The organism is Dehalobacter sp. (assembly GCF_030063005.1).
In the GTDB taxonomy this organism is placed as follows: domain Bacteria; phylum Bacillota; class Desulfitobacteriia; order Desulfitobacteriales; family Syntrophobotulaceae; genus Dehalobacter; species Dehalobacter restrictus.
This window is the reverse complement of record NZ_JAPDHR010000052.1, coordinates 55899-113569: the sequence shown is the minus strand read 5'-3', so window position 1 is coordinate 113569 and position 57671 is coordinate 55899. Positions and strand designations below refer to the sequence as shown.

At 43.5% G+C, this 57671-nt stretch carries 51 protein-coding genes, 3 tRNA genes, 2 pseudogenes and 1 other annotated feature (1 of these 57 only partly in view); of the genes and pseudogenes, 8 read left to right on the top strand and 48 right to left on the bottom strand.

Features of this window, described 5'->3' with window-relative positions:
- Positions 1–64: 64 nt before the first annotated feature.
- The 9 genes from rpoC to rpmG form a co-directional block, all read right to left on the bottom strand.
- Positions 65–3517, bottom strand: coding sequence for a DNA-directed RNA polymerase subunit beta' (gene rpoC, locus OKX56_RS13150; RefSeq protein ID WP_019225208.1), 3453 nt, complete (start codon positions 3515–3517; stop codon positions 65–67).
- Positions 3518–3566: 49 nt separating this feature from the next.
- Positions 3567–7007, bottom strand: a complete 3441-nt coding sequence (gene rpoB, locus OKX56_RS13145; RefSeq protein WP_019225207.1) for a DNA-directed RNA polymerase subunit beta — start codon at positions 7005–7007, stop codon at positions 3567–3569.
- A gap of 552 nt (positions 7008–7559) precedes the next feature.
- The gene (gene rplL, locus OKX56_RS13140) at positions 7560–7937 is read right to left on the bottom strand and encodes a 50S ribosomal protein L7/L12 (protein WP_019225206.1); all 378 of its coding nucleotides are present in this window, start codon (positions 7935–7937) and stop codon (positions 7560–7562) included.
- A 162-nt stretch (positions 7938–8099) separates the two neighbouring features.
- Entirely contained in the window at positions 8100–8624 is a 525-nt protein-coding gene (rplJ, locus tag OKX56_RS13135; protein WP_019225205.1) for a 50S ribosomal protein L10, read from the bottom strand.
- Between the two features lie 54 nt (positions 8625–8678).
- Positions 8679–8823, bottom strand: a sequence feature (ribosomal protein L10 leader region).
- A 41-nt stretch (positions 8824–8864) separates the two neighbouring features.
- Positions 8865–9557, bottom strand: coding sequence for a 50S ribosomal protein L1 (gene rplA, locus OKX56_RS13130; RefSeq protein ID WP_015043953.1), 693 nt, complete (start codon positions 9555–9557; stop codon positions 8865–8867).
- A 57-nt stretch (positions 9558–9614) separates the two neighbouring features.
- Positions 9615–10037: a 50S ribosomal protein L11 gene (rplK, locus tag OKX56_RS13125; RefSeq protein ID WP_015043954.1), complete on the bottom strand. Its 423-nt coding sequence runs from the start codon at positions 10035–10037 to the stop codon at positions 9615–9617.
- 30 nt (positions 10038–10067) lie between these two features.
- A complete protein-coding gene (nusG, locus tag OKX56_RS13120; RefSeq protein ID WP_019225204.1) occupies positions 10068–10595 on the bottom strand; it encodes a transcription termination/antitermination protein NusG in 528 nt (175 codons plus the stop codon).
- A gap of 48 nt (positions 10596–10643) precedes the next feature.
- Positions 10644–10895 carry a preprotein translocase subunit SecE gene (secE, locus tag OKX56_RS13115; RefSeq protein WP_015043956.1) on the bottom strand — a complete coding sequence of 84 codons (252 nt, stop codon included), beginning with the start codon at positions 10893–10895 and terminating at the stop codon, positions 10644–10646.
- A 38-nt stretch (positions 10896–10933) separates the two neighbouring features.
- Positions 10934–11083 (bottom strand): 50S ribosomal protein L33, encoded by a 150-nt coding sequence (gene rpmG / locus OKX56_RS13110; protein WP_015043957.1) that lies wholly within the window; start codon positions 11081–11083, stop codon positions 10934–10936.
- 233 nt (positions 11084–11316) lie between these two features.
- On the opposite strand from rpmG, the gene OKX56_RS13105 reads away from it, so the two are divergent.
- Positions 11317–12132: an amidohydrolase family protein gene (locus OKX56_RS13105; RefSeq protein ID WP_019225203.1), complete on the top strand. Its 816-nt coding sequence runs from the start codon at positions 11317–11319 to the stop codon at positions 12130–12132.
- Positions 12133–12172: 40 nt separating this feature from the next.
- On the opposite strand, the gene OKX56_RS13100 is transcribed toward OKX56_RS13105, so the two are convergent.
- Positions 12173–13258 carry an FUSC family protein gene (locus OKX56_RS13100; protein ID WP_019225202.1) on the bottom strand — a complete coding sequence of 362 codons (1086 nt, stop codon included), beginning with the start codon at positions 13256–13258 and terminating at the stop codon, positions 12173–12175.
- Positions 13259–13390: 132 nt separating this feature from the next.
- Between OKX56_RS13100 and OKX56_RS13095 the strand changes: the two genes are divergently transcribed.
- The 4 genes from OKX56_RS13095 to OKX56_RS13080 all read left to right on the top strand — a co-directional run bounded on the left by OKX56_RS13095 (position 13391) and on the right by OKX56_RS13080 (position 16490).
- Positions 13391–14671 (top strand): LysM peptidoglycan-binding domain-containing protein, encoded by a 1281-nt coding sequence (locus OKX56_RS13095; protein ID WP_019225201.1) that lies wholly within the window; start codon positions 13391–13393, stop codon positions 14669–14671.
- Positions 14672–14759: 88 nt separating this feature from the next.
- The gene (gene tlp, locus OKX56_RS13090) at positions 14760–14987 is read left to right on the top strand and encodes a small acid-soluble spore protein Tlp (protein ID WP_019225200.1); all 228 of its coding nucleotides are present in this window, start codon (positions 14760–14762) and stop codon (positions 14985–14987) included.
- A 181-nt stretch (positions 14988–15168) separates the two neighbouring features.
- On the top strand, positions 15169–16032 hold the full coding sequence (locus tag OKX56_RS13085; protein ID WP_025205206.1) for a response regulator: 864 nt from the start codon (positions 15169–15171) through the stop codon (positions 16030–16032).
- On the top strand, positions 16023–16490 hold the full coding sequence (locus tag OKX56_RS13080) for a chemotaxis protein CheX (protein WP_015043963.1): 468 nt from the start codon (positions 16023–16025) through the stop codon (positions 16488–16490). The genes OKX56_RS13085 and OKX56_RS13080 overlap by 10 nt, the downstream gene beginning before the upstream one ends.
- 107 nt (positions 16491–16597) lie before the next feature.
- On the opposite strand, the gene OKX56_RS13075 is transcribed toward OKX56_RS13080, so the two are convergent.
- From OKX56_RS13075 to OKX56_RS13020, 13 genes and pseudogenes are all read right to left on the bottom strand, one after another.
- A tRNA-Met gene (locus OKX56_RS13075) sits at positions 16598–16672 on the bottom strand.
- Between the two features lie 41 nt (positions 16673–16713).
- Positions 16714–16797, bottom strand: a tRNA-Tyr gene (locus OKX56_RS13070).
- Positions 16798–16805: 8 nt separating this feature from the next.
- Positions 16806–16881 (bottom strand) — tRNA-Thr (locus OKX56_RS13065).
- Between the two features lie 118 nt (positions 16882–16999).
- Positions 17000–17659, bottom strand: coding sequence for an RNA polymerase sporulation sigma factor SigH (sigH, locus tag OKX56_RS13060; RefSeq protein ID WP_020491328.1), 660 nt, complete (start codon positions 17657–17659; stop codon positions 17000–17002).
- Between the two features lie 119 nt (positions 17660–17778).
- The gene (rlmB, locus tag OKX56_RS13055; protein WP_019225197.1) at positions 17779–18516 is read right to left on the bottom strand and encodes a 23S rRNA (guanosine(2251)-2'-O)-methyltransferase RlmB; all 738 of its coding nucleotides are present in this window, start codon (positions 18514–18516) and stop codon (positions 17779–17781) included.
- A 67-nt stretch (positions 18517–18583) separates the two neighbouring features.
- Positions 18584–19072 (bottom strand): dihydrofolate reductase, encoded by a 489-nt coding sequence (locus tag OKX56_RS13050; protein ID WP_019225196.1) that lies wholly within the window; start codon positions 19070–19072, stop codon positions 18584–18586.
- Positions 19073–19153: 81 nt separating this feature from the next.
- A complete protein-coding gene (locus OKX56_RS13045; RefSeq protein ID WP_019225195.1) occupies positions 19154–20488 on the bottom strand; it encodes an FAD-dependent thymidylate synthase in 1335 nt (444 codons plus the stop codon).
- Positions 20485–21003: a Mini-ribonuclease 3 gene (locus tag OKX56_RS13040; RefSeq protein WP_287896816.1), complete on the bottom strand. Its 519-nt coding sequence runs from the start codon at positions 21001–21003 to the stop codon at positions 20485–20487. The genes OKX56_RS13045 and OKX56_RS13040 overlap by 4 nt, the downstream gene beginning before the upstream one ends.
- Before the next feature lie 17 nt (positions 21004–21020).
- The gene (gene cysS, locus OKX56_RS13035) at positions 21021–22484 is read right to left on the bottom strand and encodes a cysteine--tRNA ligase (RefSeq protein WP_019225193.1); all 1464 of its coding nucleotides are present in this window, start codon (positions 22482–22484) and stop codon (positions 21021–21023) included.
- Positions 22485–22503: 19 nt separating this feature from the next.
- Complete coding sequence (gene gltX / locus OKX56_RS13030; RefSeq protein ID WP_019225192.1) at positions 22504–23961, bottom strand: glutamate--tRNA ligase; 1458 nt, start codon at positions 23959–23961, stop codon at positions 22504–22506.
- A 107-nt stretch (positions 23962–24068) separates the two neighbouring features.
- Positions 24069–24542, bottom strand: a complete 474-nt coding sequence (gene ispF / locus OKX56_RS15065) for a 2-C-methyl-D-erythritol 2,4-cyclodiphosphate synthase (protein WP_242837071.1) — start codon at positions 24540–24542, stop codon at positions 24069–24071.
- A gap of 33 nt (positions 24543–24575) precedes the next feature.
- A pseudogene (gene ispD / locus OKX56_RS15060) lies at positions 24576–25247 on the bottom strand (2-C-methyl-D-erythritol 4-phosphate cytidylyltransferase); the annotation flags it as partial.
- Positions 25234–26400: a PIN/TRAM domain-containing protein gene (locus OKX56_RS13020; RefSeq protein ID WP_019225190.1), complete on the bottom strand. Its 1167-nt coding sequence runs from the start codon at positions 26398–26400 to the stop codon at positions 25234–25236. The pseudogene ispD and the gene OKX56_RS13020, both read right to left, overlap by 14 nt.
- Before the next feature lie 270 nt (positions 26401–26670).
- On the opposite strand from OKX56_RS13020, the gene OKX56_RS13015 reads away from it, so the two are divergent.
- Entirely contained in the window at positions 26671–27063 is a 393-nt protein-coding gene (locus OKX56_RS13015) for a nucleoside triphosphate pyrophosphohydrolase family protein (protein WP_019225189.1), read from the top strand.
- Between the two features lie 153 nt (positions 27064–27216).
- On the opposite strand, the gene radA is transcribed toward OKX56_RS13015, so the two are convergent.
- The 6 genes from radA to OKX56_RS12985 all read right to left on the bottom strand — a co-directional run bounded on the left by radA (position 27217) and on the right by OKX56_RS12985 (position 34112).
- Positions 27217–28557 carry a DNA repair protein RadA gene (gene radA / locus OKX56_RS13010; RefSeq protein WP_019225188.1) on the bottom strand — a complete coding sequence of 447 codons (1341 nt, stop codon included), beginning with the start codon at positions 28555–28557 and terminating at the stop codon, positions 27217–27219.
- A gap of 13 nt (positions 28558–28570) precedes the next feature.
- Complete coding sequence (locus tag OKX56_RS13005) at positions 28571–31054, bottom strand: ATP-dependent Clp protease ATP-binding subunit (RefSeq protein ID WP_019225187.1); 2484 nt, start codon at positions 31052–31054, stop codon at positions 28571–28573.
- 31 nt (positions 31055–31085) lie between these two features.
- Positions 31086–32153, bottom strand: coding sequence for a protein arginine kinase (locus OKX56_RS13000; protein WP_019225186.1), 1068 nt, complete (start codon positions 32151–32153; stop codon positions 31086–31088).
- Positions 32150–32674 (bottom strand): UvrB/UvrC motif-containing protein, encoded by a 525-nt coding sequence (locus OKX56_RS12995; RefSeq protein WP_019225185.1) that lies wholly within the window; start codon positions 32672–32674, stop codon positions 32150–32152. The genes OKX56_RS13000 and OKX56_RS12995 overlap by 4 nt, the downstream gene beginning before the upstream one ends.
- Before the next feature lie 14 nt (positions 32675–32688).
- Positions 32689–33162, bottom strand: a complete 474-nt coding sequence (locus tag OKX56_RS12990; RefSeq protein ID WP_019225184.1) for a CtsR family transcriptional regulator — start codon at positions 33160–33162, stop codon at positions 32689–32691.
- A 185-nt stretch (positions 33163–33347) separates the two neighbouring features.
- Positions 33348–34112 carry a hypothetical protein gene (locus OKX56_RS12985; protein WP_019225183.1) on the bottom strand — a complete coding sequence of 255 codons (765 nt, stop codon included), beginning with the start codon at positions 34110–34112 and terminating at the stop codon, positions 33348–33350.
- A gap of 174 nt (positions 34113–34286) precedes the next feature.
- On the opposite strand from OKX56_RS12985, the gene OKX56_RS12980 reads away from it, so the two are divergent.
- The gene (locus tag OKX56_RS12980; RefSeq protein ID WP_019225182.1) at positions 34287–34889 is read left to right on the top strand and encodes an NUDIX hydrolase; all 603 of its coding nucleotides are present in this window, start codon (positions 34287–34289) and stop codon (positions 34887–34889) included.
- Positions 34890–34980: 91 nt separating this feature from the next.
- Entirely contained in the window at positions 34981–35403 is a 423-nt protein-coding gene (locus OKX56_RS12975) for a putative ABC transporter permease (protein ID WP_025205195.1), read from the top strand.
- 43 nt (positions 35404–35446) lie between these two features.
- Here OKX56_RS12975 and OKX56_RS12970 read toward each other — a convergent pair whose 3' ends face one another.
- From OKX56_RS12970 to OKX56_RS12885, 19 genes and pseudogenes are all read right to left on the bottom strand, one after another.
- A complete protein-coding gene (locus OKX56_RS12970; protein WP_038603066.1) occupies positions 35447–37486 on the bottom strand; it encodes a thioredoxin domain-containing protein in 2040 nt (679 codons plus the stop codon).
- A gap of 38 nt (positions 37487–37524) precedes the next feature.
- Positions 37525–37689: a DUF255 domain-containing protein gene (locus tag OKX56_RS15055; RefSeq protein ID WP_287896808.1), complete on the bottom strand. Its 165-nt coding sequence runs from the start codon at positions 37687–37689 to the stop codon at positions 37525–37527.
- 49 nt (positions 37690–37738) lie between these two features.
- The gene (locus OKX56_RS12960) at positions 37739–39265 is read right to left on the bottom strand and encodes a recombinase family protein (protein WP_287896853.1); all 1527 of its coding nucleotides are present in this window, start codon (positions 39263–39265) and stop codon (positions 37739–37741) included.
- Between the two features lie 118 nt (positions 39266–39383).
- A complete protein-coding gene (locus OKX56_RS12955; RefSeq protein ID WP_287896806.1) occupies positions 39384–39533 on the bottom strand; it encodes a hypothetical protein in 150 nt (49 codons plus the stop codon).
- Between the two features lie 732 nt (positions 39534–40265).
- Positions 40266–40958 (bottom strand): DNA/RNA nuclease SfsA, encoded by a 693-nt coding sequence (locus tag OKX56_RS12950; protein ID WP_287896804.1) that lies wholly within the window; start codon positions 40956–40958, stop codon positions 40266–40268.
- A 153-nt stretch (positions 40959–41111) separates the two neighbouring features.
- The gene (locus OKX56_RS12945; protein ID WP_287896802.1) at positions 41112–41816 is read right to left on the bottom strand and encodes a hypothetical protein; all 705 of its coding nucleotides are present in this window, start codon (positions 41814–41816) and stop codon (positions 41112–41114) included.
- Positions 41817–43262 carry a PglZ domain-containing protein gene (locus OKX56_RS12940; RefSeq protein ID WP_287896800.1) on the bottom strand — a complete coding sequence of 482 codons (1446 nt, stop codon included), beginning with the start codon at positions 43260–43262 and terminating at the stop codon, positions 41817–41819.
- Positions 43263–43265: 3 nt separating this feature from the next.
- Positions 43266–45935 (bottom strand): DEAD/DEAH box helicase, encoded by a 2670-nt coding sequence (locus OKX56_RS12935; protein WP_287896798.1) that lies wholly within the window; start codon positions 45933–45935, stop codon positions 43266–43268.
- Positions 45936–45937: 2 nt separating this feature from the next.
- A complete protein-coding gene (locus OKX56_RS12930; RefSeq protein ID WP_287896796.1) occupies positions 45938–46111 on the bottom strand; it encodes a hypothetical protein in 174 nt (57 codons plus the stop codon).
- Between the two features lie 160 nt (positions 46112–46271).
- Positions 46272–46589, bottom strand: a complete 318-nt coding sequence (locus tag OKX56_RS12925) for a hypothetical protein (protein ID WP_287896794.1) — start codon at positions 46587–46589, stop codon at positions 46272–46274.
- Positions 46590–46824: 235 nt separating this feature from the next.
- On the bottom strand, positions 46825–49362 hold the full coding sequence (locus OKX56_RS12920; RefSeq protein ID WP_287896792.1) for a DNA methyltransferase: 2538 nt from the start codon (positions 49360–49362) through the stop codon (positions 46825–46827).
- Between the two features lie 12 nt (positions 49363–49374).
- Positions 49375–53052 carry a DUF6079 family protein gene (locus OKX56_RS12915; protein WP_287896790.1) on the bottom strand — a complete coding sequence of 1226 codons (3678 nt, stop codon included), beginning with the start codon at positions 53050–53052 and terminating at the stop codon, positions 49375–49377.
- Between the two features lie 13 nt (positions 53053–53065).
- Complete coding sequence (gene brxF, locus OKX56_RS12910; RefSeq protein WP_287896788.1) at positions 53066–53509, bottom strand: BREX-3 system P-loop-containing protein BrxF; 444 nt, start codon at positions 53507–53509, stop codon at positions 53066–53068.
- Positions 53510–53835: 326 nt separating this feature from the next.
- Positions 53836–54993 (bottom strand): toll/interleukin-1 receptor domain-containing protein, encoded by a 1158-nt coding sequence (locus OKX56_RS12905; RefSeq protein WP_287896786.1) that lies wholly within the window; start codon positions 54991–54993, stop codon positions 53836–53838.
- Between the two features lie 61 nt (positions 54994–55054).
- On the bottom strand, positions 55055–55756 hold the full coding sequence (locus OKX56_RS12900; RefSeq protein WP_287896784.1) for a TIR domain-containing protein: 702 nt from the start codon (positions 55754–55756) through the stop codon (positions 55055–55057).
- A 26-nt stretch (positions 55757–55782) separates the two neighbouring features.
- Entirely contained in the window at positions 55783–56199 is a 417-nt protein-coding gene (locus OKX56_RS12895) for a hypothetical protein (RefSeq protein WP_287896782.1), read from the bottom strand.
- A 124-nt stretch (positions 56200–56323) separates the two neighbouring features.
- A pseudogene (locus OKX56_RS15000) lies at positions 56324–56491 on the bottom strand (DUF1016 N-terminal domain-containing protein); the annotation flags it as partial.
- A 125-nt stretch (positions 56492–56616) separates the two neighbouring features.
- The gene (locus OKX56_RS12890) at positions 56617–57468 is read right to left on the bottom strand and encodes a hypothetical protein (protein WP_287896780.1); all 852 of its coding nucleotides are present in this window, start codon (positions 57466–57468) and stop codon (positions 56617–56619) included.
- A 30-nt stretch (positions 57469–57498) separates the two neighbouring features.
- Positions 57499–57671 carry the end of a DEAD/DEAH box helicase gene (locus OKX56_RS12885; RefSeq protein ID WP_287896778.1) on the bottom strand. Its footprint extends 3130 nt past the window's final position, so 173 of the gene's 3303 nt are visible here — the last part of the coding sequence; its start codon lies beyond the right edge, outside the window; it ends in the stop codon at positions 57499–57501.

The window sequence follows — 57671 nt, the reverse complement described above, 5'->3', positions numbered from 1 at the left end:
TATTCTAAAATCAGACTATACTATTTTAGCAGTAGCCTATTTCCATGTCAAGAACACAATTGCTCTAGACTTCAGTCCTGGACTGAAGGGCCCCGCTGTCTGTGACCTTCAGGGTGCGGTATTTGGACATCCCGGTACCAGCAGGGATTAGTTTTCCGATGATGACATTCTCTTTCAGGCCAATCAGCGGATCGACTTTTCCTTTAATAGCAGCTTCCGTGAGTACTCTGGTTGTCTCCTGGAAAGATGCTGCCGAGAGGAAGGAATCGGTAGCGAGAGAAGCCTTGGTAATTCCGAGCAGAACCGGACGGCATTCAGCAGGTTCTCCGCCTTCCTGCAAGACTTTCGCGTTTTCCTCCTCAAACTCGAAGATATCGATCAGTCCACCGGGTAGAAGGCTGGTGTCTCCGGCTTCTTCTATCTTAACTTTTCTGAGCATCTGCCGGACCATCACCTCGATATGCTTGTCATTGATATCAACGCCCTGCAGACGGTATACCCGCTGCACTTCTCCGAGCAGATAGACCTGTACACCGATTATTCCCTTGATCTTCAGCGTATCATGAGGATTAATGCTGCCTTCGGTCAATTCGTCACCTGGGGAAATGACCTGGCCATTCTTGACTTTGAGGCGGGAACCAAACGGTATGGTATAGATTCCTTGTTCCCCGGTTTCGCTCGTGACTTCCACTTCTCTGCGGCCTTTGACTTCTCTAATCGTAATTGTGCCACTGATTTCGGAGATAATCGCCTGGCCTTTGGGCTTGCGTGCTTCAAACAGTTCCTCTACCCTCGGCAGACCCTGAGTAATGTCGTCTCCGGCAACACCACCGGTGTGGAAAGTACGCATCGTAAGCTGGGTTCCAGGTTCACCGATAGATTGGGCAGCGATAATGCCGACTGCTTCGCCGATTTCAACCTGACGTCCGGTGGCAAGGTTTCTGCCGTAGCATTTCTTGCAAACGCCGTAACGGGTCTTACAGTTCAGCACGGACCTTATCTCAACTTTGTCATAAACATCAGCAATCGCTTTAGCTTGTTCTTCACTGATTTCGTAATCGGGAGAAGCCAGCAGTTCGCCTGTTTCAGGATGACGGATCTCTCTTACCAGGAACCGTCCTACCAGACGTTCTTCCAGTTTCTCGATCATTTCACTGCCTTCCTTGATGTCTTCGACCATAATGCCTTTATCGGAGCCGCAATCATCCTCCCGGACAATGACATCCTGGGATACATCGACGAGTCTGCGGGTCAGATACCCGGAGTCGGCAGTTCTGAGTGCGGTGTCAGCCAAACCTTTACGCGCACCGTGCGAAGAGATAAAGTACTCCAACACAGTCAGGCCTTCACGGAAGTTGGCTTTAATAGGCAGTTCAATCGTTCGGCCTGACGGGTCTGCCATCAGTCCGCGCATCCCTGCCAGCTGACGCAGCTGCTGAATATTACCACGCGCTCCGGAATTGGCCATCATATAAACCGGATTAAACTTATCCAGTGATTCCATCAAAGCTTTCGTTACGGAATCATTGGCTTTAGTCCAGATTTCGATAACAAGGATCTTGCGCTCTTCATCGGTAATGAGACCGCGTCGGTACTGCTGTTCGGTCTTGGCAACAGCAATATCCGCCTCGGCCAGAATCGTTCTCTTGACTTCGGGAACCTGGATATCGTCAATACCGACCGTGACTCCGGCTCGTGTCGAAAACTTAAAGCCTAGATTTTTTATTCCGTCCAGCAATAAGGCTGTCTTCTCGTAACCGCAAAAACGGTAAGTCTTGGCAACAATTTTATCTAAAGACTTCTTAGTGACCATTTCGTTTATATAACCGGCTTCTTCAGGAATAACGGTATTGAAAATGAGTCTTCCTGTCGTTGTCTCCAGAAGTTTTCCATCCTTGCGCACCTTGATCAAGGCTTGAAGATGGACAGCTTTGGAATTGTACGCCAGAACCGCTTCATCCAGATCCTTGAAGATCTTGCCTTCACCAAGGGCTCCAGGTCTTTCCATTGTCAGATAGTAGCAGCCCAGAACCATATCTTTGGTTGGTGAAGCTACCGGGCGTCCGTCTTTCGGGTTCAGGATATTGTGCGCAGACAGCATCAGCAGCCGAGCTTCAGACTGGGCCTCAGCGGAAAGCGGCACGTGAACCGCCATCTGGTCCCCATCGAAGTCGGCATTGTAAGCCGTACAAACGAGCGGGTGAATCTGCAGAGCCTTACCTTCGACAAGGATAGGCTCAAAAGCCTGAATTCCAAGTCTGTGCAGCGTTGGGGCACGGTTCAGGAGCACTGGATGCTCAGCAATGACTTTTTCCAGGACATCCCATACTTCCGGTCTTACCCTTTCCACCATTCGCTTGGCGCTTTTAATATTATGGGCATAACCCTCATTAACTAAGTTTTTCATCACGAAAGGCTTAAACAGCTCAATCGCCATCTCTTTCGGCAACCCGCACTGGGAAAGCTTCAGTGTCGGCCCTACAACGATAACAGAACGGCCGGAATAGTCAACACGTTTTCCTAAAAGGTTCTGACGGAATCTTCCCTGCTTGCCTTTCAGCATATCACTCAACGATTTTAGCGGCCTGTTGCCGGGTCCGGTAACCGGCCGTCCGCGACGGCCATTGTCAATCAGTGCGTCAACAGCTTCTTGAAGCATTCTTTTTTCGTTCCGGACAATAATATCAGGAGCGCCAAGGTCAAGAAGCTTTTTCAGCCTGTTATTTCTATTAATAACCCTGCGGTACAGATCATTCAGGTCGGAGGTTGCAAACCTTCCGCCATCCAGCTGAACCATCGGCCGCAGTTCTGGTGGAATAACCGGGATCGCATCAAGAACCATCCATTCCGGACTGTTTCCGGACTGTTTAAATGCTTCGACAACTTCCAGACGTCTGATCGCCCTGATTTTCCGCTGACCGGACACTTCCTTAAGCTCGGTGCGAAGTTCTTCGTTCAGTTTATCCAGATCAATCTCGGTTAATAACGCCTTGATGGCCTCAGCACCCATCTCCGCCTTGAAGCCACTGCCGTATTTTTCCCTGGCCTCCCGGTATTCTGTCTCGGTAAGAAGCTGTTTTTTCATCAGGGAGGTATCCTTTGGATCAACAACGATATACGCGACAAAATATAGAACTTTTTCCAGGGAACGTGGTGACATGTCCAGCAGAAGCCCCATTCTGCTCGGAATCCCTTTGAAGTACCAGATATGGGAAACCGGCGCAGCCAGCTCAATATGTCCCATTCTCTCGCGGCGGACTTTAGACCTCGTTACTTCAACACCGCATCGGTCACAAATAATGCCTTTATAACGGACTCTCTTATATTTACCGCAGTGGCACTCCCAGTCACGGGTAGGGCCAAATATTTTTTCACAGAAAAGGCCTTCTCTTTCGGGCTTTAAGGTGCGGTAATTAATGGTTTCAGGTTTTTTTACTTCCCCATAGGACCATTTGCGGATCATCTCCGGAGAAGCCAACCCGATACGCATCCTCTCAAAATTATTCACATCAAGCACGGTATTCTCTCCTTTCGCCCATCAAGCTTTCTCGATCTAAACGCACACTTTACTTGTAATCCGGATCAAAATCATCATCCATGTTGTCGCTGAAATCATTGTCCAGATCATTAACAAGATCATTACCAAGGTCAGACTCGGGAACACTCAGGACAGGGAAATCTTCAGTTTTGTCATTCAAATCGCCATCCAAATCTTCATCAAGAGTCTCATCTTCATTATCATAGCCAATGCCGCTTTCGTCATTGGCATCAATCACGGAATACTGATCATCCATTCCCAGTTCATGGGCAACTTCTGTGACATCATCATCCAGATCCTTAATTTCAATTTCCTGATCTTCTTCCGAAAGTACGGAAACATCAAGTCCAAGGCTCTGCAATTCCTTGATGAGTACCTTAAACGATTCTGGCACACCCGGCTCAGGAATATTCTCACCTTTGACAATTGCTTCGTAGGTCTTGACCCTACCTACCACATCATCGGACTTAACGGTAAGTATCTCCTGCAGCGTAAACGATGCGCCATAAGCTTCAAGTGCCCAAACTTCCATCTCACCGAAGCGCTGACCACCGAACTGCGCTTTCCCGCCGAGCGGCTGCTGGGTGACCAGCGAGTACGGCCCTGTAGAACGGGCATGGATCTTGTCATCAACAAGATGGTGAAGTTTCAGCATATACATGTAGCCAACAGTAACTTCATTATCAAAAGGCTCACCGGTACGGCCGTCATAAAGAACGGATTTTCCATGTCCGGGAAGTCCGGCCTTTCTCAAGGTATCAAAGACATCATCTTCTCTGGCTCCGTCAAAAACCGGTGTGGCAATATACATGCCCAGTGCTTTCGCCGCCCAACCAAGATGGGTTTCCAGAACCTGTCCGATATTCATACGGGATGGAACACCGAGCGGGTTCAGAACGATTTCAATCGGCGTGCCGTCCGGCATAAAGGGCATATCCTCCTGGCGCATAATTCTGGAAATAACCCCTTTGTTTCCGTGTCTTCCTGCCATTTTATCGCCGACGGATATCTTACGTTTCTGGGCAATATAGACTCTTACGAGTTGGTTGACCCCAGGGGCCAGTTCATCGCCGTTCTCACGCTTAAATACTTTAACATCAACAACTTTTCCGGCCTCGCCATGCGGAACACGTAAAGAAGTATCCCTGACTTCTCTGGCTTTCTCACCAAAGATTGCTCTTAGCAGGCGTTCTTCAGCCGTAAGCTCCGTTTCCCCTTTCGGAGTAACCTTGCCCACTAAGATATCTCCAGGGCGCACTTCGGCACCGATCCGGATAATACCACGTTCGTCAAGATCTTTCAAAACATCTTCTCCGACGTTTGGAATATCTCTGGTAATCTCTTCAGGCCCAAGTTTGGTATCCCGGGCATCTGCTTCGTATTCCTCAATATGAATGGACGTAAAATAATCTTCTTTAACCAGCTTCTCGCTGATCAGAATAGCATCCTCATAGTTGTATCCTTCCCAGGGCATAAACGCTACCAGAACGTTTCGCCCGAGGGCAAGTTCACCGTTATCTGTTGACGGGCCGTCGGCAATTACCTGACCAGCATCGATTCTCTGGCCTTTGACAACAATCGGTTTCTGATTGATACAGGTTCCCTGGTTGCTGCGCGTGTATTTCAAAAGTCTATTCCGGGTTGTTGTACCATCATTGTTTTGAATGATGATCTCATCGGAAGTAACCCGTAAAGCAGTTCCTTCTTTTGGAGAAACCAGACAAACACCGGAATCAACAGCAGCCTTATACTCCATGCCGGTGCCAATATACGGCGCATCTGTTTTGAGTAGAGGCACAGCCTGGCGCTGCATGTTGGAACCCATCAGAGCACGGTTAGCATCGTCATGCTCGAGGAATGGAATCAAGGCGGTGGCAATCGATACCATCTGCTTCGGCGATACGTCCATATACTGAATGTTTACCGGCGGAACCAGGACGAAATCTTCACCGTGGCGCGCTTCGATCTTTTCGCTTAAAAACTCCCCATTTTCACCAACCGCGGCATTGGCCTGGGCAATAATATATTTTTCCTCTTCATCAGCTGTTAAGTAATGGATCTCATCCGTCACTTTGCCATTTTCTACTTTGCGGTAAGGTGCCTCAATAAAGCCATACTCATTAATGCGGCCATATGTGCTGAGTGAACCAATCAAACCAATGTTTGGACCTTCAGGCGTTTCAATCGGGCACATCCGGCCATAGTGGGAATGATGCACGTCACGCACTTCAAATCCGGCTCTCTCTCTGCTTAAACCGCCAGGTCCCAGCGCGCTGAGACGGCGTTTATGCGTGAGCTCGGCCAGCGGATTGGTCTGGTCCATAAACTGCGACAACTGGCTGCTGCCAAAAAACTCTTTAATCGCGGCCACGACTGGACGTATATTGATCAGTACCTGAGGCGTAATTCCCTCAATGTCCTGAATCGTCATTCTTTCTCTTACCACTCTCTCCATACGGGAGAGACCGATTCTAAACTGATTCTGAAGAAGCTCGCCAACCGAACGCAAACGTCTGTTACCAAGATGATCAATATCATCAATATGTCCTTCACCATTGATTATTTTAAGCATCCGAGAAATCGATGCGATGATGTCCTCAGGTGTCAAATGCCGTATGTTTTTGGGAATATCCAAACCCAGTTTGTTATTCAGCTTATAACGACCTACTTTTGCCAGATCATATCTTCTAGGATCAAAGAACAAGGATTCCAGAAGACTGCGGGCACTCTCCACCGTAGGCGGTTCTCCAGGACGAAGACGTTTATAAATCTCAACCAGCGCTTCTTCTGTTGATTCCGTATTGTCTCTTTCCAGCGTAATTTTAACGTTCTCATTGTCAGCGAACGCTTCGAGAATCCGGCCATTGGTTGAATAGCCTAGGGCTCTGATCAGTACAGTAGCCGGTAGTTTACGGGTTCTGTCAACCCGGACAAAAATATTATCATTAATATCTGTCTCAAATTCCAGCCAGGCACCGCGGTTCGGAATAATCGTTGCGCCGTAAAGCTTTTTACCGCTGGTGTCGATTGTTTCAGAATAATAAACGCCGGGTGATCTTACCAACTGACTGACAATAACACGTTCCGCACCATTAATAATGAAGGTGCCTTTATCGGTCATCAGGGGAAAGTCCCCCATGAATACTTCCTGCTCTTTAACCTCTCCTGTTTCCTTATTAATAAGGCGTACTTTGACTCTGAGAGGCGCTGCAAACGTAACATCACGTTCTTTACATTCCTCGACCTCATATTTTGGATCGCCGAGGCTGTAGTCTATGAATTCCAAAACCAGATTTCCGGTAAAATCCTGAATTGGGGAAATGTCGCGAAACATTTCGCGCAGCCCTTCCTTCAGAAACCACTCGTAGGAATTCTGTTGAATTTCGATTAAGTTGGGCATATCCAGAACTTCCCGAAGCCTCGCATAACTTGCCCGTTCTCTTGTTCCAACTTTGATAGGATTCACCATGCCGTTTCACCCTTCCAGTGTTTTTTCCTGATCGTTCCAACAGAAAACTAGATAATCAAGAAATAATTATAATTGTTTGCGAATACCTTAATACAAATATCCATTACTATCCAAACACCAAAAAGCAAAGAGCAGATAGGCATAAACAACCAAAAGCAAGGCTTTTGGGAAAAAACCTCGCTTCAATGTTTATGGAGCTGCCTCACATGAGATGCAATACATCCACACTATTATCTCCCAACTTTATTGGTTTGTCTTAGCTTAAGATCACAGTGACAGTTATTAATCCTAACAAGTATACCGATATTTGTCAAGTATATTTTATTTACTAATCATCATTCCTGCAACATTTTTCTGGCATTATAGGTTAAATATCTATTATTATATATTAAATTCCAAAAAGTTAAAGGCATTTAGATATTTTTTGCCTGTTTCTACATTCCATTAGTCTGGTTCAGAACACATTTGACATCCGCGAGCACCCGGCGTCAAATAAAAACTGAACCGGCTTAAGCATGGCCGGTTCAGTCTGCGGTACATTTTTGTTTCAGATTATTTTACGTCTACGCCGGCACCAGCTTCAACAAGTTTAGCTTTGATGGCTTCAGCTTCTTCTTTGGCAATTTTTTCTTTGACAGGTTTCGGTGCGCCGTCAACAAGATCTTTAGCTTCTTTTAAGCCCAGGCCAGTGATTTCACGGACAACTTTGATGACGTTGATCTTTGCAGCACCAGCGCTGGTCAGGATAACATCAAATTCTGTTTGCTCTTCAGCAACAGGAGCAGCAGCACCAGCTGCCGGGGCAGCCATAACAGCTGCGGGAGCAGCAGCGCTTACACCAAACTCTTCTTCGAAAGCTTTAACGAGCTCAGCAAGCTCAAGAACAGTCATACCTTTTACGGCTTCTAAAATTTCAGCAGTTTTGGACATTAGAATATCCTCCTTAAAATAATTCACATATTTTTTATTTTTGTTTTGACCAGTCATTAGATCTGTTAACATCCGGTACCGTCCAAATCTTCGTGTCAGATGTTGGATAGTCCCAGAGTCCGCGCATGTATCGGGCCTCGGGCATCGAATCCCATGCCTCGACTATGCCTGGGCTTCTTTAAGTTTACGAACTTCTTCCAAAGCATAACCAAATTTGCGGATAGGCCCTTGCAGAACATTGACCATTCCTTGAAGCGGGCCTTGCATTCCAGCAAGTACCTGGGAAAGAAGAACTTCTCTGGACGGAAGATTTGCGAGATCTTTTACTTTTTCAGCGTTAATGACCTTGCCGTCAAGAACCCCGGCCTTAATGGTCAGGCTCTTGTTTTTCTTGCTGAATTCACTGAGAATCTTCGCAGGAGCAACAGGATCTGTAGAAAAGGCTAAAGCAGTAGGACCTTCCAGAAATTCAGCCAAACCGGTAATCCCGATTTCATCTGCAGCCCGGCGAACCATTGTATTTTTCAATACGCGATATTCAATACCAGCCTGGCGCAGTTCTACTCTCAAATTGGTCACCTGCGATACCGTCAGACCTCTGTAGTCTGCCAGAATCACTCCGTTTGCACCTTCAAACTTCTGTTTGATATCTTCAACAACTTTTTGCTTCTCTTCAAAATTTGGCATACACACACCTCCTTCCGAACGCATACTGTCGTATGCGTTTCGTTGCCATCCATGGCTGTCAATAAACAAGCCTCTGCTGGGCGCAGAGGCAAGATTATTAATGTCTTTCATGTCTTCAAAAGACGATCTTGTCTCCACCTCGGCAGGATATTAAGCTCAATAAAGCGCCTGCTTTCTACAGCGGAAAATTTATTAATTTTTTTCAGTCTAGTCGGGTATATCTCAGCCCTTAAAAAGTCTTTAGACAATTTTCAAAGGATTGATTTTCACTCCTGGTCCCATGGTGGAAGATACCGTTACGCTACGGACATACTGTCCTTTGGCAGCTGCAGGTTTTGCTTTTGTGACAACTTCGGCAATGGTTTTGTAGTTGTCCATCAGCTTATCCTGATCAAAAGAAACCTTGCCGATCGGTACATGGATAATACCGGCTTTATCAGCCCTGTATTCCACTTTACCGGCTTTAATCTCTTTAACTGCTCTTTCGACATCAAACGATACAGTTCCGGTCTTCGGGTTCGGCATGAGGCCCTTAGGTCCCAAAAGCTTACCCAGCTTACCGACAGTACCCATCATATCCGGTGTCGCTACAGCAACGTCAAAACCAAACCAACCTTGTTGAATTTTCTCAACCATTTCTTCAGCTCCGACAAAATCAGCGCCGGCAGCTTCGGCTTCCTTGGCTTTGTCTCCCTTGGCAAAAACAAGTACACTTAAAGTTTTGCCTGTTCCATGTGGAAGAACAACCGCTCCGCGGATCTGCTGATCAGCATGGCGGGTATCGATTCCTAATTTGAAAGCAACTTCAACTGTCTCATCAAATTTTGCTTTGGCATTGGTTTTTACAACACCAATTGCTTCGGCCGGCTCAAACACAGCCTGATTATCAAATGCTTTTAAAGCATCAAGGTATTTCTTACCTCTTTTTGGCATCTTTCTTTAACCTCCTTGTGGTCTTCGGGCCAAACCCTCCCACATTGTTCAACGGAATCAAACAATATCGATTCCCATACTGCGCGCAGTACCTTCGACCATACGCATTGCAGCTTCAATGCTTGCTGCATTTAAGTCTTTCATCTTTTGTTCAGCAATTTCCCTAACCTGATCTTTGGTCACTTTCGCAACCTTTTGCTTGTTCGGAACAGCGGAACCAGACGGAATGTTGGCTGCCTTCTTAAGCAATACGGATGCCGGCGGAGTCTTCAGAACAAAAGTAAAGGAACGGTCTTCATAAATCGTAATCTCTGCAGGAATGATCAGTCCAGCCTGATCCTTCGTTCTTTCATTGTATTCTTTGCAGAAGCCCATGATATTAACACCGTGCTGACCCAAAGCAGGACCAACCGGAGGTGCCGGATTTGCCTTACCTGCGGTGATTGCCAATTTTACCAGCCCAATAACTTTCTTTGCCATAATTACACCTCCTTGCTGTGGAATATCTATTTAGTCAAGCTTTTCCACTTGCCCAAACTCGAGTTCGACCGGCGTCTCTCTCCCAAACATGGAAACCGAGACCCTGACTTTTTGCTTTTCTTCGAGGACCTCTTTCACAACACCAATAAAGTCTTTGAACGGACCGGAAATGACCCGGACAGACTGCCCGACAACAACGTCAATCTTGGTGCGGATTTTCTCGAGTCCCATTTGGCGTAAAATAACAGCGACCTCTGGATCCAGAAGCGGAATCGGTTTGCTGCCGCTTCCTACAAACCCGGTCACCCCAGGTGTATTGCGGACCACATACCAAGAGTCGTCAGTCATGTCCATCTCCACTAAAACGTAACCTGGAAACACCTTGCGTTTGGAGATTTTTTTCTTGCCGTTCTTTATTTCGATCTCGTCTTCCATAGGAACTAAAACGCGAAAAATTTTATCCTCCATATTCATGGATTCCACGCGTTTTTCCAGATTTGTTTTCACCTTGTTCTCATATCCGGAATAAGTGTGAATAACATACCAGTTCTTCGTCATTAACCGAAAGCCTCCTAAGAAAGATTCATCCAATTGTCAAATGAATTGTTAAATACCAAGCAAGTTGGTCATTGCGTAAGTCAAGCCACTGTCTACAATCCAAATCAACAAAGCAACAATTGCCACAGAAACAAGCACGACACCGGTATACGTCAGCAACGTCTGACGAGTCGGCCAATGTACTTTTTTCAGCTCAAGCCCAACCTCACGAAAAAAAGCAAACCGTTTTCCGGGGTTCTTAAACCTATTAAGAAAGCCGCCTTTTGCACCTGTGGTATCTGCTTTCTTTGCCACTGCCATATTTTCACATCCTTAACGGAATATTCTTCCGGTTCGTACTATTTTGTTTCCTTATGAACAGTATGAGCTTTGCAAGTTCTGCAATATTTTTTGATCTCTATACGATCTGGGTCATTTTTCTTATTCTTATTGGACTGATAATTTCTGTTTTTGCACTCAGTACAAGCCAATGTAATTGCAACACGCATTCGGAACACCCCCCCGGCAATGGCATTAAACTGCATATTTTACAAGTCGCACAGAATAATTTAACACAATAATAAAGTCTTTGTCAAGGAAGATTCCTTTGTATGCCGCAAATAAACTGTGAAATTCTCTTGCCAAAATAGGCAGAACGAATTAGGATTGTATTATTGTCGATATTTATTCATTATATCATAACTGTGCTTAGAAAATAAAAAAAGAATTAGAGGTCTGTCTTATGTCCAATCCAGATTATCCAAACATTTTTGATGCCCATGCCCATATTTTTCCGCAAAAAGTAGCTCCCAGGGCAGTCAATTCCATCTTGTCCTTCTACGACGAACTTATTCAAGATATGGAGCCTGGAAAAGGAACCGCCTCCGATCTGATCGCTTCCGGCGCAGGCGTCGGGATCAACCGCTTTTTGATTTCCTCCACCGCTACGAGAACAGAACAAGTCGAGTCAATCAACGATTTCATTGCCGGTGTTTGCACCGATTCGCGGTTCGTCGGCTTCGGCACCATGCATCCTGAATTTCCTAATCCTCAACTGGAAATCGAGCGGGTACTTTCACTCGGTTTAAAAGGTTTAAAGCTTCACCCGGATTTTCAGGAATATAACATTGATAATCCATCTTTGTTTCCTATATACGAGGCAGCAGAAAGCAAATTGCCGATCCTTTTTCATGTCGGAGATACGCGCACGGATTACTCCAATCCGCACAGACTTGCCCACATTCTGAAAATATTTCCTAATTTGGTGGTGATTGCAGCCCATCTGGGTGGCTGGAGTATGTGGGATGATTTTGACCACAGCCTGTTCAAACGAAATGTCTACATCGATACGTCCAGTTCCCTGATGTTAACAGAAAAAGAAACAGCCGTTGAAATTATCCGCTCCCATGGTGTTGACAAAGTCCTGTTTGGCACGGATTACCCGATGTGGTCTCCCGAAGCCGAACTTGAGCGTTTCCTATCTCTTGGCCTGACGAAAGAGGAAAACCAGAAAATTCTCTGGGAAAACGGCAGAAAACTGTTTGGCCTGCAGCTGTAAACCCTACAATACTATCAAATCAAGCTGCATCTAGTCTTCTTCAGACACTCATTTCCATCTCCAGATTCAGCAGCCGGGAGGACTCCTTCGCAAACCAGCGAATGCTGTAGGTAACAACAGACAATTCAATCAGTGCATGATAGTAAAAGCTTGTCGAGGGTGTATTCTCCTGCCATTCATTCAAAATAGCGTGCAGTTTGCTCCAGACACGTAATTCGGGAAACTGAGCTGCCTCTTCTCCCTTGACCTTCTTCTGAAGCTGCAGATTGTAGCTTGTTGCACTGAACATCACATTGTGCAGCATTTCAAAAACATGTTCAAATTCAGCACTCACCGCCGGATCATTGGCTTCCTCCCGGCGGGTTTTTCGTTCTGCGGCAAGAAAAAGCAAATCCTGCGATCTTTGCCAGAGGCCCCGGCTGTAATTTAAATATTCCTTATATAATGGTTTACGGGCCTTGGGATCTTTCTTGTTTTTACCGAACCACAAAACGTTCCACTCTTTGCGGTATAAATCATACAAATTCTCAGCTTCCTGAAACAAGCTGTTGAATTCCGCTTTATTTTTATGCATTTCTTCTTCGGAAGCCAGGTTCAGGTATAGATACCGGTTCACTGCATCGACAAACATCCGGACAGCAAAATTATTTAGTTCAATCAGTTTATCCTCAAGCACTTTTTGGTAACGCGGAGGTACGATCGTCAAATTGATCACATTGGCTGTCACCAGTCCGATAAGGATGGCCAGCGACCTTGAAACGGCATGGGACAAAAACTGCTCCTGTGGAGAAGCCAGGATAAAAATAGCTGAAATGACCGCCAGTACGATCTGGTTTGGCACTTTAATCACTGTCGTAAATATGATGATCAGAACGATCGTTGCAAGTGCCATACTCAGAAACTGCAGCGGTATGGCCAGTCCGATCGCCACAGCCACAATAATTGCAATGATGTTTACCATAATTTCTTCGAGCGCATTTCGAAAACTTCTTCCGAGTGATTGCTGCATACAAACCACTGCCGATGTCGCAGCAAACAAAGATGGCTCAATATCCAAAAGGATACAGATATAAACACTGACTGCCACAGCGAGACTTGTCTTTAACGTCCTGGCTCCGATATTCATTCCACAGCTCCTTAAGGTTTATTCCTTGTGTTTATTGTCTTATGATAACACAACCTGTCCCGAATAATAAACCCGCACCCAAACACTTCTTTTTTCTCTGAAGCATACAGTATGAAAAAGGAAGTGTGTTTCTTGAAAATTCATGTTGTAAGCTCAGGACAGAGCATCTATTCCATTGCCCGCAAATACGGGGTCTCACCCCAGAAAATAATTGCGGATAATGAACTGACCAATCCAAATCAGCTGGTTGTCGGGCAGACGCTGGTCATTCTGGAAAGTAGCGGGACACATACGGTTACCGCCGGTGAGTCGCTTTATCTGATTGCCCAAAAACACGGAGTAACGGTGAATGCTTTACTCGCCGCCAATCCACGGATAACAGATCCGAGCCGTATCTATGCCGGTCAGACTATTGCGATTCCGGCAGCAGCTGCCAGCTATGGAACGATAGAAGTGAACGGGTATGCCTTTCCGAATATTAACAGAGACATTCTCCGAAAAAGCCTTCGCCATCTTACATATCTTAGTATCTTCAGTTATCAGGTCAACGCGGACGGCACCCTGAATACGATTCCGGATGAACCGCTGATTCAGGCAGCAAGAGAAGCCCAGACAGCTCCACTAATGGTCATTACGAATATCCAGCAGGGCGGAAGCTTCAACAGTACGCTGGCCAGATCCATCCTGACGAACCAGACTGCTCAGAATACTTTAATCAGTCAGGTTATCAGAACGCTGAGAGAAAAAAACTATTACGGCCTCGATATTGATTTTGAATATATCTATCCATCCGACCGGGAAAACTATAACAACTTTCTCCGAAGGATCGTTAATACGCTCCGCCCTTTAGGCTATCCTGTGACGACAGCTCTCGCTCCTAAGCTGACTGCCGATCAAAAAGGTCTGCTATACGAAGCCCATGACTATCCTGTTCACGGGGCTCTGGCCAACCACGTCATCCTAATGACCTATGAATGGGGCTACACCTACAGCCCACCCAAAGCAGTCGCTCCTGTAAATGAAGTGCGCAAAGTATTGACCTATGCGGTGTCGGCTATTCCGAGACAGAAAATCTTTATGGGTATCCCCAATTATGGCTATGACTGGACCCTTCCATACGTTTCCGGTACTGCCGCCAGAACAGTCTCCAACAGCGGGGCGGTAGATCTGGCCAGAACTGAAAAGATAGCAATCCATTATGATTCAACAGCGCAGTCTCCGTATTTTACCTACTACGACGATGCCAGCAAAAAGCACGAAGTATGGTTTGAAGATGCCCGAAGCATCTATGCCAAACTGACCCTGGCCAAAGAATTTCGGATCGGGGGCATAAGCTACTGGACGATCGGAAGATATTTTCCCCAGAACTGGCTGGTTTTAAGATCTTTATACAATGTAAAGAAACTGCTTTAAAATTTTATGGTATAAGACTTGTTCACTCCTCAAACAATATACTTGCAACAAATTTTTTTAAGTGCAGACCAAAGGAGGAACAGTATTAATGAAACACAATCCGGATGACCGCAGGGATAATGCCGACAGAATCCAAAAAAATATTAATCACACGATCCAGAATATGGAGCTTGCTGATGAAATGATTGCGAAAACTGATGATCCTAAAAGTAAGAAAGATCTGAAAGAGAAGAACGAACGGAGGCGTGATGCGCTAAACGGAATGAGGGCGGAAATCCGGGACGAAGCCCTGGATAAAAAAAGAGAGTATGAATAGATCCAAAAAATAGCAGCCAGGCAACAGCCTGGCTTTGTTTTTGAATTAGACCGGTTAAATTTGTTCTATTTATTGATAACCCCATATCAATGATAGCAATCCCAAAAATTACTTGCTATAATTTAGAGTGCATATTGACTAGTACCTTAGTACTGGCATTGAATGGGGGTAATCCGAAAAAGTGAGTGCAATAAAAGTAATGGTCGTTGACGACTCTCTGTTTTCAAGAACACTCATTGTGGAAATACTTCGCGACAGCGGCTTGGAAGTCGTCGGGGAAGCCGATTCCTACGACAGCTTAATCGAAACATATGAACGGTGCAGACCCGATGTCGTAACGATGGATATTGTTATGCCGGATATGGACGGATTTGAGTGCAGCCGTGCCCTTTTTGTAAAAGACCCCAATGCAAAGATTATTCTTGTCAGCTCGATGAAAGATGAAGAATCGGAAGTTGAAGCGCGCCGCATCGGGATTTCCGGATACATTCAAAAACCTGTTGACAGCGACTACCTGGTCCAGATGATCAACAACGTTATGGCACCGGATATTCATTATGACCATCTGCTTGCCTATGGTCTGGAAACCTTTAAGGAATCTCTAACCCAGAATATTGCCCGGATGACCAAATCACCCGTTTCTTTTGCTTCATACGAAAATTTTGGAGACCATTACTTATCCCAGGGAATTACAGCTGTTATCGGGCTGATCGGCCGCCACTCCGGATCTATGATCTTAGATATGTCGATGGAGACAGCGGAAAGAATTGTTGAGATGCTCCTGAAACGCGCTCATAGAAACCGTGAAGAGGTATTGTCCATGGTTGCCGAATTGGCCAATATTATTGCCGGAGTTGCCTGCTCGATGCTGAATAAGTCCGATAAAACTTATAGTCTGAGCGTTTCTCCACCCAGTCTGTTTTACGGTACCGGGACCGAAATTATGAGTCCGAATCTTAAAATGGATGCCGTGACGGCAGGAACCAACTTCGGGAATATTTTCCTAGGTGTTGGTTTTAAGAAGGGGTCGAGTATATGGATGTAAGTATCATTAATCCTCTTCTGACTGCTTTTACAGAAGTTCTGCCGCAGCTCGGCTTCCAGTCGGTCGAACGGCGCAAGGTATCCAAAATAGAAGCGGCCTTTCAGTACAACGGTATTCTTCTGAATATCTCACTTTTCGGAACAGTGAAAGGCGCGATCCTATTCGGGATGGATATTGAAGCTGCCAAAAAGTTTGCCTCTAAAATGATGATGGGTATGCCGGTGGCTGAACTGGATGCTATGGCCAGAAGCGCAATTTCTGAAATGGGAAATATGGTCTGTGCTAATACGTGCACGCAGTTCACAAAAATTGGTATCACTGATCTGGATATCTCGCCTCCGACCCTTATGATCAGCGAGAACGGTGAGGCGACCCTACCCGTGCCAAAATCGATTGTCGTAAATTTCCTGATTGATGATATTGAACTGAGTGCCTATGTAAGTCTGATGAATAAATAAAGGAGGAACAAGAAAATGGGTTTTTGTGGTTTAAAAATTCAGTTTGTAGGAATCACTAGGATACAATACAAAAGCCTTAGACATTTGTCTAAGGCTTTAATTTTCTTTGGTTGCGGGGGCCGGATTTGAACCGACGACCTTCGGGTTATGAGCCCGACGAGCTACCACTGCTCCACCCCGCGATGTTAAATAAAGTTCCAGCTCGATATCTCCAATTATAGAATGGTGGGCAGGGATGGATTCGAACCACCGTACCTTTCGGAACAGATTTACAGTCTGCCGCCTTTAACCACTCGGCCACCTACCCATTTCAATTGGAGCCGACGATGGGACTCGAACCCGCAACCTGCTGATTACAAATCAGCTGCTCTACCAATTGAGCTACATCGGCATTGGACACCAACGTATTGTATCAAAGATTACGGCCACTTGTCAACAAAAAAAAGTGTTTTTTTTCTGGAATAATTTACAAAACAGAGTGTGTGATTCTATTCATATTGTATGGAATTTTAGGCCCCTCTGTGCTCCAGATACCTTTCCAACTTTCGCTTGACCCGCTGCAGTGCATTGTCAATGGATTTGACATGCCTGTCGAGATCAACGGCAATCTCCTGATAAGATTTGCCTTCAAGATAGGACATCAGCACTTCCCATTCGAGCGAACTTAAAATCTCGCCCATTTTTTCTTCAATATCGTCAAATTCTTCCCTGCTGATGATTAGTTCCTCGGGATCCGTGATCTTATTTCCAGAAATAACATCCAAGAGCGTCCTGTCGGAATCCTCATCGTAAATAGGTTTGTTCAGTGATACGTACGAATTGAGCGGAATATGCTTTTGTCTGGTAGCCGTCTTGATTGCTGTAATGATCTGCCGAGTTATGCATAACTCGGCAAATGCTCTGAAAGAGGAGAGCTTGTCCCCACGGAAGTCACGAATTGCTTTATACAGTCCAATCATGCCTTCTTGAATGATATCTTCCCTATCCGCGCCGATCAAGAAATACGATCTGGCTTTTGCCCTGACAAAATTCTTGTACTTATTGATTAAGTACTCCTGAGCTTCTGCGTCACCGATCTTTGCTAACTCAACTAGTTCCTCATCCGCTATGTATTCATTAGCCTCGAATTCTTCTGGAATCTCTGTCTGGATACTGTAAGTCAAGTCCATCCCTCCCGAAACCGATTCACGAAGGTAACGCTGAAGCCTCCATTATATGCTTATAACAAAACAATTATACCTGAAATGCACAAATAGCGTCAAGATGAAGATTGGCGGGATATGGCAGATTAAGTCTGATTTCTCTGTCTCCGGACCTCATACATGATAATGGATCCGGCTACGCTGGCATTCAAAGATGAAATTCTGCCATACATTGGCAAGGATATAATTTCATCGCAGGTTTCCCGGATCAGTCTCCCGAGTCCCTTATCCTCTCCGCCAATGACGACGACCCTTGGCCCTTTCAGTTCCGCCTGATAGATATCTTTGCCGCCTGCTTCCGCACCGGATACCCAGCAGCCCTCTTCTTTGAGATATTTAAGTGTCTGGACAAGGTTGCTTACTCTGGCCACAGGCACATATTCCACAGCTCCGGCCGACGTTCTGCCGACAGCTGGCGTGAGTGCGGCACTTCTTCTTTTGGGAATGATCACCCCATGAACACCCGCTGCATCGGCAGTTCGAAGAAGAGCCCCTAAATTATGCGGATCCTCGATCTCATCCAGAACAAGGATAAATGGATCTTCCCCTCTTTGCCTTGCTATCTCCAAAATATCGGATGGTTCTGCATATTCTTTGGCAGCAGCAAATGCCACCACTCCCTGATGCTTTTCTCCGGCAGTATATTTGTCCAGGACAGTATTCTCCACAAATTGGTACGGTATGCCGCGCGCTTTAAGTAGATGCAGTATGTCCGAATTTCTTCCCTGCCCCTTTTCATTTTTGATCAGCACTTTATTCACCGGATTCCCGGATTTGATCAGTTCGGTCACAGCGTTGCGCCCGCACACAATATTTTCTTCCAATGCCGGTTTCCCCTTCCGAAAGTTTATTGTAAGCATACTAACCTTTAAAATTTGTATATTACGACGTTCACTTTCTTATATATTTTACAACACTGTACTGAATGTCATTATAAGTTTGCAATTCACCTTCAGACTCGACTTTCCAGTTGTCATCTTCATCGACATTCCTAAGATGCTTATCCGCAGGGAATGTGTGCCTGATTTTTGTTACATACAGTTCATTCAGATAGGGCATGAGCAGCTGAAAAAGTGATTCTCCGCCAATCACACAGATATCGTCCGAAGGGTATTTTTTCAGCTCCTGAAGCAGGTCCTCCAGAGAATGACAGATAATAAATCTTTCATCCTGAAAATCCTTGTTTGTGCTCAGGATAATATTCGTTCTGCCCTTTAAGGGCTCTTTTCCCGGCAATGATTCATAGGTTCCTCTGCCCATGACCACGACCTTGCCAACAGTCATCTGCTTAAAAAACTTCATATCTTCCGGAATTTTCAGCAGCAGGTCTCCTTTATAGCCAATACCCCAGTTTTGATCTACCGAAACGATTGCTTTCATTCATTAGCCCCCTAAAAAATTTTCAGAACAACGCGGCAAATCCTCTGAAGATAATAAAATGCTGCATGTAGTGCGCAGCCGTTACTTTTGCCTGAAATAGAACAGATCTCTTACTTCCTGCTGTTTGCCGCAGGTCATCTTCCCTTCATGGCATTTGCTGACCAGACAGGGCGGCAGTGCTTTTTCATAGAGTACACCGGATAATTCTCTGAGGATCTTCAGTTTCTTGACTGCGAGCTTTCTGATTTCCCACTGGGCGTTCAGGCAGGTCCTTTCCGAGAGCATCTGATTGTCTATCCTCGCATTTGTGGACATAATCATTTTTAAAAGCTGGCAGTTCAGGATAAACGGCATAGCTTTGCCCAGCCCCAATTTTTGATAAATCTCCCTGGAAAATGTCCGATAGGCTTCCGTCAGATTTAAGAACTCCTCCAAAAACGGAGAATTGCGAATGCTATCCGGAACGATTACCGGTCTTTCTGTGTCGCTGAAAAGGTTACTGAAGTCTTCCCGGAACATTTCCGGCAGACGATGACGGACCTGCTGGTGATACGTCACCAAGGAACACATCATCCCAAAAGTGGTCCGGACCTGTTCGGCAATACTTTCATGACCGTAACCAAGCACTCTCTGGACAATTTCTTTCGCCTTAACTGGAGCTTCCTCCCCCCAGGACAGCAAAACCTCGGAAGACGCCCTGCTTTGGGTGCTGGTCAGAGCGCCTAGACCAGCCTTAATGTCCGGATCCTGACAACTGGATAATAAGATGAGGTCATCTTCGGAATTAATTCTCGCCAAATCTGTCCGATAGAAGTCCTCAATGATTGTTAATTCTGCCGTACTGTCATAGTCATCGGGGAACAGCGCGCGTAATTCAGCCGGAAGGAAGGCTTCCAGCTCATTTTTCAGGGTCTCGAATATCCCTTCATATTTCCTGTCATTGAATAAAAGAAAGAACTCCCACAGTTTGTCCCCGGACATCGAAACGGATAGATTCGTCTTTGCCGCGAGCGGCAGTATATAGCGGGCATCTTCAATCGGAATCGCGTAAAGGTAATGCTCAGGCTTAGGTCTCCCTTTAAACCCGCCTTCCTTCAGTGCACACATTCTGGTATACAGATCCAATGCTTGCTGCCCGAGCTCCAAGGCTCTGTGGTAATCTTCTGGCGGCAGGTCGGGAAAAGCAAACGCGTCCTGATCAAGCGCCACGTATCTTTGACTTTGTTGTACATAGGATGCTTTCAGCTCACAGAGCAGCATGCTCTGAACCCGGTTGATACCTTCTGCAACAAAGAATATATTGACCGTTTTCAGAACTTTCTTTAGTTCCGTGGCGGATATCCCGCTTAAATGATTCCGTTTAATCCAGGCTGCGACTCGGTCCAGTCCGGTATGTTCAAAGTTTGTGATCTTCATGTTCCGACTCCCCCCCGTTTTCCGGTTTCTTCGGGTAAAGTACCTCTTTCTGTTTTCTTGCTATTTTCTATCGCCATTGTCTCAAGAATCCCGTCTATGTTGTTTAGAACCGCGCCCATCCGAGTATTTTGGCCAGTAATATGCCAGTAACCGATAAGCGCTTCGAAGGCTGTAGAATGCCTGTAGGTGACAACATCAACACTACGCGGATAGTGGCCCTTCGCATTCCGACCCCTCAGAACAACCTCTGTTTCCGTTTCATCCAGTTCGTTCATGAGATGCCTCAGAATACCTGCTTGCGTTTTGGCCTGTACATAGAAAATAGCCCGCTTATGCATGAGTTGTACCTTGGTAATGTCCTGCTCCAGAAGATGCTTGCGTACCCATAATTCGTAAACGGCGTCACCTATATAGGCAAGCAGCAGGATATTAATATCCTGCCACCGTTTATTGATTTGTACCGACCAAATATCCGGCATGCCGTTATCCTGTTTAGGTTCGTTTTGCTTAGGCAAATGTTATCATCCCTTAACTATTTCAAATACCAGCGGGCACCCTCAGGGGTATCTTCAATCACAATCCCGATTTCTTTAATCCTGTCCCTGATGAGATCCGCAGTCGTCCAGTCCTTGTTCTTACGGGCATTGGCTCTGATCTCCATCACAAGCTCCATAACCTGGGCCAGTTTTCCGGAATCCCCCTGTAAAACTTCAGCCTCGGCTTCCAGATCAAATCCAAGTATCCCAGCCAGCTCTATCAAAGTCTGTGCTGCTTCAGCCAGAGATTCAGTCTTTATAGAAACTTTGGCAAGGTACGTATTGATTCCTTTGGCCAGCTCGAATAAGGCTGCATAAGCCTGGGCCGAATTAAAATCATCGTCCATAGCCTGTTCGAAAGCATTCCTGGCCTCCAGACTGGCCTCAGCCATTTCATTATCCGCCTTCTGGTCTCGGTTCGCAGCAATGATACCGAACGTCATACCCTCTTTACCCAGCGCTTTGCCCAAGGCCTCTTTGGCCAGACGCACGCTGTTTTTCAGGCGGTCCAGTCCTTTAGAGGCCATGACCAGCTTCTCATCATCAAAATCCAGCGGACTGCGGTAGTGTGTTCCGAGCAGATAAAAACGGATAACATCTCCCGGGAATTTTCCTGTAACATCTCTGACCAAAAAGAAGTTCCCCAGCGATTTGGACATTTTCTCCTGATTAATGGTAATAAACGCATTATGCATCCAGTACCGCGCAAACTGCTGACCCTCCAGACAGCCTTCGGACTGCGCAATTTCATTCTCATGATGCGGAAAAACCAGGTCGCCTCCGCCCCCATGAATATCAAACCCAGGCCCGAGGTATTTCAAGGACATCGCTGAACATTCAATATGCCAGCCGGGCCTTCCCTTACCCCAGGGACTCTCCCAGAAAGGTTCTCCCGCTTTGGCTTTTTTCCATAGCGCAAAATCCATCGGGTTATGCTTCTTATCGTCCACCTCTACACGTGCTCCGGCCTGCATATCTTCAAGAGTCCGGCCGGACAGCTTGCCGTATCCCGGGAATTTGTCGACAGCGAAATAGACATCCCCGTCAATATTATAGGCTAAGCCCTTTTCCTCCAACCTGCGGATAATGTCAATCATCTCCGGGATATGTTCCGTGGCTCTCGGGTGGATATCGGCAGGAAGAATATTCAAAGCCTTGGCATCCGTAAAGTACTCATTAATATATTTGCCGGCCAGCGCTATCGGGTCACAGTCTTCTTCAGCCGCCCGTTTAATAATCTTATCATCGACGTCGGTAAAATTCTGGATATACGTAACGTCAAATCCTTTATGGATCAGGTAGCGCCTGATCATATCGAATACTACCAGCATCCGGGCATTTCCCAAATGAAAATAATTATACGTCGTGGGGCCGCAGGCGTACATTGAAGCCTTTCCCGGTTCCCTCGGCACAAACTCCTCTTTGCGGCGCGTGAGTGTATTATACAGTCTGATCGCCATCACGATTTCCTCCTTGTACTTACTTCGGATAAGCAGCCGTTTTCTCCAATCGCCCGTAAATATTTTCTTTGCCGAGCAGCTCCATGATCCGGTCGAGGTCAGGGCCATGCATCTGCCCCGTAAGCGCAATCCTAACCGGCATAAATACATCCTTGCCTTTCAGGTTAAGTTCTTTGGTGATCTCTTTTAATATGCTCTTGGCTGCCGGTGCGTCAAGCAGCGCAGCTTCCCGGACCTTGGCTGCAAAAAGCTGCAGCACTACCGGTACGGTATCTGCCTTCATAATCGCTTCAGCTTCCTCCGTCAGCACATCAATTTCTGTTCCAATAAAATAATGAATATAGGACTTAACCTCGCTTAAGCAGTTGATTTTTTCCTTGACGGCGTCAATAAAGCCGGTCACCCACTGCTGTTCAGCCAAAGAAAGCTCATTCGGAAAAAGTCCTTTTTCTCTCAAAAACGGCAGCACCAACCGGGCAAGGTCTGCCGAAGCAGTCTGTTTCAGGTAGTGCGCATTAATGTAGTTCAGTTTATTCAAATCAAAAACTGCCGGGCTCTTTGATACTTTTTCCAATGAAAATTCTTTCTTGAGTTCTTCGATCGTAAAAAATTCCTGCTCACCGGAAGGCGACCAGCCTAAAAGCGCGATAAAGTTCACGACGGCCTCCGGCAAATACCCTTTATGGAAATAATCCATGACAGCAGTATCCCCGTCCCGTTTGCTCATCTTCCGCCCTTCAGTATTCAAAATCAAGGAGATATGGGCAAAATCCGGTACTTTCATTCCAAGGGCCTCATAAATTAAGACCTGACGCGGCGTATTGGATAGATGTTCTTCTCCTCTGACGACATGCGTGATGCCCATCAGGACATCGTCGATGACCACGGCATAATTGTATGTGGGGATTCCATCTGATTTGACAATGATATAATCCCCGATTCCATTACTTTCAAAAATGACTTTCCCTCTGACCAGGTCATTGATCACGATATCCTGGTCTTCCGGCACTCGGAAGCGGACAACAGGTTTCCTCCCTTCCGCTTCATAAACCTGGCGCTGTTCTGCGGTCAGCGTCCGGCATTTTCCGAGATAGCGCGGGGTCTCCCCACGGGAACTCAGCTCCTGACGCTCCTGTTCCAGTTCTTCTTCTGAACAGTAGCACAGGTAAGCATGTCCGTTCTGAAGAAGCTTATCCGTGTATTCACGGTATGTATCGAGCCTTTCCGTCTGCCTGTAAGGGCCGGAATCTCCGCCGGCGTCTATTCCCTCATCCCAGGTGATCCCCAGCCAGTGCAGCGCTTTCATGATATCCTGCTCTGATTCCCGGCTCGACCGTTCCAGGTCGGTATCCTCTATCCTAAAGACGAAGGTCCCGCCTCTGCCTGCTGCAAACAAATAATTAAAAAGAGCTGACCTGGCTCCTCCGATATGCAGGGGCCCGGTCGGGCTTGGAGCAAACCTTACTTTCACCGTCATAACCGACATAACCTCATTTCTACTTCGTACTGCTTGTCTTCAGCAGGTATTAATAAAATACAAGATATTAAAAATATAAGAATAATTGCGTTTAATATTATATCAGGTCATACAGGCAAAAGACAAACGATTGCCTGGGAACTGATTCCTTCTTCTCTGCCTTCGAAGCCCAGATATTCCGTCGTCGTTGCTTTGATCGATATACAGTCCGGACTTGCGTTCAGAATCTCTGCCAGATTCTTTCTCATCTGCGCGATATAAGGCAATACTTTCGGTTTCTGAGCGACAATCACACTATCCAGATTCCCAAGCCTGTAGCCTTCACCTTGCGCAAGCTTTACAACTTCAGCCAGCAATGCCAGACTGGAAATGCCTTTGTACCGGGCATCGCTGTCGGGAAAATGTTTGCCGATATCACCAAGCGCACAAGCCCCGAGCATCGCATCCATTACGGCATGCGTCAGAACATCCGCATCAGAATGCCCCAAAAGTCCTTTGTCATGGGGAATTTCTACTCCGCCCAGAATCAACATCCGTCCCTCAACCAGTGCATGGACATCGTAGCCCAGTCCTATCTTCATTTGAGGCACCTCTCTTCTTCTGCACAGGATGGACTCCGCCCAAAGCATATCTTCAGGCGTGGTCACTTTGATATTCTCGTAACTACCTTCAACAACCCTGACCGGTAAGCCCTGCCACTCAAATAGAGAAGCATCGTCCGTGGCCAGGTACTGCTGTTCAAAGGCGAGTTTGTGTACTTTTTCTAAAAGGTTCCGGTTAAAAATCTGCGGTGTTTGAATCGCCCGAAGCTGTTCCCGCGGGGGTGTTTCCACAACCCGGCCCTGAGCATCAACCTTTTTCACAGTATCTTTCAAAGGTACAGCCATGACGGCCGCTTCGAAGTCCGCCGTTTCTTCAACAAAACGGTTCAGATTATCCAGTGTTAATAAAGGTCTGGCACCGTCATGGACGATCACGCTGTCCACCTCAGTACTTAAGGACTGAAGCGCCCGGTAAACGGATTCCTGCCTTTCAGCACCTCCCTCAACCACTGCCGTTACCTTATTTAGACTGTATTTCGCCACCAACTTTTTAATTGTCAAAATATCTGCCCTTGCCGCAGGAATAATGATCTCTTTAATTAGCGGACAAAGTTCCAGTGTTTTTAGAGTAAAAACAAGGATAGGGGTCCCGGCAAGTTCAAGCAGAAGCTTGTTGCCTTGACCCCCCATCCTTTTTCCCTGCCCAGCAGCAGGTACAATAGCCGCAATATCAGCCGAATGCATTAAACTCATGGGAAAACTCCTCAGATGATTTTTCCTGCATCCCTTTGGGTTTAGCAAAGATCATCCTACCTGCAGCAGTTTGCAGAACAGTCGTAACCAGCACGGTGGTCTGTTGCCCAATGTACCTGCGTCCTCCGTCAACGACAACCATCGTTCCGTCATCCAGATAAGCTACGCCCTGTCCAGCCTCTTTTCCTTCCTTCATTATCTGAATATACATCTCTTCGCCCGGAAGGACGACTGGTTTCACAGCATTGGCCAATTCATTGATATTTAAGACTTTTATCCCCTGAAGCTCGGCCACTTTGTTTAGGTTATAATCATTGGTCAATATCGGCGCGTCCAGAATATTCGCCAGTTTGACAAGCTTACTGTCCACTTCAGCGATGTCTTCAAAATCACCTTCGTAGATCTCGACCTTAATGATCGATTCCTTGGAAATCTGATTCAGGATATCAAGTCCTCTCCGACCCCGGTTTCTTTTCAAGGCGTCTGAAGAATCGGCAATATGTCTGAGCTCTTCCAGAACAAAACCAGGAATCAGAAGAACCCCATCTAAAAAGCTCGTTTTGACAATATCCGCAATTCTGCCGTCAATAATCACACTGGTATCAAGCACTTTATAGCCTGCAGCAGCGGATTGTTTCCCGTGTCCTTTATCCTTATTCTTTTCTTTTTCAGCACGTTCCCCTTTCAGCTTGGGTAAAAAGTTGAAAAATCCAAGAATATCATCCTTGCGATTGATCCCAATAATCAGGCCGACGTAGCCAAGTAACAAACTGATGATGACCGACAGAATCGGACCGAGAAACGGAATACCCACAAAAGTAATGCAAACCAGACGGGCAATCAGCAAACCGACAATACCCCCAAGTGAACCTCCGACCAAATCGTGAATCGGCATGCGGATAAGTCTGCTTTCCAGCCATTTGACAAGGCCAATGAAAACTTTCATGCATACAGGGGCAAGAAAGAAACCAAAAGCAGATAACACAATAAAAATAATAATATAAGTCCAGTATAAGTGAATCTCGAAACCTAATGTCTGACTAAGTTGACGAATATCAACAACCTTTAATATCAAGTAATCTACGTAAATTCCTGCTGCACCAAACAGCAGCGTAATGATGCCGCGAACAATTTTGCTAAGCATCAAATTCACCTCCCTTTTTCTATATTTTGGCTAAAAACTATTTTGTTTATACCAGGAGTCTGAAATTTCCCTGATCTGTCCCCTATGAAATTGTTTAGCGGTATTTTCCCCTGTATCTCATCATTATATCAGGTTGTATTTCTCTTTCAAAGTAAACGACAAATTATTTCAATATATCTTAATTCAAGAAATATTTCCCGATTTGATGAAATTGACAACAGCTTCAGATGCTGTCTATAATGAAATTGGCAGAAAGGAAGTGTATGTTCTATGAGTCCAATCAATAATGATTTTCAAGAAACGGTTGATGCTATGCTAATTCGACACCAAAGCATCTTGGATATTTTATCAAAAGGACAAGAGGCTTCTTCCCGGGTAAACAGGGCTATAACAAAGGCTGTAACTTCTTGCGGCTGTGTCTCAGTGGATGCCTACAAGAGCCCAATTCCGGAAAACGCTACCATATCAGATCTTAAGTTTCTCCTGAACAGTCATCTGGTAGGAAACCTTTGTTCCAACTGCCGTGAAGTTGTCGAAACCGAACTGGGAAATCAGCTTTTTTATATCTCAGCTCTTGCCAATATTCTGGGCTTGTCTGTAAACGAAATCCTGGAAAAAGAAGAAAACAGACTCAAAACACTTACTGTTTTTAATTTTAGATAGCTGAGCTTAAAAGAAGATTAAAGGATGCGGAGATATTTTCTGTCATTTTGTATATTTGTATATCAGTTACTAATGTTTACAAATCAGTGATGCCTTGGAATGACTGCCGCGGATGTCTTTTGACATCCTTTTTTATTTTGGTATCAAAATCATCTAAAAAAGAAAATCCAGTACTTCCTCAATGTTCTTAACCGGAATGATTCGGCAATCGGTCTTCCCGATACTGTCTGCATTGACTTTTGGTACCAGGCAATTTTGGAAACCAAATTTTTCCGCTTCTCTGATCCGCTGCTCAATATGAGAAACCCCTCTAATTTCTCCGGTCAAACCGAGTTCCCCGATTAAAGCCATATTTCCAAGCGGCTGATCTTTAATTCCCGACATCACAGAGGCAATAACGGCAAGATCCGCTGCCGGTTCATCCACATCGAGACCCCCGGCAATATTGACAAAAACATCCCGGGTGCCAAAAGCGTACCCGGCTCGTTTGTCCAGGACTGCCAGAAGCATCAGCAGGCGGTGGTAATCCATCCCGTTTACGGTTCTTCTCGGCGGCGCAAAGATGGACGATGTTACCAAAGCCTGGACTTCCACTAAGAGCGGCCTTGTTCCTTCCATCACGACAGCCACCCCGGAACCAGCAGATACCTGTGTATGATCGCCCATAAAAAACATGGAGGGATTTGTAACATCAGCTAGACCGCAGCCTCTCATCTCAAATACCCCAATTTCGTTGGCCGGACCAAAACGGTTTTTAACTGCCCGCAGCAGACGGAAAATATGGTGCTGATCTCCTTCAAAATACAGGACCGTATCGACCATGTGCTCCAGAACCCTGGGTCCGGCAATCGCACCCTCCTTTGTAATATGGCCGGCCAGGAAAACCGTAATCTCATTTTCTTTGGCCAGTTTCAGCAAAAAAGAAGCCCCTTCCCTTACCTGGCTGACGCTTCCGGGTGCAGACTGAACGTCTTCGAGCAGCATTGTCTGGATCGAATCAATAAAAACGACTTTATAGCCTTTGTTCAGCACCTCCGAACGTACTGCTTCCAGGGAATTATCGGCGAGTATATGTACCCGGGAAGAAGAAAGCTCCATTCTGTCAGCCCTGAGTTTGATTTGCCGGGCAGATTCCTCTCCCGACACATAAAGCACATTTTCCTTCCGGGAAAGATATTCTGCCATTTGCAGAAACAAAGTGGATTTGCCAATCCCGGGCTCCCCGCTTAATAGAACAAAGGACCCTTCGACAACCCCTCCCCCGAAAACCCGGTTAAGTTCCGGACTTCCGGTATCAAGTCTCTGCCCTTCCATCGTTTGGATTTCAGTCAGAGGGATCGCCTGAACGATCCCTCTGTGTTCTGTAGGTTTGGATTTTTCTACGCGCTCCTCAATCAGTGTATTCCATTCACCGCATCCGGGACACCTTCCAAGCCATCTCGCGCTTTCCTGCCCGCATTCCCGGCAATAGAACTTCGTCTTCGGACCTGCCAAAATCCCTTCCCCCTTAGACCTTTTCCAGTTTCTTTCCGCCCTTTTTCTTGACGGCAGCGGGTTTCACAAAAACGACTTCTTTGTCGGAAAGTTCGACCTTAATCATATCGCCTGCGTTATAAGTTCCTTCAAGAATCTTTTCAGACAGAGGATCCTCAATCATTTTTTGGATAGCCCTCCGTAAAGGACGCGCCCCATAAGTCGGATCATTACCCTCTTCTGCCAGATGCTCCAGAACCTCATCATCCAGGACCAGTTCAAGTTCCTGCTCTTTTAGTCGTTTGCTGACATCCTTGATCAGGATTTTGGTAATCTTCACAAGATCGTCTTGCTTGAGCGGATGGAATACCACCATTTCATCCACTCTGTTCAAAAATTCCGGACGAAAAGTCTTCTTAAGTTCCTCCATGATCCTGGAACTCATGGATTTATATTCGCTTTCTTCGTTTCTTCCGGAGACAAAACCCAGAGATTCTTTTTTGAGGAAAGAAGCTCCGACGTTGGACGTCATAATCAATACGCAGTTGCGGAAATCCACAAGCCTTCCCTTAGAATCCGTGAGCCTGCCGTCTTCCAGTACCTGCAACAGAATATTAAACACTTCAGGATGGGCCTTCTCTATTTCGTCAAACAGAATGACGCTGTATGGTTTCCTGCGGACCGCCTCCGTAAGCTGACCACCTTCATCATGACCGACATATCCCGGAGGCGAACCTACCATCCTGGATACGGCATGCTTTTCCATATATTCGGACATATCAACTCTGATCAACGAATTTTCATCCCCAAACAGAGATTCAGCCAAAGACCTCGCCAGCTGGGTTTTTCCGACTCCTGTCGGTCCGAGGAAGATAAACGAACCAATGGGCCGCTTAGGGTCTTTGAGTCCCGCCCTGGCCCGTCTGATCGAACGGGCAACAGCCGTGACTGCCTCGTCCTGTCCGATCACGCTGTCATGCAGAAGGGATTCCAATTTCAAGAGTCTGAAGCTTTCTCCTTCTTCCAGTTTATTCAGTGGGACTCCTGTCCAACTTGATACGATTCTGGAGATATCCTCTGGCCCCACGACCATCCGGTCCTTTTCTCGGCTTTCCTCCCAGTTCTTACGAATCTCGCTGAGCTTTTCGCGTTTCTTTTGCTCTTCGTCTCTGATTTCGGCAGCCTTTTCGAATTCCTGCCTTTTTACGGCTGCTTCTTTTTCTTTCTTCAGATTTTCGATTTCTTCCTCCAGCTCTTTCAAATCCGACGGTGCCGTAAAACTGTGAATGCGAACTCTGGATGCAGCCTCATCAATTAAATCGATGGCTTTATCGGGCAAAAATCTGTCGGAAATATACCTGTCGGACAAGCGCGCTGCCATATCAATTGCCTCATCGGATATCTTCACCCTGTGATGGGCTTCATACTTGTCCCTTAAGCCCTTCAGAATGGCCACGGTTTCCTCAACTGTAGGCTCTCCTACCTTAATCGGTTGAAAACGTCTTTCCAAGGCTGGATCACGTTCAATATGCTTACGGTATTCATCGAGTGTCGTTGCTCCGATACATTGCATTTCTCCTCTGGCCAGAGCCGGTTTCAGAATATTGGCTGCGTCAATGGCTCCTTCGGCAGCCCCCGCTCCGATCAGGGTATGGAGTTCGTCGATGAAGACGACCACGTTGCCCGCCAGCCGGATTTCTTCCATGACTTTTTTCATTCTCTCTTCAAATTCACCGCGATATTTTGTCCCTGCTACCATCGAAGAAAGATCGAGTGTTACAACCCGTTTATCGACAAGGATCTCCGGCACTTGGTTGTTAACAATCCTTTGGGCCAAACCCTCGGCGATGGCCGTTTTTCCGACCCCGGGTTCTCCAATCAATACAGGGTTATTCTTCGTCCGGCGGCTCAGCACCTGAATGACTCTTTCAATCTCATTTCCCCGGCCGACGACGGGGTCAAGCTTCCCTTCAGCGGCCATAACCGTCAAGTCCCGTCCGAACTCGTTTAAAGTCGGTGTTCCACCTGCCTGTCCGGGTTTGCTGTTATTCGCGGCGGAACTTCCGGGCATTGATGTGCCTTCGGTTTCTCCTCCCAGGAGCTCTACAACCTGCTCCCATATTTTTTCCGGGCTGATCTTAAGATCCGCCAGGACTCTCGCAGCAATTCCTTCTCCCTCAATGATCATGCCAAGCAGAATGTGCTCGGTTCCGATATAATTGACCCCCTGGCGTTGAGCCTCTTCGGTGGCAAGCTGAATCACGCGCTTCACTCGCGGAGACAATCCGACCTCTCCGCTGATAGGGGTTCCTACGCCAATGATCTGGGTAATCTTTGCGCTTACCTTGTCAGGATCCAATCCAATCCCGGTCAGCGCCTTCGCGGCAACTCCTTCTCCTTCTTCAATCAAAGCCAAAAGAATATGCTCAGTCCCTATAATCTTATGGCCCATGCGTTTGGCAATCGCCTCAGCAAGCATAAATACTTTTTCTGCCTTTTGCGTAAATTTTCTTGACATTTTGATCCTTCCTTTCCAAATCTATCGGCGTTTAATTTACATTCTCACTCATTTTGTGATGATAGATTCCACGCACAAAATTAGCTCTTTCTGCGTTAATATGATAAGCATCCAGCTGCTTATTGAGATTATATTGCAGACATCCCTGCATTGAGTTAATCAAGACAGACACGAAACCTGCAGAAACTCTAGATAAAATGCCCATATCAATGCCCAGCCGGTCCTCCGATAGAAGTGAATAGATCTCTTCCGTTTCAAGGATCCTGACATTTTCCAAAGTCCCCCGGGCCCTCCATACTTTGTCTTCGACGATAAGCGGAGATTCTTTGCGAATAACTTCCCGCATCTGGACTTCCCGTTCCATCAGCTGCCGCGTCACCGCATCAAGATGCGTTAAGGTGTCCTCTTCACTCTTGCCTAAAGTAACCTGGTTGGATATCTGAAAGATATTTCCGAAGGGCCTGGAGCCTTCACCGTACAGACCGCGTACTGCCAACCCAAGCGAAGTCAGGGCACCCAGAACCTGCTGGACCTGATTGGTCAGCACCAGGGCTGGCAAGTGAACCATCACGGATACTCTCAGGCCGGTTCCAACATTGGTGGGGCAAGTCGTCAAATAGCCAAGCTTTTCTTTATAAGCAATATCCAGATGCGCTTCCAGATGATCATCGACCAATCCTGCAAGATGCCAAGCTTCCCTGAGGCTGTTCCCCGGCATCAGCACCTGAATTCTCAGGTGATCTTCTTCATTGACCATGACTGCAATTTTATGGCTTTCGGACAAGGCCAGACCGCGTGCATATTCAGTCTCGTTAAAACCCGGGCTGACCAGATGCTTTTCAATCAATACCTTCTTCTCCACCGGAATAAGCATTTTCAATGGAATATAAACAAGCTTTTCCCCTTCAGCGGTAAAACCGTCCAGGACGCCGGAAATCTGTGCTTCAATTTTTTCGGCATCATCATGGGACATGACGTGAGGGAAAGGATTGTCCGCGATATTTCTGGCCAGTCTGATCCTGGAACTCAGTACAATCGGAATGTCCAGGGTATCCTTCATCCAGAAGCTGTCTTTGGCAAGCAGTTCCCGATAAGTCATTTGCTTTCACCTCCGACAGTATTCTCCATTTCTTTAATCCGGTCTCTTAATATAGCTGCCTCTTCAAACTTTTCTGCTTTTACTAGCTCCAAGAGTTGTTCTTTCGATTTGACTATTTCCTGTTTGTTTCGGAACGAAGCGCCTCGTCTTACCGGCACTTTCCCGACATGCATCCCTCTTCCATGGATCCGGCGCAGGAGCATTTCCATTTGGGGCTCAAATTCATCGTAACATTTGCTACAGCCCATTTTCCCGGCTTGCTGTATCTGGGAAAAAGTTCTTCCGCACCCGGGACATTTTCCGGGCTGACTGTCTACGATCGTCTGATCATACTGTCCTGCCGGATTTACCCCAAATAATGCCTGTAAAAAATCCGATACCATTCCAGGGTAGAGATTGAAGCCGGTACCAGGCGCTTTCTGAGCACATTCCTGGCAAAGATGAAGCTGCGCCGCCTGTCCATTAATGATTTTGGTCAGATGAACCACAGCCTCCCGTTGTTGACAGTTCTGACAAAGCATTGCTATTCCCCCGATCAATCATTAACATCGTCCCGGCACATATTCGCCAGTATTTCTTTCATCATACGGGCCCTAAGCGTAGAAGGCAAATTCGTCACTCCAGCCAAAAGCCGGTCGGAAAAAATCGTTTTTACCAGGATTGCTTCTCTTTTGGTGAACAGCTCTTCTTCTCTGAGTCTGTCCACAAGATTGTTAGCCCGATCCTGGGAAAGGTCATCCCCAATGAGTTCCGACATGAGTCTCTGGAATTTACCCTCAGGATCAAGTCCCAGCCTAACAATCCTTAAATATCCGCCGCCGCCTCTTCTGCTTTCAACAAGATAGCCGCGTTCTGCAGTAAACCTCGTTGTAAGAACATAGTTAATCTGGGAAGGAGCACATGAAAAGAAATCAGCAAGATAACCTCTTTGCAGGACAATATACCCAACTTCGGCCTGCTCTATAATCTTCTTGAGGTACTCCTCGATTCTGTCCGCCAAATTACTCATCGTCATCCATCCTTATTTCAATGTTGACCTTTGCTGACTTTATGACCTTTTTTGACCTTCGTAACTATTTTAACCCTTTTTGATCATTTTGAAAACTATTTTATTAAAAAAAACCTATCCGAAGATAGGTTTTTTTGCTCGCTGACTATAAAAAATTCAACATTGCTGTACTTAGCGAAAAGTCCTCAATCGCTGATAAAGAAATACCACAAACCGAAGGTGACCGCTGCAACAATCACAACCAGAATAACAAGCTTTAGTCCACCAAAGCCGCGTTTCTGTTCGAACTCAAAATCTAAGTCATCGTCATCGTCCGCACTCGGGTCATTTTTACTGTTCATGATATAACTATTTAAATCAGAAAAGCGGCTTCTTTCTTCCGCCCCTACTTCTGTTTCCTCCAGAGTACCCAGATCTGTCGGGTTCATAGCGGTATCTTCTGCGTTGTAGGCTTCATCAGCTTTATTCAAATCATCCGCTGCCTCAGTATCAGCAAGCGGGCTGAAGCTGTCCGGACTTGTTTCCGCCGGATTTTTCATTTCATTAAAGTCATCTTCCAGGGAAGCCGCTTGGGAGATAAACAGTCTTTGCAGTTCATCCTGCCCCGAATTTTGATCACCAAGCAAAATCGTTCTGATCTCCTCATTGTCTTCATCCGAATCTCCGGCAAAAACAGGCCCTGCTTCCGCTTGATCCTCTTCCGGAGACTTCCCGGCCGTCCGGCCATATTCTCCGTTGGTCTGGTCAAATTCCCCGGTGTTCTGGTCATACTCGTCAATAGCACCGTCATTAATATCAGCCTCATCTTCAAGACTAAGCTGCCTTCTGATGCTTTCCGCATTTTCCTCGGACAGTTTGGGCTCTATATCTTTCCAATACAAGCCTCCCTCCAACAACTGCCGGAGTTCCTCAGGATCGAGCCAAATCTCTTTTTTCTTATCATTTTTCATTCTTATATTTCCCCCACAGGTTGAAAATTCAGTCGATTAAAGTATTATTTAGTAGTTCTACAAAGAAATTATTTATCCTTCGTGCCGTATTTCCCAATTTAGATAAAATTTGCATCTTCTCTTTTTCAGGATAAAATAGGATTAATAACTTTGATTAGAGAAAGAAGGAATCATATGCCGTCTCTTTATCCGGAATTTAAGTTTTGTCCCGTGTGTTCTGCCGCCCTGGAGTATAAACTAATTGAAGACAAAAAGAGGCAAAGCTGCCCGGCCTGTGACTATATCCACTGGGGGGAATACTCCCTGGGCGTAGGCGGTCTTTTGCTTCAAGACGACAAAGTACTCCTCGTCCAAAGAGCGCATAACCCCGGTAAAGGAAGATGGACTATTCCCGGCGGCTATGTAGAACAGAATGAAAAAATTGCCCAAGCGGTTGTCAGGGAAGTCCGCGAGGAAACCGGCATCCTGTCGAAGCCTGTAAGCATTCTGGCAGTCCGCGATTACCCTGAAGATATCCCGAACGTGAAACACAATATTTATATTGTCTTCTTTCTTCGCGGTCTGGGCGGTCAATTAAAACATGATCCGGTCGAGGTAATCCAGGCCGGTTTCTACTCGCTCGAAGATTGTCGTAATTTACCTATCGCCCCGATGAGTCTTGAAGTGATCACAAAAGCAATCGAACACACTGGAAAAGAGAATCCTTTCCCAGGACTAATTCACAAAGAAGGAGTCCCCGTATTCGGTGCGCTTTCCGAACTATTCACTTTTATCTAAGAATAGTTAAGATTAGGGTTAACCATGGTACTAATTATTAAGGGATATTTTACAATAAGTAAAATATCCCTCCCTGTCACAAACTATGATCATGCTAAAACGATATTTATTTTACGGGCTGATGGGCTGGAGCCTCGAAATAATCTGGACAGGACTTGATTCTTTTGTCCACGGGGATTTCCGGCTGATGGGCTTTACCAACCTTTGGATGTTCTTTATATATGGTTCCGCTGTTATTCTTGAACCTTTGCACGATTTGATTTCAGAGTGGAGGTGGCCGCTGAGGGGACTCGTTTGGCTCACAGCAATCTGGGGGATAGAATATACAAGCGGTCTGTTTCTGCTTAAAATTCTGGGGGTCTATCCGTGGCGGTATACGGATCCGCTGGCGATAAACGGACTTATTACGCTGAGCTTTGCGCCGGTGTGGTTTGCCGGCGGTCTTCTCTTTGAGCGAGTCCATCGGAAACTTGATGCTTTTGTCGTACTCACAAATAGATACACGGAAAGGTAACAAGCATCGGAAAGATAAAGTACGACGACGCATCAAGGCAGTACTATTCCGTCAAGATTTTTGCTAATTCTTCGGGGGTATTTACAGGCTCCCTGCAGGCAAAATCCCTGCAGACATAAACACAAAGAGTCTCACTGACAGGGTAATCTTGCATTCTCGGGATCACCTGCGCTAATGAACCGTCATTATAGGCCACGACAGCATGCGGATGAAAGTCTTTAAAAATGACGGCCTGCATTTTTTCTAATTCTTCATTACCGGCCGATCCGGACAATACCAGTTCCTCGCCCTGACTTAAGGCGTATTGGATTGCCTGAAGGAAAGCGGTGTATCCAGGAGGGTAGTCCTCAACAGCGTTTCGGAACGAATTAAGTTGTCTTTCGGCCAGTTCCTGCCATTTGGATAGGCCGGTAAGTCTCCACAGCCTCACTAGATTGCAGGCGCTCATCGAGTTCCCGGAAGGCATCGCACCGTCATAGATCTCCTTGGGCCTGAATAGCAGTTCTTCAGCATCTCTTCCGGTAAAATAATATCCGCCGTTTGTTTCATCCCGGAATAGTTTTTCCTGTTCTTCCTGCAGATGTATAGCCTGCTCCAGATATACTGTTTTTCCACACGCCATATAGAGTTCCAGCAGCCCATCAACCAGAAAAGCATAATCGTCAAGATAACCAGGTATACCTGCCTCACCATTCCTGTACCGGGCGAGCAGTCTGCCGCGTGAATCAAACATCCTGGCCATGATAAAGCCTGCGGCATTTTCTGCAGCCAGAAGTAGGCTCACTCTGTCGCTTCTCCAGGAGAGATCGCCTGCGAGCACCTGCACTCCTTTGGCTAGAGCACTGATCATCAAACCGTTCCAGGAAACCAGGATCTTATCATCTTTTGCTGGACGGGCCCTTTTTTCTCTCGCCTTAAACAGAATAGCATTGCAGAGGTTCAGCAATTCGTCGAGTTCATCTCCGGTCAAACTGCAGCGAAAAGCCAGATCGTCTCTGCCACTGAAGATTTGTGAAGGAATGTTTTTCCCTTCATAATTGCCTTCTTCCGTAATTCCATAAGCATCACAGTAGATTTCCACAATTTCTTCCGGTTGATTTAGAAAAGGTTCAAATTTATTTTTTGCATCTTTTGCTTTTTGAAGAAGTTCGATCCCTTCCTGCAGCGTTTTTCTGATTTCATCATTAGACCAAAGATAGTATTTGCCCTCTTCACCCTCGGAGTCTGCATCTTCTGCACAATAAAAGCCTCCTTCCGGAGAAGTCATATCGCGCAGAACATACCCAAATATATTTTGTGCAACCCGGCGGTATTTTTCCTTTTTGGTTTTCTGATAAGCTTCCAAATACACAAGGGCCAGACCGGCGTTGTCATAAAGCATTTTTTCAAAATGGGGAACCAGCCAGTAACGGTCTGTGCTATAGCGTGCAAAGCCAAACCCGATATGATCGAAGATCCCTCCGTCAGCCATGCTGTCCAATGTTTTTTCAACCATTACCAGTGCTTTGCTCTGTGGCTCTTCCATTGAATACCGCAATAAAAAACCCAGGTTATGGGGAGCCGGGAATTTCGGAGCACTACCGAATCCCCCGTATCGTGAATCAAACTTGTCTTCCTGCAGTGCATATCCTTTGTCCAGTACGTTTTTACCCCAGACAGCTATATCACCGCTGTCTTTTTCTTTCTCTGTAAATGGCAGGGTCTGCTTGTTCTTTGGCACGGCAGACGTGGCGTTTTTATCCCCACGATAATGCCTGGTAACTGTTTCGTAAAGTTCCGCTGCCGTTTGGATGACTTTATCTTTCTCTGTCTGCCACAGCTCACCTACCTGACTCAGAATATCCATGAGGCCGGGACGTCCGTAATGGCTGTGTTTCGGGAAATACGTTCCGGCAAAGAAAGGCTGTTTATCCGGCGTCATCAGCACAGTCAGTGGCCAGCCGCCTGCTCCGGTCATCATCTGACAATAGGTCATATACAACTGATCAATATCCGGTCTTTCTTCGCGATCCACCTTAATCGGAATATAACTGCGGTTCAGTATTGCGGCGACTTCTTCATCCTCAAAAGATTCCCGTTCCATGACATGACACCAGTGACAAGTTCATCATAGTAGACAAGTCAGCTATACCCAATAGAAAGGAAAACCGGCTTATCCTCGGCTTTTGCTTTGGCAAAGGCTTCATCACCCCAGGGATACCAATCCACTGGGTTATAGGCATGCTGAAGCAGATAAGGCGACTTTTCATTCGCTAATCTATTGGGTATTTTATTTTGATTGTCCACATGACCACCTCCTTTTTTTATGAATGTACACCCCATATGCACTTTCAATTTATTTGAAGTTGACAATTACTTTAATATCGTCTCCGTTTTTCTGCCAGACTATGCTTTCAATAATAGTACGGTAGAGATCATTGCGAGCCGCATTGTCGGTTGTTTCCGTAATATTTTCAAAAAAAGATTCCAACATCTTCTGCCGGTCTGCATTTGTAATTTTTGCGGTAGACTTCGCTTTTTTCTTTAGTTCATAAAGCGTATTGCTTGTATGATAAATTTCATCTTCCCACTTCTTTTTTCTTCTAAGCCATTCAGTTCGGCTGTAATCCCCATATTCATATGCGTCATTAACAACTTCCAATGCCCGCTTCTGTCTTTGAAGATTAGCGTCACATTCAATAATCATTTCATTAATGCTGTTTAGTGTATCATTTTCAGCCTCAGTTTCATTTACAATAAAGTCAACCTTGTATTTCTTTATTTCCTCAAGGACCATATTCTCAATGAAAGATATCCTTATACCTTCATTACGGCATTTTTCCCCCATGGGGTTAATATACCAGCACGGCTTCATAAATACTTCATTCCGCTTTACGTAGAAAGTATGGGAATGACCGCATTTTGCGCATTTAATCAGCCCGGAAAAAGCATATGTTTGATGGCGAGCCTTGGTACCGATCAGCTTCCTGTTTCCTATCAACTCAACAATTCTATCATGTTCTTCCTGCGTTTTAGCTGGCTCGTGACAGTTTTCGACCACTACCCATTCGCTTTTAGGCAAAACTTTTAAAGCCTTGGCGTTTGGGCGTTTCTGTTTATGACCATCACCCTGGGTCTTATTGCTGATAATTTTCCCTAAATGGGTTTCGTCTGTCAACAACCTATAAACAGTTTCTCCTCTCCAGTATTTCGACTTAACCGTAAGGATACCTTTTCTGTTAAAATTTTCAGCTATTTTCTGCGGAGGTATTCCTTTTATAGCTTCCTCAATCATATTTCTGTAAACAATATATCTTTCGTCATGGATGACAATTCCTTTGGGATTGTACTTATCTTTATAACGCTGATAGACATAAGGAAACGGCGGGATGCCGTTTGTCCATTGTCCCCGTCTCGCCCCAATTTTTTTGCCTTGGCGCAGCCTCTTGGTTATCATCTTGTATTCTTGCCGGGCAAAAAATCCCTTGAAATCGGCGTATGTATCATCAATATCATCATTCAGGTCGTAAATTTTATCCGGAGTGATAATGTAGGTATTGGATTTTTGAAAGGCTTTTTTAAGCCGGTCTTGCTCTCCCAGATCGCCCCGGCCTAACCTGTCATATTCAACAACACAGACAGCATCGTAAACCCCTTCCTCGACTTCCTTTAAAAGCTTGCAAATCTTCGGACGCAGATCGATGCTGTCTGATGTTCCGACTTCCATATATTCTACAAATTTAAAATTGTTTCTCTTGCATAGGTCAATGAGAACCATGCGATGCTTTTCCAAATCCTCCATGCTCTCGGCACGAGATTTCCTAATATATATAGCTACATATCGGATAATAAACTTTTTGCTCTCAATACCCAATATGCTCACCTCCAAACAAAATAAAGCATCACACTTAAATAAATGAAAAACAATTGCCTTTGTGAAATATTATCAATTCGCGAATAAGTAACGTCAAAGGTGCGAAATACAGAGGATTATTGTAATTTTAAGCTTTACAATTATGAACTGGACGGATCAGTATGTTTAACTCGTTGTTTTTTTGAAGTTGGTACAGCTTCTTTTGAAATTGTCTAAGCGCTTGGTTAGATGGTTTATTCGCAATTACAGTTATTTTTAGTTTGCTTTCGCCGGACATTATGCCGCCTCCTCATTATCCTAATGAATCTGCAGCAGTTAGGGTATGCCTTATTTAAGAACCACTTTTAGATTAAATTGGCATACCCTATGCCGCTTCTGTTTTGGTTTATTAAGGTTATTGGTTATATCCGGCAGACGGCGGTTGACCGTCTCATAGGAGTTTCACCTCCCCGTCAGCGACCGGGGCGCACTCTGGGACTTAACCTCGACTGCACGCAAGTATCATTATCCCGCCGTATGTGTCATGGCCATAAATGCTGCCAGCATTTAATTATTGCACGGGTATTTATCGCTTCCACTTTAAGGTGATCATGGCGCACCTGCAATCTGGCTTTCCTTTTACAGGACATACGGGGAAAGTACCGGATAAAACACATATTCAATTCTCAAAGACCTCCGAGGGGGTAGATAAAAGTCCCTCTATTAATCAGCAGATTTTTTGGCCGTTTGTACCCCCCCTTTTTGAAAATTTTTTAGAATTTTTTTCATTCTTTTGGTTAATGATCATCGAGAAACTAGGTATTAACTTCCTACTTTAAATCCCTTTAGTTTGTGCAAATCCCAATAGTTTTTGGAAATATAAAACACCGCAAATTTATATGCGGTGTGTCTATATTGGGGCTGATTATTGGAATCCATCAGACCAATTATGTCGGATAATGCAAATCCCAAGAAGATCCATTTAATTATATGCATTTTGAAAGTCTAATATTTTAATATTTTTAAAGCCCTATTTTAAAATTAATTCAGGATTCCTACTTCTATATCCGATTTTACCATCGCAAAGCTCCAATGAGAGTTGCTTTAGATCCATACCTTGGTCGAGGCAGTCGAAAAATAGTTTGTTAAATTGTTTTGATGGGCTATTTAATTGTATCTGCTCAATAAAAGGACTCATGGATACGATAATATAACTGATACTCCAACCATCCCTCAACATACTTAATAATCTGGTTAGTTGGTTCTCAAACCTCCGAGAAAAGATCCCCGGAAAGTTAATCCTAGCTTCTAAAGAAATAACACCTTTAGCCTCAACGATTATCTGCTCGGCATTATCAGCAAGACATAAATCTGCTTTATACCCTCCAATGTACTTTTCACGAACTACACTGTAATTGTTATCTGGATAAACAAACCCACTTTGAATCGCTTGTTCAAGACACTCATTTACTAGCCTTAAATCCAACAACACGTATTTATCTTTATGCCTGACAGCGAACAATGAAAATTTTGTCCTGCTTTTTGAATCACCATTCTCAGTTAATAAAACCACTTTATTTGTTAGCTGTATATACTTTTCCATTTTTGAAGAATTGGGGACATAGCATTCGTGAATTTGCTCATTAATCAAAACAAACCCGATAAATCTATTTTTTCCTTCTCTAATAAAAAGCCCTTCAATAAATTTTGCATATTTTTTCAATTATGTGCTTCCTTTTTTGCAATCATTTCAATCTTTAAACTAGTAATTCATCCATAACTAAAAACTAGACTTCTCATGGTAACTTGCAACGCAACAAATTTATTCAACGATTCAACTTTGCAAATACGAGAACAAGCCGTATCACCTATCCCATCAGTCAACCGTCAACACAATCTTGCCGCCAAAATTGTTTAATTCAAACACATCCGAATTATGCAGCCATTCATAGGAAACGGAGAATTCAAACGGGAACATTCGAGGAACAGATGATAAATCAGCAATTTCATAATAGGCTTTTTCTTTAAGATTTTGTATGGCCATCAGCAGTATTTGTATTGTTTTTGTATCGGTAACTTCATATTTTTTTATACGGTACGAGCCTACCTTCTCATTTTCGATAGCCCCGATCAGTTTCAAGGTTTGCAGTATCTTATCGCTGGAATGAAGCAAGGTTGTCCTGTCTCCCCAGACTTCAAACAATTTATCCTTTAGCCAAGCCGTTGTGAACGTATCCTGAATATTGGAGATTTTCCCGATCAAAGCACAAACATCAGAGAATACAGGATAGGCAAGCAGGATCATCCCCCAATGGATCGCTAATTTATTAGCTTTCTCATCCTTATAGGCTTCAAGCGCTTTCTGCTTCATTAAAGCAATTTTTTCAGGAGTCCTTACCCATATAGTCATCAAAATTTCCCGTGTCTTCCGAAGGACAGTGGGACTTTTTATTTCAAATGATAGATATTCGTTTAATTCCTCTTTAATCTGAGCTTCATTTTTATCCTCTAAAATAAGTTCCACTGTCTTGTTTAGCCATTCCAATTTAATCGAGCGAGACAATCCTATCAGCTTTGCCATTTAATCTACCGCCTTTATCGTTATGAAGGGGACAATCACTTCGTCAATGGAAATGCCTCCATGTGTCATTACTTCATCATTTTTATTGTCAAAAGAAACTCCAGCTTCGCAGACGTAATAATTATAATCTTTATTAAGATAATAGCCGGGATAAGTCAGGACCTTATCTGCAAAGTAATCTTTTTCTTCCGCAAAATCTTTAAGTACAAACATTCTTTTCGATTTGGTTTCAACCTCAACTCCGACATTACGAATAGCGCCTACTCCAATGCACGGCGTATTACCGTGATCGGAAGTTATATAAACAGTAAAGCCCTTCACTGTCAAATCTTTAATAAGTGCCTGCAGCTTTCCCTCCTGGGCCATTAGCGTAATGTCATTATACATTCCCCTACGCCCTTGCTTTTGGCCGTGAACGATGTCATCAACGTCATTAATAATGATAGCCGCAAACTTCGTAAATTTACCGATGGGCGGCTCATATCCCTTCGTGTATAAGCTTTGCCGTCTCGTATATCTGGCATTGGCCGCAGCTTCCAAAAATCCCTTTTCTTCTTTACTTAGAGAAAAGGGGTTCTCCAACTGGCGCGGATATTTTCCACTCAGTAAACCTTGCCGAGAAATCGGTGTTGTCGTAGGTATAAGCGCATAAGTACACTGAAAGTCAAAATCAATGCCGTCCAAATGTCTGGAGATGATCTCGAAGTCAAACAAGGACATGCCATCCATGACGATAAGTGCCGTTTTGCCATGCGCAATGAAATCAATTACTTTAGGGAGAATCGCCGGAGCCAAACTATTAGTTTGGCCGGAAAGCTTTTGATAACCATCAAATACAAACTTTTCAAAGGCAACGTCAACGAAGCTTGTACTGATCGAGACATTGGCTTTAGCTGCATAAAATTCTAGTAAAGCCTTTTTACGAGCAATGTCAATCCACTCACATGATTTAATAGCGGATAGTTCTCCGGAAGGCAAGAGACTATCAATTATTGTTGTACAATATTCTGTGACATTTTGCTTTGAAAATACGGTTTCGACAATAAATCTCTCTGCCTTCTCTTTATTTTCACAGGGCGAATAAAGTTCGCCATAGGCAAAACTAATCAAGTCGATGTCTTTGATATATTTTCTTACGATATCTTCATTTAGCTTGGGGAATAAGGTTCTGATCGAAAGCTCAATCTCAAAGAACCTCTTCCTAATGTCATAGGGTACATAGATATCTGATGAAACAATAATCGCCCATTTTGTATCGGCTTTTTTTATCTCTTGCTCGTAAAGAAGCCGAAAGGCTTCAATATCTATATACTGGATAACTTCATAATGTTGAGTCTTAAGCAGCCTAGTGTAATCGTAAGCAGCACAAAAATCACCGGTATCAAATATCAGCAAACGCTTTTCATATTGAAGGGAAAGATATTCAGCTATTTGTTTCTCGATCATAATCTACTCCATATACACCATCATTATCAGTTTGAATTCAGGACAGAGTTTCTTTCCTGACTGGTAGTTTGCTTCCATCTGTGCTTTTTCCCGGCCTAAGGACATGAGTTTATGCTGCCTGATATTCTCTATACCGATGTGCTGAGCGGCTTCAACTCGCAAGTTTAAAGCATATAAATATTTTCTATACGTTTCTTCATTGCGGTTTTCAAGCTCTGTTTTTAGGGCTAAGAAAATATCATAGGTAAATTCTTGCGAAACTGTATAAAGTTTAGACCATGTTTCCCTATCAAGCATATCTCCCTCGTAAGCTGTAACCAGCTTTGTTGGATCTAAAATCGCCTCCCAAAGCTTCTTCCCAGCCATCGGACGCAAAATAAAGTCTTGATTTACGAAAATAGGGATGATTTTTTGCCCCTGGCTATCTGAGGATACGGATAACTGCCAAAGCATAAAATAGCCTTTTTCATTGGGAAAATCTTTTATGGTAACCTTCAGGATATAGCTTTCCATCTCTTGTTCAATTTCTTTGTTCAGATGGCTGATAATTACGGAATCGTTAATGCTAAACTCCTCAATCGCCAGATAAGGATTGCCCTTAAAGTTTTCATAATAAGTAACCATCTGCCTTAACGCAGCCTCAAAGTCAAAGGTGGACTCTGTCCCGATCATCGAAGTTAGATCTTTTTCTTCCTTGATAAGATCTTTAACGCGCATTGTATTCTGAACTTGCTTTTTTAAATCTTCTTCAACCGGACCAATGCTAAATTCAATTTTTTGGGGATTGCGGATAGAGTTCATGTACGCATCCGTAAAATTAAGCTCAGCGGTTTCACTGTCCAGCACATCGGAATACTTATCTACGCCTATTTCTTTAAGAATGATGGAAAGCTTTTCTTCCAACACATCTTTGACCCGGTTTTCAACAGTGTCCGCTAAAGTAAAGTTAAAAATAAAAACATCACTCTGCTGTCCGATACGGTCAACCCGTCCGATACGCTGTTCAATCTTCATTGGATTCCAGGGCAGGTCATAATTAATGACGCAGTTAGAGAACTGCAGGTTTAGGCCCTCACCACCAGCATCAGTGGATATAAGAATATCCGTATCCTTTTTAAATTCCTGAAGTACAGCGTTTCGTTCCTCAATATTCATGCTGCCATTAAGAATGGAAATTGAGTAGCCCCGGTCTTGCAGCAGTCTTTGAAGATATTTTTGTGTCGCCACAAACTCAGTAAAGATGATGACTTTTCTTTTCCGCTCTTGAACAAACAATCCATCGATTATTTCAAGCAACGGCTCGATCTTTACATCAAGATACTGGAACTCCGCTTGCTTAGCAATGGCAATGATACTGTCCAGCTGAGCGATTTCTTCTTTGATGTCGAGTGAAATAGCAGCAATAGCATCTTCCATATTTTCTTCCAGTTCCATCTCGGCAAATTCTTCTTCGGTCATGAATTGAGATTTGAAGGCTTGGTCCTCTAAAACTTTAATCCGGCGCTCCATGCTTTCTCTGACCGCACTCGTACTGCTGGTGACTAACCGCTGCATCATAATGAGCAAAAATACGAACCACATATTTTTACCACGATTGCGCATGGCCTTATTATAATTTTTGGAAACATATTCCGATACCATTTCATAGAGCTTACGCTGCAAGGAATGACGTTCGTCCCAATGCAATTCAATCGCTTTGGTGCTCCGGTTTTTGAAAAGTTTATTGCCGCTGTTATCGATCGCTTCACGCTTTTCGGTACGGATGATATAAGGAGCAACCTGTTCTTTGACAACCGCATTAATATTTGGGAAAGCCTTTTCATCAATCAAGCGTACAAGCCGTAAAAAGGGTTCTGTTTTGCCATTGTGCGGTGTTGCAGTCAGCAAAAGCAAATAAGGACTTGCCGCTGATAAAAGATTGCCAAGCTTATATCTCGCCACTTCGCCGGAACTCCCGGCTACCCTGTGCGCCTCATCGATAACAACCAAGTCCCAACCGCTGTTGATAATAGAATAAATTCGTTCTTCATTGTACTCTTCTATCTTCTCTGCTGTCCAGCCAACTCGTCTTTCCAGAGGTTTAATAGAGTCCATCGGCGAAATTACTTGGTCAAACTGCCCGTAAACATCGTCCTTATCGGTGATCTTGCGGATGGTCTCATAATCTTCCGGCAGAATGACATTGAACTTCTCAGCAAACTTTTCCTGCATTTCAAGACTCCATTGGGTTACAAGACCCGTAGGACAGACAATCAGTATCCGCTTAATAAGCCCTCTGGTTTTTAATTCTTTAATAATCAGTCCGGCTTCAATCGTTTTACCAAGACCAACTTCATCTGCCAGGATGTATCGAACATTATTGTCTGATAAGGCCCGATTAAGTACATGAAGTTGATGTGGTAAAGGAATAATCCCGCTGGAGAGCTTTGACAGGATACCTCCGGCGGTTTCGTTCTTGATCTTAGAAAGCAAAGCAACATACCGAAGGTAGATCTCATTGTAGTTTTCTTCAGGTGCTTCGATACAGATATCATCTGCGGCTAATTTGTAAACTGTACCAGCGGAAGCATTGAAGACTTTATAGGATACATAGCCCCATGCTTCGCTGACTTCCATTATCTGAACACGCTCTTTTTTCATTGTATCAAAAACATGTTGGCCGACAGTGAACACGCTTATTCCCCTTCAGTCTTATTGTTGTCTTTATTCTGGTCCTGTGCAAATTCCAATTTCGTCGGAATAGCTGTTGTTTGAACTGCTTTCATTGGGCTTTTATCATTTTGTGGATTAGTGGAACATATACTATTTTCGGACAATTCACCAACATTTAGAGCTTTATCATTAATCATTTCGATTATTTCCTCCTGTGATTGGTCGTTTATCTCCTCCACTACGCTGTTCCGTGGTTGGAATCTGAGGAGTCTGAACTTGTTTCATCGGGCTTTGAGATTCTTGGCCCGAGCCATTATCCCCACATCTATTATTTTTGAATAAACTCATTATTTCACCTCAAATCATTACACATATTGCAACTATAAACCAAAAGATAATACACCCAATAGAAGCATAAAAGCTTCCCATAGATATTCTAATTAGCAAAACACGTCTGTCATTAATGTCTGCTTTGCTTTTTTGCACTTTCCCAACCAATTGAACCCACTGTTTTAGTTGCTGTGACTCTTTTAAAGATTGTTGCCAGTTGTCGTCAATGAATTGCTCAATTTCTGAAACAGAAGGGAAAGTTTCATATTTTCTCCTTCTTTGTGCTAATGATGCGGTAACAAGACTAATAAGTAAACAAAGGACAATAGAAGAAAAGGCTAACAAAAGGAATTCATATGATAATTTTCCCTTATCATGAATGAAAATCCTGTCTGCATTTGACTCGACTGTTGTATGAGAGAATTTTCGCGATTTGATTCGCTCTCATATTTCATTTGACTAAGCTCTTTGACATGTCGGTACAACGAAACTGCTTGCCGCTCCCGAATGAATTCTTGGCTTGATTCATCTTTTTTTAGCCTAACATTTACTACCAGTTTTCTCCGCAATACAAGTCACCCTATATCCTTCCTAAGCTAATGTCATAATACATCAGCAGCTTATCATCCTCTTGGATAACGGTTTCCGGTAAACGGTCAGCTGTATCAACTATCAACTTATAATTCTTCTCTACCCAAAGCTTAGCAAAACCTACTCTAATTGCTTCCGTGCGGAATAGTTTGAGCTTACCTTTTGTAACCAAATACCCCTCAAATTCTTTGAGTAGCTTCTTTTCACGAAGCTTTGCAACATCAGCAGCCTTTGTAATATCTGGTATGTACCATTTACCTTTGTCATCTTGAAGAAAATTGTCTTCAAGCAAAACAGATAGTTCAGGCATTGCTTCGAACTTATCAATGGTTTTAATTTCCTGCATGAACTTTGGCTGGATTTCGGCATAAGTTTGCGGCTTTTCGAGCTGTTGGTAGAGCCAGGCAATGGCAGATTTTTCATTTGTGACAAAGAGATCGAACTGTATTGGTTCAATATCATTTATAATACGGGCAGTATCATATTCGTTAACTTGATCAGTAAGGAAATACATTCCGTCACGCTTTAAGAACTTCTCATCTAGACCATTGTAGAAGTCAATTGCATCTAATGGAACAGCAATGCTATTTATAATATGATAGGCCACCATGCGATCAAATAACAAATACGCTTGACGTTCTGCAATTAGCTCAATTTTTCCCTCTTTAAGAACGACAACCGGAAGATTTTCAAGATGTTGTCGTACAAAACTCCATGCAGTTTCATTACTTCCCGCATGAGAAACAAAATCCCTTTTAAAGCTATCTTTTGGTTTATATGCCGAAATTACAAGGTCTTGCTTTACTGCACTTGATGTTGTTACCTGCTTAAAGCTACCTTGTTTTTTGTCAAGGGTTCTTACATCTGCAATGATAAACCCAGCTCTAAGTAGTGATTCTTGAATTGCATTCCAAACGGAATTTTTCGAATTATGGAATTCAACAGTTATCCAGCGATTCGGCTTTAAAATACGAAAAAACTCTGCAAAGCACTGGGTCATCAACTGTTGGTATTCAACTAATCCTTTTCCTTGCACCCTATTAATTATTGCTTCAGACTTAATATTTGTCTTAATTTTTAACCATGCTTCCCAAATGAAGCTCAATTCTGAATAATTAAGGTTCTCTCCGAAAGGCGGGTCGGTAAAAATGTAGTCAATTGAGTTTGAAGCAATATTCCTCAAGTCTGTAGAAGAAGCGGTACTGCATATACCACCTTGGAATGCAAATGTTTTGCTAAAGGCCTTAGAGAAATCGGAAATTTTACTACGAATGAGCTTAAAAACATTTGTTTCAGCAACTAACGACGGAACGTACAATGTGCCATTTAAAGGACCGTTACCACGGTGTCCCATGTTATACCTAACTAATTTTGAGGATAGAGTGGCATTGATTGATTGAAATACTATCTGTGTTTTTGTTTTTTGTATAAGATTGTTTATACAAGCAAGGACATACAAGTTTCTTTTTGTATAAAACTGATGTACATAATAAATTCCATGTGAACGTTTAGGTTGTTCAGTATTATACCCATCAGGCAATGCATCATTTGGATACCAATATGGGTTACGCATGTGGTCAATTTTTTCTATTAAAGCTAAATCCTCATCGTCAGGCAATTTCGTATACTGTTTTCCGTTATATATATAGTTGATAAGGACAGGTACTTGCTTTGCTATAAATTCTGTCGTATCCTTTAACATGCCAATTTCCATTGTCTGTGCGCGTTCGCAGTCCTTTTTCGATAATTCCATACCGCAATGCGAGCAATGGAATACTTCATTAACCTTTTCTTTATCTTTATCAAATGCAACATCCCAAAAAACAAGTTCAGTCCCGCATTGTGGACATATTAGAATATCTGACCACACTGTATAGTTAATCCTGCCAATTGGCTTTTTATTATCGTAAGATATATTAACTTCATTTATGCTTCTTGTGTGATAGGTTTGATACATCCACCCACATTCTTTTTCACACTGGTCCATTATTCTAAGTGCCTCTTGCTCAAACTCAAACACTTTTGTTGGTGTATTATAATTAAATGAAATAAACTGAGCTGCAGGCGACAGATCATTTAAAATAGCATTTCTAGAACCCCATACTATTTTTTTTTGCTTTTGTTCAAAATCGTATCTCATTTCAAGATCTGCACAACCACACATCTGTGCAGCAACCCCTGTCATTCCAGTTCCAGAAAAGCCATCGAAAACAATATCACCAGGTTTCGTATAGTGAAGAATATAACGCATAATTGCCTTGTAAGGAACCTTTGTATGATAGCTATGGGCCATATAGATCGGGTCATTTTTGCCTTCACTAACATCCGCGGCAAAAGGTTCCCGATGATAATCATCCGTCGCTTCATCATAGGGCTTTCCATTTTCACGGATAAAATCTTCAATAAACGGATTGGGGCAAGCCGTATAGTATGGAGGATTAGACAGAGCAATAATATCCTCATCTTTGGCAATGGGAAAGCCCTCTATTTGACGTACCTTATCGATATCTTCTTTAGTGAATTTCATATTATCTGCTCCTTATCTTTTCACTACAATACGCAGCTTGTCTCTATCCTTACCCTTGGTATAGCTATTCAGCAATTCATTCAGTTTATGTTGGAAGGTTTCCATATCGCAGGGTCCAAGCGCATCGAGCTTGTCGATTAGGTCATCGGCAGCAATTGAAACCGGCTCAAAACCTTGCAATAATGCTTCAATAGCATTAATAAAGAATTGGTCAATTTTTTCCGGCAAAGCTTTACTTTTTATAAAAGTGCTAATTACTTTTTGCTGTTCCGCGCTAAGATATTGCTTCTGCTCTTCCAGCGTCGGGTCTGTCACTGTATTGAATAACGTGTTCGTCCATTCAGCCAGCAACCCGTCAATCCGGTCTTCAAGCTCGTCCAGTCTGCCTTTTACCTGAATATCTGATTCTCCCATAAGAAAATTGCATTTCGTACAAAAATGAGTCGTTTTAATCAGCTCAGCAGTCAGCTCGAAGCAGACTTTCAGTCCGGCCAAGTCTTTTTCGATACTATCAAGCTTGGAAGCTGAGAGAATATCGATTGCTTTCAAACGTTTCAGATTAGCCAGTTTTATTGAGCTGATAAGTTCACCTTTTCGCTTACCCTCGGCAATGCCTAGACGCTTCTTCTGATGTTCATCGAAGTAAACATCAATGTATTGGTTTTTGACCTTTGTCAGTAAACTATTTACATCTGTCGCCGCTGCTTCGCCGTTCATGTCTTCGGGGATATCATCTCTGATTTTACGGAAGTTATCCTTAGCGGCTTCAATTTCGTTTTTAAGTGCAGGACTAAGCTCCATCCGTTCCAGGTTCATCATGTAGTTTACGTTAGTAAGACAATCATTTTTAAACTTTTCGTATTCCAGAACGGTTTTTGCTGCTGCCATATCTTTGCCCAGCTGCTCGATCTGCTCAGACGTATAGTTAAAGTTATTGAGCTTCGCAACTGTATTGAATCTGCTTTGGAAATTACCGAATATGTCGAGAACTCCCTTCGCTGAAGTCTTATAACCGGAAGCAATATGATCAGCAATTAACTGTTCTCCCCAAAGCTCAAAACCCTCGTTCAATTTACTATTTGCTCTCACTGCAACATTAGCCATCTCCTGCGCTTTGGCAAGCATCTGTTCCAACCCCGCCTCACGCTGAGCAGGATTGTTGATTAGACCGACAGGCAGTTCCAACAACTCGTAAAGCCTGACCAGCTCTACCAGCTGCACATCCTTGGGCTTGGAAATGTATTTAAATTCATAGATATCGGTAGCATTTATTTTCGGTAATGTTTCCAAATCAGACGCAGTCAAAGTGGTTCCACTCTTCAACGCAATAACTATATTGCCCGTGTGAACCAAGGCAAGCAGGACTATTGGCAGGAGTACATAGCTAATTCCAAATCGTTTGTCGTTATAACCGATAAAGGTTTCTTCATAAATGTCATTGAAATTGATAACAGATTTGGCCGGTAGCTTGTCTAACTCTTTGATAAAGTATTGGGCATATTTTGAATTTTGAACGGATATTTTTTCCCCTTCGAGCAGGCCAAAGCTTTCCAGAAGAGCGTTTGCCTGCTGGTTCTTTCTACCTGCAAACCTGTCGATTCCGGCACGGATGGTTTCAGCCTGATTTCGCTCTGTAATGTTAACTTTGAAATACGGCATTTCAGGATATCTTTCTGTGAAATAGCCATCTAAACAAATGGATGCCACTAAGTCCATTGTTTCCTTGAAGGGATTGGTATTTTTATACTGGCCCTTCATCACTTCAAGCAGCTGCTTCTTTTCACCCTTATAGATTACTTCAAAACAAGTATTCTTGTTCTCACTGAGGTATTTCATTAGCTTTTTCTTAAAGACTTCGGCTTTGCTTTGATAAGCAGCCTTATTCTTTTCTTCTGCCAGATCACGCATCATCAAGGCAGCAGCATACAGCTTCAAAGTATTTTTAAAGTCCTCACTTGGCTTAAAGATAAAGAAAACCTCGTCGTTCTTTTTCTCGTCAGAATATACTTCATTTCCATATGGAGGTATGAAATAAATATAATAGTCTTCCGGAGGTTGAGCAGTTGGACGGGATTCGGGGGTTCCTAAGAACAGATATCCTCTGCGGAAGATGTTATGTGAGGCCCAATTCAAGGTGTGTTCGTATATCTTGAAATTGGTAACATGCTCTTTCTGCTCCCAATCCAAGCAATAGTAAAGCACATCATAGAAATAGTTATTAAGGCTATCGTCATCCATAACAGCTGCTCTCTGCGTAATCTTTTCATCGTAGTCAATGTCTTTCTTTAAATCGAGATAATATTGGCCATTATCCCCATTGTGTTCGATAAACTGGCCACTAACTGTCGTCATGACATCCTTTAGTACTGTCTGAACAACAGACTGCAGCGTATCTGAACTTTGGTCGGGCATACCCTTTAAGTACAAACAAAGGTCATCTCTCAGGTTTTCTGCCGTGAGTCCAGCCCGAAGGCTGATATCACCGGTAGTCAAGCGATGGACGCTTAAGGCATTTATGATCTGTAAGGCTAAAGGCTTATAAAGGCGTTTGGGGAAGGAACGATTGACAATATCTTCAAGCATCCCGCTCTTTTCAACCACTTCTTTGATATTAGCATCTGTTTTCAGCGCCAGGTTTTCCCTGATAAAAGCCCAATAGCTGTCGAAGGATACAATCCCGGGAGCTTCAGCGGTGATCTCATCATTGAGTATCCGTCGGATGATTTCCGAGATGTTTTTTAAAATATGCCGGTTTTCAATAATATAAATCTTATTAAAAACTTCAATATAGGACGGATGGATAGGGAAGAGATCAACATATTCCTCAATGCGCTCCGACATATTGGTATATAAGCTGCAAAATAATTGTAAATGCTCACGGATTAACGCCTTCTGCTCGGGTGTCTTTTTAAGTATTCTTTCTGAAACAACAAAGGCTGTATCTTCTTTGCGTATAATGACTTGTTCAAACCGATCTTTGACACGGTTTAAGGTGGTAGATACGAAGGAAAAGTTCGGATTATCGAAAAGTTTTTCCTGTACGCCAAAGATAGCTCTCAGACGAGAACTTTTAATTATCTCTCCTAATTCACGCATGAAGCCAAGATCAAGCTTAACTTCTTGGCTTTTACGGCCACCGAGGTAATCAAGGAACTCATCGACCACAATCAAGTATCCTTTATCAGCATATTTGGAAGAAAAAACTTCCATTATGTTAATAAGGACATCCTTGTTGGAAATGATATCCTTTTCATCAGGAAATTCGAAAGACAGTCCGCGCTCTGCAAAGTCTTGTTTAACCTTAGTGAGAATGATATTTCTGAGTGACATCTTTGACGCACCGATTTCGATACGCAAAACTTCAAACTTTCCGGCAATGCTCTTGGCCTCATCCGCAAATTTCTGGTTTTGAATATAGTTAAGATTCTCAGCATCGAAAGCCACCGAAGAAATCACGGACATAAGATGTGATTTACCTGTGCCATAGTTACCGACGAGAAGTACCCCTTTGTTGTCAACCACATCCTCCAAACGAAGCTGTGAGAGCATGTTGTTCTTTAATTTATCAGCCATATCATCGGACATGACATAGCTCTTTACTAAATTCACCGCTTCTTTTTTGTCATTAGCTGCCGTAAGCTGTATGATACTTTCGATAGGGTTAAAGTTAATTAGATCAGCATATTTCATCGACTAAACCTCCTCAAATTACACAGATAATATCGTAATCTTGTATATTATACGTATGAAAATCCTTATGAGCCGGTGTTGCATATTCCAAGCGGTTATCATTAATTGTGCCGCACCACTTCACAAGGATTTTAGCTCTGCGGGATATCTCATAAAAAAGCCTGATAACATCCATTTTATATCGCGGGTCAAATAACATTTCATAATCTGTTAGGATAACAGTTTCATGGATAGAAGCAATAATTTTCATTATTTCGTCTGTGACGCTTTGCGGCCTGTCACTAATGTCTTTCTTTACAAGAGCTTCAGCCAACAACTTATTAAGGCTAAGCTCATAATAGTGGCTGTCATCAATAATTTTATTTAGTCTTGGTGTTAACGAGCAAAGTATAATAGGGATTGTCGTTTTATTAATATCATCCTTATTAATTTTTGAACTCATTAATACTGCACCCAATATTATCATTCCTCACTATATTTGACTTTTCAAATATGTTGATATTGGTTCTTAATAATATGCTCCGTATGTCTTTCATGAATTCCACATCTTCTCTGGATATCCTCCAACATATTCCAAAAAAATCAAATTTGCATATTTCATTTAATTCTAAGATTTAAATCGAAACAAATCTATACTATTTAACTCATAATGATCAATATAGTATTGGGCACACAAACAGAAAAAAGCCTCCGAAGTAAAAAACCTCGAAGACATTGATACTACTGGAGCTGATGGTCGGAATCGAACCGTCGACCGCTGATTGTTCGTTAGGTAGTCAAATATTATTTCTTCAATTTGCTTTGAGCAAATAAGCCGCAGTCCATCGCACCATTCTCAAAATCAACATCAACACATTTATATGGCAAAGCCTTCCCGTCTTCAAGCATATTCAGACATATTATTGGTTTCACAAGCTTTTGATAGTATTCCAGCTCAAATTCAACCCATGCAGATTTAATGGAATTCTCGGTTCGTATAAACAATAAATTCTCTGATTGCTCCATACGTTTCTTTAAAGCTTCTTTGGTAAACTCGCTTACGAGACTCCGTTTTAGAAAATCCGAATCGCTATACCAGTCACAATAACAACTGAAACCAATGCTGTTTAGAATCTTGATCGTAGCTTCAACAACTTTCCCATCAAGATAACTATGGGAGACAAAAACACCAAACTGTTTTTTGCTTTGTATCGTATCTCTTTCAAGTCTATTAGCTAAATCGGCAGGCGTCATGTTGAAATCAAAAGTTTCTGTCATATATGATTTCTGCTTGCCTTTAAAATTCTTTCGCAGTTTCACATAATGACCGCTTTTTTGTAGATGGCTAAAAGCTATCTGCCGTATTTGAGCATTTCGTTCCGAATCATTAATTTTGCTAAAAAAGGTAAGTGTTTTTTCACTAATAAACTTACCCATTTCCGATACAATCTCTATTTTCCCTTCGGTTGTTATCCCTTTTTGATGATATGCAGCGATTAAGGCATCTATATAATAGGGCTCAATTACTTGCGTACGCCTTGTATAATCATCAATTTTGGCTGTTTTTTCTACAATTTTTCGTTCTCTTTTGTTTTTTAGTTCGTTGTATTTTCTATCTATGTCATCTTCTGAATAAGAAGCCTTATGCTTATCCTTATAGCCTTTACTAAGAATATTTTTCACAACCGGCATGTTAAAGAAAAACTGTTCAGGCGTTTCAGGATGGTAACGTGTCTGCTTTCCGACTTTTTTCAGAAACCCATCTTTGTTCTTATAATTATTCTGCCTTTCAACAATTTCTTTCCACTCAAAAGGGTAAAACTGTGAAAAAAGATTGAGCAAATCAACTCCGTTATATTCATAAGGCAAGATATCGGCAACTAAATACAGCGGTCGCTTAATTTTTTTATGTATTCGCATTGTTTCGCCAACATATTTTCGTTTTGTTATTCCAGGCATCATCAGTCGTTCCTTCAGGTTATTTAGCTATTTTATAGATATAGTATAGCGCCTACTATAAAGCCTATATTTCTTTTCTGATATCGTAATTATCCTGTTTGTCTTGGATTTCATAGGCTTTGTCTATGTAATAATCGGGGCTTCCCTTAAAATCGTCCCATTTTGCACATAGCATATAATTATAATCACCACGATAAATTGAGCTTCCCGAATCACATTTATCGGTAGTTGGCTTTTTTTCATTGAACATATTTTTACCCATGATTGTAAAAATAAGATTTGAAGTATTATTGAAAAAAGTACATCCCGAACTACAGCAGCTCTTTTTCTCAGTAAAATATGAATATGAGCCGTATGTATCAGGAACAACAAGAGCCAGTAGCGCATTTGTTTTGCTTGTTACGGTTCTGCCGCTGGAATCAGTCCGCGAAATCTCTTTGAGCGAATATGATATCTCTTGTGGTATCCACTGATACTTTTCAACTTTTAGCTGATCACGCATTCCCTTTGAAAGCATAACAATTGTGAGTGTGCTATCATATATTCTATTTTTTAGCTTGTTCCAGATTGTCGCATCAGATAGCTGAGATAAATCCTCTCCATCCGACTCCCCTTTATAAATATGCTCCGTCTTATCTTTTAACAGCCCTTCGAGTTTATCCACGTAATTTCTAACGGTACATGGATTCCAGATTGTAGCTGCACCAGTAATATCCTTAACATTACTATCAGCATACTTGTACGAAACAAAAATTTTACGCCCCATATTTTAACCCCCAATCAAACCCTTAACTAACAGGCAAAATAAATAACAACTGCAACCGCAAGCGCAAGTGGTATATAGAAACCCGCCTCCGTTTTTGATAATACGCTTTGTAAATACTGCGTTTTACTTTCCAAATCTGGGGCAGGAGGTGTTAACCCCATATCTATATCCTCGTCTTGAAGTTTTATAGCCTTATTATATAACTTCCGATACAAGCGTTCTTGCTGCAGGTAATAGGAATCCATTAACCAAAACAACACTACCGGAATGTACGCAATCAAAAAGAAGGATTTATCCGCATCTTTACTCGCTAAGGCAAATATGCCAGCGACAAGGGTTATCGCCCAGCCTTTCAGCATAAAGCTATTGTTGGCCATTCGTGTTACGACATTCTGTATCAATTCTAAATACCTGATTTTTGTTTCTGAACATTTCTCTGTCACCAGAAGCACCTCCTTCTAATCTTCCTCAATCTCGTATTTCCCTTTAATGCGCTTTTCGATATCCTCCACCGAGGGTAATGTATCCGCCAATTCTATATTCCATGACCAGCCATTTTCTAACGCTTTATTGGCATACCAAAGATAAATATTTATCAGAAATTTTATCCATCAAGGTTTGAAGATGATACCACGTTAAATCTGCAAGTGGCTCCTGCAGATTTTCATTTTCATCAAACATTTCGGCAAATCTGCGCATATACCGCAAGTTGCGTACAGAGTACCCCTTGGCATTCGGAAACTCTGAGTAAGCATGAGCTTACCGCCTCAATTCTGCAGTCGGCACTTGCAGATTCCAATTTTTTGTTGTGCAAATATTATCTCATAATTAAAAACTAAATACTTTAATCTGCACAAAACTTATAACACATTCTCTACATAGCTATCCCAATACTCATCGTCGCTGGTAACCCCGTGCAACCAGCAATATAGAATCACAGCTTCAAATTCCTGCTTCTTACCTCTGGTAAAGATTTTTTTGGGCATATTTCTGTAAAGTGAATCAAGTCCAAACAAATTACTTTTCTGCTTATAGTCATAATCCCAAAGAATCGAGTCACTTAATTTAATATTTTTATATTCGGCCCGCTTATCATAATATTCGCTCTTCTGTTTATGCCCTTTAGGCCATATGTCCGGGTATTCATAAAAATAGTGAGCCCACTCATAGCAAAAATTATAGACATTCACTCCGTATTTTTTATATGTGTCATTAATCCATTCATTAATTCCTTCAGATATAAAAAATCCTTGCTCATAGGGCGCAAATAAGCTTTTTACCTTATGAGCATCTTTAATGAATAGGTAAATCATTTCCGACTGTCCTTCGAGAAATTTGAAACTTTTAACAGCCTTGGGGTATATTTCATAAGACAAAGACCTGAATTCCGCTTCGCTGTCATAAAGTAAAAAATAGTCATTCACAATAAAATTCATTAAATTCTTGTGCATATATTTTCCATATGATGCGTAAAGCGAGACTAACCAATCTCTTACCTCGGTATCATAATCACGAATAATATTACGATATTTCTCAATTTTCTGCCCATGCAATACCGTTTTCTCGTCCGCCGGTTTCGTCTCAAGATAATTATTAAAATACTCAAATATATAATTCACGCAAATACGGGTATTTTCTTGTCGTTTATCCAGATCATACTCATTAATTCCATCCTCTTTTTTTCGTTTGAAAATGTATTCTTCCAATCGCATTCCGCTCATCCACCTTCGTATGTAAAATAACTACGGTGAAACCACAACACGCAAATCACCCTGCGTTGTCTTTTTAAGAAAAAGTTCTGTCGTTGCAAGAAGTTTGAGAATATCTGAACTAAGTGATGCTTTTGATCCCCCTGGCTGCACAATGACCACTTCAAACTGTAACTTTGATCTCCGAGCCTTTTCCTTAAAGTAGG

What these genes read in the sequence shown, in the direction of transcription:
- rpoB (WP_019225207.1), bottom strand. Translation starts at nt 7,007, where the DNA reads ATGGTGAATCCTATCAAAGTTGGAACAAGAGAACGGGCAAGTTATGCG.
- rplL (WP_019225206.1), bottom strand. Translation starts at nt 7,937, where the DNA reads ATGTCCAAAACTGCTGAAATTTTAGAAGCCGTAAAAGGTATGACTGTT.
- rplJ (WP_019225205.1), bottom strand. Translation starts at nt 8,624, where the DNA reads ATGCCAAATTTTGAAGAGAAGCAAAAAGTTGTTGAAGATATCAAACAG.
- rplA (WP_015043953.1), bottom strand. Translation starts at nt 9,557, where the DNA reads ATGCCAAAAAGAGGTAAGAAATACCTTGATGCTTTAAAAGCATTTGAT.
- rplK (WP_015043954.1), bottom strand. Translation starts at nt 10,037, where the DNA reads ATGGCAAAGAAAGTTATTGGGCTGGTAAAATTGGCAATCACCGCAGGT.
- nusG (WP_019225204.1), bottom strand. Translation starts at nt 10,595, where the DNA reads ATGACGAAGAACTGGTATGTTATTCACACTTATTCCGGATATGAGAAC.
- secE (WP_015043956.1), bottom strand. Translation starts at nt 10,895, where the DNA reads ATGGCAGTGGCAAAGAAAGCAGATACCACAGGTGCAAAAGGCGGCTTT.
- rpmG (WP_015043957.1), bottom strand. Translation starts at nt 11,083, where the DNA reads ATGCGTGTTGCAATTACATTGGCTTGTACTGAGTGCAAAAACAGAAAT.
- OKX56_RS13105 (WP_019225203.1), top strand. Translation starts at nt 11,317, where the DNA reads ATGTCCAATCCAGATTATCCAAACATTTTTGATGCCCATGCCCATATT.
- OKX56_RS13100 (WP_019225202.1), bottom strand. Translation starts at nt 13,258, where the DNA reads ATGAATATCGGAGCCAGGACGTTAAAGACAAGTCTCGCTGTGGCAGTC.
- tlp (WP_019225200.1), top strand. Translation starts at nt 14,760, where the DNA reads ATGAAACACAATCCGGATGACCGCAGGGATAATGCCGACAGAATCCAA.
- OKX56_RS13080 (WP_015043963.1), top strand. Translation starts at nt 16,023, where the DNA reads ATGGATGTAAGTATCATTAATCCTCTTCTGACTGCTTTTACAGAAGTT.
- sigH (WP_020491328.1), bottom strand. Translation starts at nt 17,659, where the DNA reads ATGGACTTGACTTACAGTATCCAGACAGAGATTCCAGAAGAATTCGAG.
- OKX56_RS13050 (WP_019225196.1), bottom strand. Translation starts at nt 19,072, where the DNA reads ATGAAAGCAATCGTTTCGGTAGATCAAAACTGGGGTATTGGCTATAAA.
- OKX56_RS13045 (WP_019225195.1), bottom strand. Translation starts at nt 20,488, where the DNA reads ATGAAGATCACAAACTTTGAACATACCGGACTGGACCGAGTCGCAGCC.
- cysS (WP_019225193.1), bottom strand. Translation starts at nt 22,484, where the DNA reads ATGGCGATCAGACTGTATAATACACTCACGCGCCGCAAAGAGGAGTTT.
- gltX (WP_019225192.1), bottom strand. Translation starts at nt 23,961, where the DNA reads ATGACGGTGAAAGTAAGGTTTGCTCCAAGCCCGACCGGGCCCCTGCAT.
- ispF (WP_242837071.1), bottom strand. Translation starts at nt 24,542, where the DNA reads ATGAAGATAGGACTGGGCTACGATGTCCATGCACTGGTTGAGGGACGG.
- OKX56_RS13020 (WP_019225190.1), bottom strand. Translation starts at nt 26,400, where the DNA reads ATGCTTAGCAAAATTGTTCGCGGCATCATTACGCTGCTGTTTGGTGCA.
- OKX56_RS13015 (WP_019225189.1), top strand. Translation starts at nt 26,671, where the DNA reads ATGAGTCCAATCAATAATGATTTTCAAGAAACGGTTGATGCTATGCTA.
- OKX56_RS13005 (WP_019225187.1), bottom strand. Translation starts at nt 31,054, where the DNA reads ATGTCAAGAAAATTTACGCAAAAGGCAGAAAAAGTATTTATGCTTGCT.
- OKX56_RS13000 (WP_019225186.1), bottom strand. Translation starts at nt 32,153, where the DNA reads ATGACTTATCGGGAACTGCTTGCCAAAGACAGCTTCTGGATGAAGGAT.
- OKX56_RS12995 (WP_019225185.1), bottom strand. Translation starts at nt 32,674, where the DNA reads ATGCTTTGTCAGAACTGTCAACAACGGGAGGCTGTGGTTCATCTGACC.
- OKX56_RS12990 (WP_019225184.1), bottom strand. Translation starts at nt 33,162, where the DNA reads ATGAGTAATTTGGCGGACAGAATCGAGGAGTACCTCAAGAAGATTATA.
- OKX56_RS12985 (WP_019225183.1), bottom strand. Translation starts at nt 34,112, where the DNA reads ATGAAAAATGATAAGAAAAAAGAGATTTGGCTCGATCCTGAGGAACTC.
- OKX56_RS12980 (WP_019225182.1), top strand. Translation starts at nt 34,287, where the DNA reads ATGCCGTCTCTTTATCCGGAATTTAAGTTTTGTCCCGTGTGTTCTGCC.
- OKX56_RS12975 (WP_025205195.1), top strand. Translation starts at nt 34,981, where the DNA reads ATGCTAAAACGATATTTATTTTACGGGCTGATGGGCTGGAGCCTCGAA.
- OKX56_RS12970 (WP_038603066.1), bottom strand. Translation starts at nt 37,486, where the DNA reads ATGGAACGGGAATCTTTTGAGGATGAAGAAGTCGCCGCAATACTGAAC.
- OKX56_RS12955 (WP_287896806.1), bottom strand. Translation starts at nt 39,533, where the DNA reads ATGTCCGGCGAAAGCAAACTAAAAATAACTGTAATTGCGAATAAACCA.
- OKX56_RS12945 (WP_287896802.1), bottom strand. Translation starts at nt 41,816, where the DNA reads ATGGCAAAGCTGATAGGATTGTCTCGCTCGATTAAATTGGAATGGCTA.
- OKX56_RS12940 (WP_287896800.1), bottom strand. Translation starts at nt 43,262, where the DNA reads ATGATCGAGAAACAAATAGCTGAATATCTTTCCCTTCAATATGAAAAG.
- OKX56_RS12930 (WP_287896796.1), bottom strand. Translation starts at nt 46,111, where the DNA reads ATGATTAATGATAAAGCTCTAAATGTTGGTGAATTGTCCGAAAATAGT.
- OKX56_RS12920 (WP_287896792.1), bottom strand. Translation starts at nt 49,362, where the DNA reads ATGAAATTCACTAAAGAAGATATCGATAAGGTACGTCAAATAGAGGGC.
- OKX56_RS12915 (WP_287896790.1), bottom strand. Translation starts at nt 53,052, where the DNA reads ATGAAATATGCTGATCTAATTAACTTTAACCCTATCGAAAGTATCATA.
- OKX56_RS12905 (WP_287896786.1), bottom strand. Translation starts at nt 54,993, where the DNA reads ATGATGCCTGGAATAACAAAACGAAAATATGTTGGCGAAACAATGCGA.
- OKX56_RS12900 (WP_287896784.1), bottom strand. Translation starts at nt 55,756, where the DNA reads ATGGGGCGTAAAATTTTTGTTTCGTACAAGTATGCTGATAGTAATGTT.
- OKX56_RS12890 (WP_287896780.1), bottom strand. Translation starts at nt 57,468, where the DNA reads ATGCGATTGGAAGAATACATTTTCAAACGAAAAAAAGAGGATGGAATT.